Genomic DNA, 55943 nt, shown 5'->3' with positions numbered 1-55943 from the left:
CGCCCCGACCGCATCATCGTCGGCGAGGTCCGTGGCGGCGAGACCCTCGATATGCTCCAGGCGATGTCGACCGGTCACGACGGCTCCCTCGCCACCGTCCACGCCAACAGCGCCGAGGACGCGCTGATGCGCCTGCAGACCCTGGCCTCGATGTCCGAGGTGGAGATCCCGTTCGTGGCGATCAGGGACCAGATCAACAGCGCCGTCGACGTGATCGTCCAGCTCACCCGGCACGCCGACGGATCGCGCAGGATCACCGAGATCGCCGTCCTGGACTCGCACGGCCGGGAGGACTACCGCATCGTCACGGTGTGCCGGTTCGACGCCCGGCCGATGTCCGCCGACGGGCAGGTCCACGGCGCCTTCGAGTACCTTCCGCTGCCGCGACGGGTCGCCGAACGGCTGTATCTGAAGAACGAGCCGATCCCGCCCGCCTACGGCGTGGCCGAATCGGAGGACCAGCTCATGCTCCGCAGGGCCGTGGCATGAGCCCGATGTGCCCCCCGGCCTCCGGGGGCGGCCGGGTTCGAGGCGGGTGTCGTACAGGGCCTCGGTGCCGTACGGGATGTCGTCACGGCCCGGGGTGCCGTGCCGGACTTCGGCGCAGTGCCGGCCCCGAGCGGCTTCGACGTCCCAGGGGGCTCCACCGGGTCCCGGGCCGGTCGGCGCGGTTGCGTCGGGCCGGGCCCAGGGCCTGGGCCGGGGCCGGGTCCCGCGCCGGGGCTCCCGGGCGGGTCCACCCGGGAGCCCCGGCGCGGCTCCGCCGCGTCCCGCAGACCGCGAAACCCGCCCGGCGCGTGCCGCGACGGACTGCCGTCGCGACGACACGCGTACCGTCCACGACCGCTACGGAAGGTTGAGCCCGTGGCCGATCTCACCCTCCTGACCATCGGCGTCACCCTGCTCGCAGGACTGCTCGGCGTCATCGGGGTGCATGCCTACGCCTCGGGCAAGGCCCAGCGGCAGGCGCTTGTCGACCGGATGTCCCAGACCGGGCAGGCCGCCCTCCCCGCGGGCCGGCGACGCCGCTTCCGAGGAGTCGACCGTCGGCTGCGCGGTACCGCCCTCGGCAGACGGATCGAGCGCAAGATAGCCACGACCGGGCTGGACCTCACCCCCGGTGAGTACGTCGTGTACGTGATCGGCGCGCTGCTCGCCGTCTACTTCAGCGTCGGGGCCGTCTTCGCACCGTTCTTCGGCATCCTGGCGGCCGTCATCGGCCTGTGGGGCGGCGACGCCTATCTCGACTGGCAGCGGGCGAAGCGGACCGAGGCGTTCATCAACCAGCTCCCCGAGCTCACCCGCGTCCTGGCCAACGCCACCCAGGCAGGACTCGCCATGCGCACCGCGCTCGCCATGGCCGCCGAGGAACTCGACAACCCGGCCGGAGAGGAACTCATGCGCGTCGCCGACCAGCTCACCCTGGGCCACAGCCTGGACGACGCGCTGGGCGCGCTGGCCGAGCGCCTGCCCTCTCGCGAACTGGTCGTCCTCGTCACGACACTCGTCCTCTCCAATCGGGCGGGCGGCGAGGTCGTCAGCTCGCTGCGCAACCTGACCGAGACACTGGAGGAGCGCAAGGAGACCCGGCGAGAGGTCACGACCCTGCTCTCGCAGGTGAAGGTGACCGCGCTCGCCGTTCCGCTCCTCGGTCTCAGCTTCCTGCTGATGATCAACGCCATGAGCCCGGGTGCCCTGGACACGATGACCGCCTCGGTAGCCGGCCAGTTCGCGGTCGTCGTCGCCTTCGGCATGTACGCCGTCGGCTTCTTCCTCATCCGCCGGATGTCACGGATCCGGGTGTGAGAGAGAACCAGGAGGGCGGCCGCCGAGGCGCACGGGAATCCGGGCACTCGGGACCCGGGGCAGGCGCCGGGATCGGAGAAGCCGGGATGGGAGAAGCCGGGGTCAGAGCGACCGGGATCGGAGAAGCCGGGGTCAGAGCGACGGCGATCAGGGGAACCGCGATCGGAGCGACTCTGACCAGGGGAGACGCGATCGGAGCGACCGGGATCCGAGCGACCGCGATCACGGCAACCGGGATCGCGGGAACCGGGATCAGGTGATCAGGGAAACAGGGGACATCTCATGGGACTTCTACTGGCTGCCGTTCTCGGACTGGCGGTGTACGGGGCCTTCCACGGCATCCGGATGTACCGGGCCGACGCCAAGCTGCCGGGCGACCTCGCGGTGGCACTCGAGGTCGGTGCGACCCGCACCAGCGCGGTCGGCTCCGGTATCGACCGCATCGGCATGCGCTTCGCACCGGCCGTGCTGTCCATGATGGGACCCAAGCGCGTCGACGACCTGCGTCACAGGCTCGACATGGCGGGCAATCCCGGCGGCATGACCGTCGACCGCTACGCCGCCCGCCGCGCCGTCTACGGAATGCTCGGCGTGGTCGCCGCCTTCTCCCTCCTCCTCCGCGGGCAGGCGATCGTCGGACTGCTCGCGCTGGCGTACGGGCTCGCCTGGACCGATGTCCTTCTGCGCATAGCCATCCGCCGCCGCCGCAACGACATCGAACGCACCCTGCCCGACTTCCTCGACGTGCTCGCCGTCGTCGTCTCCGCGGGGCTCAACTTCCGGCAGGCGCTGGAGCGCGTCGCCGAGCGGTACCAGGGCCCCTGGGCCGACGAACTCCGCATCACCCTGCGCCAGATGGACATGGGTGTCAGTCGCCGTGAGGCGTTCGAGCAGCTGCGCAAGCGGAACTCCTCCGAGCAGGTGTCGATGTTCGTGACCGCCCTCCAGCAGGGGGAGGAACTCGGCGCGCCGATCATCGACACGCTCATCCAGATCGCGACGGACATGCGGCGGACGGACGCGCAGAACGCCAGGCGCTCCGCGTCCAAGGCCATTCCCAAGACGACGCTCGTGGTCACGATGGTCATGCTCCCCGCGACCATGATCCTGATCGTGATGAGCTTCTACTACGGCTCCGGGGTCGATTTCGCCGACATCCTGAGCGGGGGCTGACCGGCCCGCCGTTACCGCTCCGGCGCGACCGTACCGGCGACACGACCACGACGGAGCGCGACCGCCCCGGCGGCCTGTTTCGCGCCGGAGCGGGACCGCGCAGAGGGTCGGCACCATGCCGGCGCGAGCGACTGGAACAGGAGGTGACCCACATGGGCCCGAGGCCCCCCGCCCGTGGAAGCGGCGGCAGCGGACCCGGCGACCAGGCCGGTGGCGAGGCCGGTCACACAGCCGGTGGTGGACTCCGCGGCGGCGCGGACGCGGTGATGCCGGGTGCGGACGCGGTGATGCCGGGTGCCGACACGGAGACCGCGGGTGCCGACACGGAGAACCCGGGCGCAGACGAAGGGGATTCCTCGCGGACCGCCGCTGCCGCCGGTCCTGAGCCCGTGCCGCCGCTGCCCATCCAGGTCAACGCCCTCCAGGCGCTCTGCCGGCAGGTCTTCGGCTTCCGGCTGGCCGTGATCGCACTGGCCACGCCGTTCGCGCTGGGCAACACCCGGCCGGGACCGGGCACCTGGCTCGTCGGCTCCGCCGTGATCGTCACCTTCATGGTCTCCTATATCCCGCTGCGGGACTGGGAGCGCTTCGGGCCGTTCCTGCTCCGGCACCCCGCTCTTCTCGCGGCGGACTCGCTCTTCGGCGCGCTGCTCCTGGCCACCGCCTCGCCCGAGTCGATCCTCGCCTATGTCACCCTCTGCACGCCGCTGCTGGCCGGACTGGTCTACGGCTGGCGCGGGGCGGCGGTCTTCGCCGTACTCCAGTCGCTCATCATCGGCGGCGCGTTCGCGGTCAACCCGGACGTGAACGCCGGACTCGGAGACCTGCTGCTGCCCGGGCTGTGTGTGATCGCGGGCGCGGGCGGCAGCACCCTGCGCAACCTCATGCTCGGCTTCGGCGCCGCAGCCCAGGCCCTCACCGAGGCCCGTGCCCGGCTCGCCGTCAACGAGGCAGTGGAGAAGGAACGCGCCCGTCTCGCCCGGGAGATGCACGACTCACTGGCCAAGACGCTGCACGGGCTCGCACTGGCGGCGGAGGGCCTGGCCGGCTCCGCGGACCGGCTGGATCCGCTGGCCGTCACGTACCAGGCGGAGCTCGTCGCCCGATCGGCACGCCGGGCCGCCGCCGAGTCCCGGGAGCTGCTGTCCGATCTCCGCTGCCGGTCCGGCCTCGACGGCGGGGTCGACGGCGGGGTCGACGGCGGGGTCGACGGCGGGGTCGACGTGCTCTCCGAACTTGCCTCACGCACAGCGGACTTCGCGCACCGCCTCGATGTGCGGGCCTGCTTCCACCGACTGGGCCCGAGGCCGGTGCCCACGGTGCCCCAGGCCATCGCGCGCCAACTGCTCACCATCGCGTCCGAGGCCATGGAGAACGCCCACCGCCACGGGCAGCCCACATACCTCGACGTCTCGGCGGGCGTCGTCGGCGACGTGCTCCGCATCAGCGTCTACGACGACGGCAGGGGACTGCCCCTGGGCACCACACTCGACGGCCTCCGCCGAGGTGGTCACTTCGGCCTCGTCGGCATGGTGGAGCGCGCCGCGTCCATCGGGTCCCGCATCCGTGTCGGGCGGGGGTGCCATCCGCGGGGGACGGAGGTACGGCTCGAGCTGCCGCTGACGGCCATCCGCTCGGACCCGCCGAACGCGCCGCCGGGGCGGCCGCGGGCGACCCCGCTCCTCAACGGACCGCGCGGTCCTGGACGGGTACCGTCCGTTCCCTGACCGGATGACGTCCGCAGGTTCCCGCTCCGGACCTCCCGGGCCCGCCGTCACCATCCGAACCCAGCCTGAGTCCAGCGGAGTACCGCTCCGTACCGACCTCTCCGCCACCCGTCTACCCGCCCACCCGCATCCATCCGTGCGCACTGTGCGCACGCGGGCTACGTCCATCAGGATTCACCAGGACCCCTCACGTATCGACTCCGAACCGACCCCGAACCGACCCCGAACCGACTCCGAATCCACTCGGAGAGGAGGCCGCAACCATGCCGGACGGCATCTCCCGAACGACGGGAAGGCAACTCACCGACCACCCCGACGGATCGCGGCGTACGCCCTCGCGTACCGCACCGTTCGCCTCCGGCCCTTCCTCAGGGCCGTCTGCCTTCCCCGCTCCCCGAGAACCGGCGGACGCGACGCCCGATGACCGCCCCGGCCTGCCCGCTCCCGCGGCGTCCGGGAGCACGCTCCGGATCGTCGTCGCCGACGACAACCCGGTGGTACGAGCGGGCCTGGCGGTGCTGCTCCAGGGCCGCCAGGGCATCCATGTCGTCGCTCAGGTAGCCGACGGACGCCAGGCGTACGAGGCGGCCGTCCGCCTCCGGCCGGACGTCGTCCTGCTCGATGTGCGGATGCCCGGGGTCGACGGCATCTCCGCCCTTCCGTATCTGGTGCGTCTCGCGCCGGTGCTGATGACGACGTACAGCCGCGAGAGCGCGGTCGTCCACGAGGCGCTGCGCCGTGGCGCGGGCGGCTATCTGGTCCACGGCGAGTTCACCGTGGACCAACTCGTCGCTGCCGTCCGTGACGTCAGGAAGGGCCGGGCCTCCTTCACCCCCTCGGCCTCCGGTGCCCTGCTCGCGGCGGTGTGCGCCACCACCGGCCCGCCGGGACGGCCGCCGTCACCACTGCCGGACGGTCGGAGTGCGGACGTGGGCGAAGGGCCCGGGCAGCCCCACCCGGAAGCGTCTGCAACCGCACACTGTGGCACCCCCTCGCCCACCGGCGCATCATCAGCAGAACAGCAGAGCGGCTTAGTTGACTGGGGCGCCACGGTCCAGCAGTTCACCCTCGACTCTTCGCTTTCGCAAGCGAATGTGGCACATTCTTCTCCAGGGATGGTCTCCTGGGCGACCGTCCCGGGGGCAGGTCCCGGGGGACTGCCGACGGAGCTGAGCCGGCGGGAGGCGGAAGTGATGGAGCTGATCGCATCGGGTATGACGAATCAGCAGATCGCTGCCACCTGCTTCATCAGCCAGAAGACCGTCAAGAACCACATCAACCGCATCTTCGCCAAGCTCAACGCCGCGAGCCGGGGCGAGGCCATCGCCATCTGGTACCGACTGGCCCGAAGGGAGGGCGGCGAGTCATGACCGACCCGACCGGTAACGCGGGGCCCCTCGACACGCCACCCGTGGAACGGGACCCCGGTTGGGCCCAGGGGCCCATGCCAAGAGGTGTTCTCCGCCCGTACCCTTCGCGTGCCGCCGATGAGGCCGGCCGGGAGGAAGCCGGAGCCACGAGCGGCACCGAGGACCCGTACGAGTCGGTCGGCGAGCGGCCGGCCGGACCAGGAGGGGAACACCATGTCGAACACCACCATCAGGGCCGCGATCAACGCCCGTGTCCATCTGGGCAACTGGGCGAGGACGACAGCCGAGGCGATCCGGCACCGCGGCGACCGAGGCCAGGGGGCCGTGGAGTACGTGGGGGTGATCGTGCTGGTGGCGCTGATCATCGCGGCGCTGGTGGGCTCGGGCGTGGCGGAGACGATCGCAGGCGGGCTCTCGGACACGGTCAACGAGATTCTTGGCGGTTGATACTTCGAGTCTCACGCGAGAAAGGGCAGGTCGCTCCCGCCTATGTCGTGGTGGTAGCGAGCCTGCTCTTTCTCGCGCTCGCGTTCTTCGCGGTCGGCCAGGCCGGCGCCACACGCAACGCCGCACAGACGGGCGCCGACGCAGCCGCGCTCGCGGCAGCCAAGTTGTCCCGCGACCAGTTCGAGCTGGAGCTGCCGGACAATCCCAACCCGCCCTTTCTGACAGCGGTCTTCAATCTGGCGGAGTTCGGGAGCTTCCGAGGCTGTGAGGCGGCCTACCCCATGGCCGAGCGGAACGACACCGTCGTGACACCGGGTGGCTGCAGCGCAGACGACAACGGCGGTTGGGCCTTCACGGTCGAGGTCGAGACAAGAAGACCGGTGGGGGACACCGTCCTGCCGGGCACCGCGACGAAGAAGGCCACGGCCGACGCCACGGCCGCACTCACATCCCGATGCCGCTACACGCCTCTCCCCGAGCCGCTGGGGACGCTGGCGTGCGAGGGGACGGAGCCCTGGCTGGTGGGCGAAGGCCCTCCGCCGGAGGGGCCGGACCTCTTCGACATCCGGCTGGCCGAGAACTGACCGCGAACGAACGCAGAAGGAATGACACGCATGAGTCATCGACACAGAGTGACCACGCGGAAGGCTTTCGCTGCCGCCCTCCTGGCGACAGTGCTGCCCCTCTCGCTCACCGCCTGCGGCGGGGGCGACGGAGTGTCGGCGAAGGGCGAGGACAGCAACTCGGCACCCGCCACCACGGAGAGCGCCAACTCAGAGAACGAAAGCGCCAACACCGTTCCGGACAACAGTAAGACACTGGCCACGATCAATGGTGCCAACGGCTTTCAACTCGTCGTCCATACCGCCGCCCGTGAGGACGGGGGTTTTCTGACCGTTACTGGCTCCATTAGGAACACTAGCGGCAAGCGGGCGGTTGCACCGATCGAGTGGAACGGCCAGGAAAGTCAGGTGCGGCGCACGGGCCGTTCTTTGGGCGGCATCACGCTGGTCGACCGAGTAGGAAAGAAGCGCTACTACGTTCTTCGAGACACAGAGGGCTACCCGTTGACGACCACAGGAATCTTCAATGTTGACGCGGGCGCCACCGTGGATTTCTTCGCTCAGTTCCCGTCACCGCCTGACTCGACAACGAAGGTCGATATTCAAGTTCCGGCAATGCCCACCGCCACGATTGAGATCTCCTGATGCCCGCCCCCAAGCCCCGCACGCGAAGGGGCGCGACCTCGGCCATCGCCGCGGTCGCGCTGGTCGTCAGTATGCAGTTCGCGGCCGCCAGTGGTGCCCGGGCGGACGAGACCCCTTCACCGGGCACGCCTCCGGGTACGGAGTCGACCTCGCCGCCGCCCGAGATCGACGGCGACTCGCCGGGGCTCAAACTCCGCGACGGTGCGACCCTCGCGTCCGCCCGGGTACTCGACATCGTTTCCGTCGTCGAGTCCGAGGGCGGCGAGGAGCGCCGTGAGGAGACCAGCTCCCACCTCAAGTTCGCACTCCAGGCAGAGGTGCTCTTCGGCAAGGACAGCGCCAAGCTCTCCGGTGCCGCCAACGCCCGTATCGCCGATATCGCGGCGGAGATCCGCAACCAGGGTGCCAAGAGGGTCCGTGTCTTCGGCTTCACCGACAACCTGGGTTCGGCCGCGCATGGTGATGTGCTGTCCAAGGAGCGGGCGGACGCCGTGCACAAGGTCCTGTCGCAGCAGCTCGGCGGCTCTGGCATCAGTTACGAGATCCGCGGCTATGGCGAGGACTACCCGATCGCCGACAACGGCACCGAGGACGGCCGTAAGAAGAACCGCCGGGTGGAGGTCTCGTTCCCGCGTGGCGGGGAGAGCGCCTCACAGGGCTGAGCCCATGTCCGGACGCGGGCAGGGCTTTTCGGCCGTGTCCCGAAGTCCGGTGGCGGACGCCCTTCGGCGTCCGCCCCGGTACCCCCCTGCATCGGGCGGACGTGCGCACTTCGGAGACGAAGGCGTGTCAGCCCGCGCGGGCGAGAAGGACCGAGCCCGGCATGCCACGGAACCCGTCGGTTGCCGTCGGCAGCAGGGTTCCACCGAAACCCGGGACCCCCGTTCCCCCGTTCCTTGTTTCCTGTTTCCCGTTTCCGGCAGACGGTCTCTCGGTCTTCCTCGCCCTCCCCCGTGCAACCAGATCCTTTCAGGCCTGCGGTCCTGTTCGCATTGCCGACCACCGGCAATCTCTACGTATCCTTGATGCCTGACGCCGGTCGCCGGCAGGGGGCCACCTCCGTTGCCCCGGCGTCGTGACGTCGTCGGCGTGCCGGGGGAAGGAACGGGGGAGCGAGACGTGACGGTGCTTGATACCGAGTCGTATCTGGAGGGGTACGCCGAGGTGCTGGCCGGTGCCTGTGCCACCAGCCGGAGGCTCACGCGCGACGAACTCGCCTCACTCCGCACCCAGGGGGAGCGCGCCGCGGAGGCGGGTGTCGGACTGCGCACCATGGTTCGGGCACACCTGGCCGCCGCGCGCGCGATACGGCCCGGACTGAAGGCGGCGGCGGCCGACCACCTTCTCGCCGCGACAGAGCAGGCCGTGGACGCCTTCGCCGAGGGCCATGAGCGGGCGCAGCGCCTCGCGGTGCGCCAGGAGGAGGCGGCCCGCCGGGAGTTCGTCGACGATCTGCTGTACGGGCGCAGCGACCTCGGCAGGCTCGCCGAGCGGGCCGTACGCTTCGGGCTGCTGCTCTCCCACGCCCATGCGGTGGCTGTTGCCCGGGGCCCGGAGTCGTATGACGACGGCCATCCTCTCACCCGCCGGCTCGGCGCCGCGCTCGTCGCCCGCTTCGGGGACCGCCACATCCTCCTCACCACCAAGGACGGCCGGCTGATCTGTATCGCGCCGGGTGACCAGTCCGACGTCCTCCGCTACTTCGCCAAGCAGGCGTACGGGGCCACGGACGGCGGCCGAGTGGCTGTGGGGCGCGCCCACCCGGGTGCGGGCGGGGTGGTCCACTCCTATGAGGAGGCGCTGAACGCCCTGGACCTGGCCGATCGGATGGGACTTGACGATCCGGTGCTGCAGGCATCGGACCTGCTGGTGTACCCGGTGCTGACGCGCGACCGGCAGGCCATGGCCGACCTCGTACTCAGCGCCCTCGGCCCGCTCAGGCAGGCCCGCGGGGGAGCCCGGCCGCTGCTGGACACCCTCGAGGCCTATTTCGACACGGGTTGCGTGGCGGCCGAGGCGGCCCGGCGGCTCAACCTCAGCGTGCGGGCCCTGACGTACCGGCTCGACCGGATCCACCGGCTCACCGGCGCCGACCCGGGCGATCCGGTGCACCGATACACCCTTCAGACGGCGGTCATCGGGGCCAGACTGCTCGACTGGCCGCAGCAGGAGATCTGACGGCGGTCAGGTTGGCCGGAGGACGGCCGCTCCCGACCCGCGGCGATAATCGGGCGCATGTCCGACCAGTCCGTATCGGCGCGACGGAGCGACCGCCCCCGCACTGCGCCCCCTCCGTCCGGGATCGCCCGTGCTGCTCCCGCGCTCCTGGGGTACGCGGCGGTCCGGGCGCTGGGAACGGCGATCCTCCTGGCGGCCGCCGCGGTGCAGGGGGAGGACGCCCTGCACCGGCTCAACGGGCGCTGGGACTCCGTCTGGTATGTCCGGATCGCCGAGTACGGCTACGGGTACGAGGTGATGCTGCCCGATGGCAGCGTCCACTCGGATCTGGCCTTCTTCCCTCTGCTGCCCGCGTTGGAGCGGGCGGTCTCCGAGATGCTGCCGGTCGGCGCCGCCACGGCGGGACTGGCGATCGGCTGGCTCGCTGCGCTCGCCGCCGCCTGGGGCATCCACGCCGTCGGTGCCCATGTGGCCGGTCAACGGACGGGGGTGCTGCTCGCCGTGCTGTGGGGTGTCTGCCCGACCGCTTTCGTGCAGTCGATGGCGTACACCGAGACGCTGTTCACCGCGCTGGCCGCCTGGTCGCTGTACGCCGTGCTGAACGACCGCTGGATCGCCGCGGGGACGCTCTGCGCGCTGGCCGGGCTCACCCGGCCCTCGGCTGTCGCGCTCGTCGCCGCCCTCGGTGTGACCGTCCTCGTGCGGCTGCTCCGGAGGGACCTGACGCGGCGGACGGCCGTCGGCGCGGTCGTCGGCGCGGTCGTCGCGCCGCTCGGCTGGCTGGGGTATGCCGCCTTCGTCGCGGTGCGCCGGGGCAGCCCCACGGCGTACTTCGAGGTCCAGGCCGCCTGGGGCAACGAGATCGACGGCGGGGTCGCCCTCGCCCGTTTCGTCGTCGGGCATCTGACGGGGCCCGACCCGCTCGCCGGAGTCGGGCTGATCGCCGCACTCGGGTTGCTGCTCTGGGTGCTGTGGCTCTGCGTGAAGCAGGGCCTGCCGCTGCCGCTGCTGGTGTACACGGCCGGGATCGTCGTCGTTTCGCTGGTCGGGGCCGCGTATTTCGGCTCCCGTCCTCGGCTGATGATGCCCGCGTTCCCGCTGCTGCTGCCCGCTGCCGCCGCCCTCGCGCGGCCCGCCCGCCGGAGCGTCGTCATCGTGGTGACGGTGGTGCTGCTCGCGCTCGCGTCGGGGGTGTACGGGGCGTTCACCCTGCTGGGTACGGGGCCGCCCTGATATACGGGGTGCCGGACGCAGCGGACCACGGCGGACCACGGCGGGGAGGCCATCTCGTGGAGCGCCGTGAAGATGGTCCGCCCCTCAGCCCCTCCGCTGGTCCGTGCCTCCGCTGGTCCGCGCCTCCGCTGGTCCGTGCCTCCGCCCGTGCGGCTGTCCGCCCCACCGGCCGTCCGACGGTCCGGTGCTCCGACGGTCCGGCCGCCTGCTGTTCCCTGCGACTGAGGGTCTGCCGGTCTGCCGGTCTGCCGGTGTGAGGGTCTGCCGGTCTGCCGGTCTGCCGGTGTGAGGGTCTGCCGGTCTGACGGCCCGACCGGTCAGGCTGCCGGGCGCCGCCCCGCCCCGATCGTGAGCCGGATCCCCGGTCGTACGCCCCATCGCGCCATCGCGCCCGCCTCCGCCTCCAGGACATGGCGGCTGCGAGGTCTCGGTATCCCGAGTCGGCCGGGGCGCATCGTGCGGACATCCAGGACGCGCAACTCCTTGTCGAGATAGGCCACGTCGATGGCGAAGCGCATCCGGAAGGTGTGCACGCTCGCGCAGGGTGTCAGCATGAGCGCGCCGTGCAGGCCGTCTCGGCCGAGGAGACCGCGGTAGCGCGCACCATACGACGCGGCGATCAGGAGATCGACCGGATCAGCCCGGCCGGGGACCGTCAGCGTGCCATTGCCGTCCTGCCATGCGCCCATGGGGCAGGACCGTAGCGGGAGTCGGGCCGGGATGGGTCCCGAACTGCCGGGCCGGGCCCAGGGCTGCCGAGAGCGGGCCCGGGGTGCCGAGAGCGGATCCGGACTGCCGGGAGTGGGCCCGTGGGCCCATGACCCTCCGTCTCCCCGACCCTAGGGTCGGACCGTGGAGTACGCGTACGTGACGCTGATCGCCGCCGCCGTGTGGGGGACCGCGGTGGGGGTGCTCGTGCCGCGCCCCGCCTATCGGATGTCCGTCGAGCCGGGGGCGGCGTGGCGGAGCGCGTGTCCTGCCGGGCATCCTCTCACCGGTCCCGCGCGCGGCTGGCTGGGGCCCGCGCGCTGCCCGCGCTGCGTGCCTGCCGTGCCCGCGCGGCCCGCGGTCGCGTCCGCCGGGGCGGCAGGGTCCGACTCGCGGGAAGGGTCCGACTCGCGGGCGAGGGATGGTGCGGCCGGGTCCGCGGTTGCGGACGTGTCGGGTGCTGTGGCGGGGCCGCGCGGTGTGGCGGGGCCGTGCGGTGCGGACGTGCCGGGTGGTCGAGCCGGGGCTGAGGTGCCGGATGGTGCGGCCGGGTCGGCGGTTGCGGACGTGTCGGGTGCTGTGGCGGGGCCGTGCGGTGTGGACCGGCCCGAGGACGCCGATGTCCGCTGTGCCGCCGCCTACCGCTGCTCGTCGCTCGTACCTGCGGCCACCGCGGTCTCCTGTGCGGCACTCGCCGCGGCCGTCGGGCCCAGGCCGGAACTGGCGGTATGGCTGCTGCTCGTGCCCTTCGCCGTCCTGCTCGCCCTGGTCGACCGCAACGTCCACCGGCTTCCGGACCAGCTGACTCTGCCGCTCGCCGCCGCGGCGGCCGTACTGCTGGGCGGCGCGGCAGTGCTCCCCGGCGCCGGCGGGTCATGGACGACGGCGCTGCTCGGCGGGCCCGTGCTGGGTGCCGGGTACCTCGTGCTCTTCCTCGTCAATCCGAACGGCATGGGCTTCGGCGATGTGAAGCTGGCCCTGTCGCTCGGCGTGGCGCTCGGCTGGTACGGCTGGCAGGTCCTCTTCGTGGGGGCCTTCGCGGGGTTCCTGCTCGGCGCGGTGTACGGGCTCGGGCTCGTCCTCCTCCGCGGGGCGGGGCGCCGTACGGCCATCCCGTTCGGGCCGTTCATGGTCTCGGGCGCGCTGCTCGGGCTGCTGCTCGGAGGGCTCACCTCCGGCTGAGCGGTGTGCGGCGAGTGCCTGCCCGCTTACCGGGACCCTTGCAGAAAGCCCCGGCGTTCGCGGGCCCTCAGTGGGCACGGACCGCAGTCGGCGAGGGCGAAGTGGACGCGGACGAGGGAGTGCCGCTGACCCTGCGCTGCGGGGACCGGCTGATGCCGGTCGCGCCCTGGGGGCAGGCGGCCTTCTCGGCGTCCCCGTCCGTGGTGAAGGCGGCCCGGGTCAGGTCCGGAGCCCCCGGGTCGCGCCGTGGTCAGGGGCCAGACTGGGGACCATGAACCCCACACCCGTCAACCTGACCGAGGCACTCGCCTCTTTCGGCGATGTGTACAGCCCCCGCATCGTGGCCCGGATGAACGACTACGACGTACGCGTGGCGCACGTCGCCGGGGACCACGTCTGGCACGTGCACGAGGACACCGACGAGTTCTTCCTGGTCCTCGACGGCCGCTTCGCGATAGCGATGCGTGACGCTGAGGGCGTCGAGAGGACGGTCGAACTCCGCAAGGGCGACACGTTCGTGGTCCCGAGGGGCACCGAGCACAAGCCGTCGTCGCCGGGCGGCTCGATCCTGATGTTCGAGCCGGCCGGCACGAAGTCCACGGGCGACCGCCACGAGGGGGAGATCCCGGCCCATGTGGACAGCACCACAGGTCACGCCCTCTAGCATGCGGGCATATGCGGACATTCTTTGACAATTTCATGGTCTCGCGTGTGCAGTCGAAGCCGGCACCGGCTTCGACTGCACACGCGAGACCGACGGAAGGTCCCTCCGCCGCCCTCCTCCCCTGGGGTTGGGCGGCGGTCCTGTCCCTGCTCTACGCGACCGTCGCCTTACGCCGCCACCAGCTCCTGCGCACCACGGGCTACGACCTCGGCATCTTCGAGCAGGCGGTACGCATTTACGCCCGCCTACGCCCGCCTACGCCCGGCTCCAGGCTCCCGTCGTCCCGTTGCGCGGCGACGGCTTCCATCTGCTCGGCGACCACTTCCATCCGCTGGTCGCCGTCCTCGCCCCGCTCTACGGCCTCTGGCCGTCCCCGCTCTGTCTGCTCGTGGCCCAGTCCGCCCTCCTCGCCGTCGCCGTGGTGCCGCTGGCGCGCTGGGCCGTCCGGGCGCTCGGCCGCCGCGCCGCGCATGTCGTCGCCTTCGGCTACGGCGTGAGCTGGGGCATCGCATCGGCCGCCGCCTTCGACTTCCGCGAGGTGGCCCTGGCCGTGCCGCTGCTGGCCTTCGCCCTTGCGGCGCTCGGCCGGCGGCGCTGGGGGCGGGCCGTCGCCTGGGCCGCCCCCTGCTGCTGGTCAAGGAGGACCTGGGGCTCACCCTGGCCGCCGTGGGTGCCTATGTGGCCTGGCAGGGGCCGCGGAAGCTGGGGCTCGCCACGGCCGCGGCCGGAATCGTCGGCAGCGCCGTCGAGATCACGCTGCTGCTGCCGGCCTTCAACCCCGGCGGCGGGTACGCCCACGGAGGCAACCTCACCGACGGGCGCGGTTCGCTCCTCGCCACGCTGGCCTTCGCACCGCTCGACGCGCTGCGTCCGGACGTCCAGGCCATGACCCTTGTGCTGGTGTTCGTTCGCCCCCAGTGCGCTCCTCGCCCTGCGGTCGCCCCTGTCGCTGGTCGCCGTGCCGACGCTCGCCTGGCGGATGCTGTCGGAGAACGCGTTCCACGGGGGAACCGCCTTCCACTACAGCGCGGTGCTGATGCCCGTCGTCTTCGCCGGTCTGATCGACGCCCTCGGCCGCTACCACCGGGCCGGCGATCCGCTCGCGACCCGGCATGTGCGCGCCTCCCTGGTCACGGTCCTCGCCGTGGCGGTGGTGCTGCTGCCCTCCTTTCCGCTCGCCCAGCTGGCGCAGCGGGCCACCTGGCGCACCACCCCGCACATCGAGGCCGCCCGGGCGCTGCTCCAGCGGATCCCGGACGGGGCGACGGTGGCCGCCTCCAACCGACTCGTGCCCCAGCTCACGTCCCGCTGCCACGTCGTGCTCTTCCCGACCTGGCCGGTCGAGGGGCGTCTGTACGAGTACGGCCGGAAGCGAACGCCCCGGCCCACCGCGGAATGGATCATCCACGACAGCAGGGCCCCGGAGGCGTGGCCGTACCGGACGGGCCACTGGCCCTATCCGCCCGAGCAGCAGGAGGCCGAACTGGAGGCGGCGCAGCGGGTGTACGGGTACGACCGTGTCGCAGCCCTCGACGGCATCACGCTGCTGAGGCGTCCCCGGTGATCCCCGCGCTGCCGCGCTGCCGCGGTGTCCGGTGATCCTTGCGGACGGGACGGGACGGGACGGGACGGGGCGGGACGGGGCGGGACGGGGCGGGGCGGGCCGCCGTCGGGCCCGCCCTCGGCGCGGCGGTGCGTCCGGCCCGCTCAGGGCGGGTCCCGGCAGCGGTCCGACAGGCCCCTTACGGGCGCAAGCGGGCCGCGCCGCCGGATGCGGTCGTCCCGCACGGGCCGCGTCAACCGGATGCACGGTGGGCCGTTACCTCTTAGGGAGTACGGCCCGCATCCCGCGCGGAGGCTCGACCCGGCCCCTGCCCAGGGTCTTTCCCCTTTCCGCAACGCAGTCGTATGACTCCGGAGAGTAGTTGGCGCCTGCCGTGGTGCGCGCTCGCCTGCGCAAAGGGTTATGGTGGAACTCCCCCCCCTCGGGCCGGTCCGTATCCCCCCCACGGACCGGCCCGATTTCTCTTCCCCCGAGCGCCCCCCGGTGCGCCCCCGATTGCTCCCGGGTTCCAGCGAAGTGCACCCAATGCCCCGAGTGGCCCCCGGGTGCCGAATGCCCTGTGCCGTTCCGTGCGGGCCGGTAGAGCCGCGCATAAACCCGCACGAACCCGCACGAACCCGCACGAACCCGTACGACTCCGTATGGCCCGTACGACCCCTTATGGCCCCAGGCGGCCCCGGGTGCTGTTGAAGGGGCCCGGGCAGGGTCAGCCGCGGTCGGCCCAGATGTTCGTCCCCGCGGTGTCCACCGCGAAGACGTCGATCTCCCTCAGTTCCTCCTCGGTGAGCGGCGCCGCGCGCAGTGCGGCCACGTTCTCCTCCAGCTGGCCGGCACTGCTCGCGCCGATCAGGGCCGAGGTCATCCGGTCGTCGCGCAGCACCCAGCTCAGCGCCAGCTGCGCGAGCGTCTGGCCGCGCCGCCGCGCTATCCCGTCCAGGCCCCGCAGCCGGCGCAGCATCTCCTCGGAGAGCAGGTCCGGGTCGAGGGACTTGCCCTGGGTCGCCCGCGAGCCCTCCGGTACGCCGGTGAGGTACTTGCCGGTGAGGAGTCCCTGGGCGAGCGGCGCGAAGGAGATGCAGCCCATGCCGGCCGCCTCCAGGGTGTCGAGGATCCCGTCGTGCTCGATCCAGCGGTTGACCATCGAGTAGGACGGCTGGTGGATGAGTGCCGGGACCCCCATCGCCTGCAGCAGCCGGGCCGCCTCGGCGGTCTGCTCGGAGTTGTACGAGGAGACGCCCGCGTAGAGGGCCTTGCCCTGCCGGACGGCGGACGCCAGTGCGCCCATCGTCTCCTCCAGCGGGGTGTGCGGGTCGAAGCGATGGGAGTAGAAGATGTCGACGTAGTCAAGGCCCATCCGCTTCAGCGAAGCGTCCAGCGAGGACATCAGGTACTTGCGGGAGCCCCACTCGCCGTAGGGCCCGGGGTGCATCAGATAGCCGGCCTTGGTGGAGACGACCAGCTCGTCCCGGTACGGCGCGAAGTCCTGGGCGAAGATCTTGCCGAAGTTCAGCTCGGCCGAGCCGGGGGGCGGCCCGTAGTTGTTCGCCAGGTCGAAATGGGTGACGCCGAGGTCGAAGGCACGGCGCAGGATCGCCCGCTGCGAGGCGAGCGCGCGGTCGTCGCCGAAGTTGTGCCACAGGCCCAAAGAGATCGCGGGCAGCTTGAGCCCGCTGCGGCCGGTCCTGCGGTACTCCATCGAGGTGTACCGGTCCTCGGCTGCACGGTAATAGGGGGAGTCGTTCACGCTTCCCTGCCTATCACGGACTTGTGACAGACCGGGTTGGGTGCGCCCGGCCGCTCCGCAGTAGTGTGACGGGCGTCGGGGGCCAGCCACAGCACGGAGGGGTTAAGGACTGTGAACCTGCGCGACCTGGTGTACGGGCTCTACGCACGCCGGGTGGAGGGCCGCCTCGACCACGCCCAGGTGCCCAAGCACATCGGTGTCATCCTCGACGGCAACCGGCGCTGGGCGAAGGCGTCGGGTGGCACGGCCGCGGAGGGGCACCGGGCGGGGGCGGAGAAGATCTCCGAGCTGCTGGGCTGGTGCGCCGAGACCGATGTCGAGGTGGTCACGCTCTGGATGCTGTCCACGGACAACTTCGACCGTCCGGAGGAGGAGCTGCGCCCGCTTCTCGGCATCATCGAGAACACCGTGCGCAAGCTCGCCTCCGACGGCCGGTGGCGGGTGCACCACGTGGGAACCGCGGACCTGCTTCCCGCCGGGACCCAGTCGGTGCTCAAGGAGGCCCAGCGGTCGACCGCCGGTAACGACGGGATACTGGTGAACGTCGCGGTCGGCTACGGCGGCCGCCAGGAGATCGCGGACGCGGTGCGCTCCCTGCTGAACGAGCATGCCGCGAGGGGGACGACCTTCGAGGAGCTCGCGGAGATCGTCGATACCGACATGATCGCCTCCCACCTCTACACACGTGGGCAGCCCGACCCCGATCTGGTGATCCGTACGAGTGGCGAGCAGCGTCTGTCGGGCTTCATGCTCTGGCAGAGCGCGCACTCCGAGTACTACTTCTGCGAGGTGTTCTGGCCGGCCTTCCGCAAGGTCGACTTCCTCCGCGCCCTCCGCGACTACGCGGCCCGCCACCGCCGCTACGGGGCCTGACGGCAGGCCGCGCCGCTGCGGGCCCTTCGAGCCGGCCCGCGCCGGCGGTGTCCGCGCCGGTGCTGCCCGGGCGGGCGGATGCCCTGAGCACGCGCCCGGAGCCACCCGCGCGGGCCCCGTCGGCGGGGGCCGCCCGAGGCGCCCGAGGCGACGGTGCCCGCCGCCGGGTGCGGAACACCGGGGCGGTGGCCGGCAGGGGGGCCGACGGGGAGGCGGCCGGTGGGATCTTGACGGCCGGTACCCCGTTCGGCGCTGGCGCGGTGGGCCGAACGGGCGGAAGCCCGCCACTCCTGGGGGTGGTCCGGGGCATGGCCACCGCATGTTCGTCGACACATCGTCATATGCCATGGCATGGCTGCGCTTGTTCGAGGGAATATCCCTGACAGGTCGACATCCGGACACCCGCTCCGGATGCCGTTCTACAGCGCGCGGCACCGAGCCGCTCGCCCGGGAGGCCCTTTGCGCCAGGACGACCGTGCGGCCAGCACGGAAGGAACGGGGGGCCGGTGCCCGGCCCGTGCATCGTGGCCGGAGACCGGTCCGGTCCCCTGCCGTCCGGTGGGGAGACCCCCAGCCCGCGACGCCGTCGCACACCCCGATCTCAGCCGAGGGGGTACGTCCTTCCGTGGTGAACAGCACAAAGCGCCGCATGTCCGACAGGCGCACCTATGTCATCGACACCAGCGTCCTGCTGGCCGACCCCAGTGCCGTCTCGCGCTTCGACGAGCACGAGGTCGTGCTCCCGATCGTCGTCGTGACGGAGCTGGAGGCCAAGAGGCACCACCCGGAGCTCGGTTACTTCGCCAGGCAGGCGCTGCGCCTGCTCGACGACTACCGGGTCCGGTACGGCCGCCTGGACGCACCCATCCCGATGGGCGACCTCGGCGGCACGCTGCGCGTCGAGCTCAACCACTCGGACCCCGGGGTGCTCCCCGCCGGCTACCGGCTGGGTGACAACGACTCACGGATCCTCGCGGTGGCACGGAACCTCCAGGCAGAGGGGTACGACGTCACCGTCGTGTCCAAGGACCTGCCGTTGCGCATCAAGGCGTCCTCCGTCGGCCTCCTCGCCGAGGAGTACCGTGCGGAGCTCGCCGCCACGGACTCCGGTTGGACCGGGATGTCCGAACTCGCCCTGTCCGCCCAGCAGGTGGACATCCTCTTCGAGGACGAGCACCTGGACGTCCCCGAGGCCTCCGGCCTGCCCGTCCACACCGGACTCGTCCTCCAGTCGGAGCGGGGCAAGGCCCTCGGCAGGGTCTCGACCGGCGGCGGCGTCCGGCTGGTCCGGGGCGACCGCGAGGCCTTCGGTATCCGCGGCCGCAGTGCCGAGCAGCGCATCGCCCTCGATCTGCTGCTCGACCCGGATGTCGGCATCGTCTCGCTGGGCGGCCGGGCGGGTACCGGCAAGTCCGCGCTCGCGCTCTGTGCCGGTCTGGAGGCCGTGCTGGAGCGCAGGCAGCACCGGAAGGTGATGGTCTTCCGGCCGCTGTACGCGGTCGGCGGTCAGGAGCTGGGCTATCTGCCGGGCACCGAGGCCGAGAAGATGAGCCCCTGGGCGCAGGCGGTCTTCGACACCCTCTCCGCGGTGGCCGGACGCGAGGTCATCGAGGAGGTCCTGGGCCGGGGGATGCTCGAGGTGCTGCCGCTGACCCACATCCGCGGACGCTCGCTGCACGACGCGTTCGTCATCGTCGACGAGGCCCAGTCCCTGGAGCGGAACGTCCTGCTCACCGTGCTGTCCCGCATCGGCCCCAACTCGCGGGTCGTCCTGACCCATGACGTGGCGCAGCGGGACAATCTTCGCGTGGGTCGCTACGACGGGGTCGTCGCCGTCGTGGAGAAGCTGAAGGGGCATCCGCTCTTCGCGCATGTCACGCTCACCCGGTCCGAACGCTCGCAGATCGCCGCGCTGGTGACCGAGATGCTGGAGGACGGGCCGATCTGACGGGACCTGCCCGGCACGGAAAGGGGCGCCGCCCGGCGAGCGAAGGAGCTTAGCCGGGCGGCGCCGTGCTGCGCCGCTCTTTCCACAAATCTCCTGGGGCAAACGGGGTGTGAGCTTTCCCACGCGGCCATGAATTGCCCTGCGGCATCCGCGTCCGGCAGAGTCTGGGTTCCGTCAGGCCCCGCATACGGCACACCCGCACCCTCAGGGGCGCGGCACCACACAACTCCACAGACATCGCCGTATGCCGCCCGAGTACCACGCGGCACTCCCGCAGGGGAGCGCCCACCGGGCCCGTGCCTCCCGTGACCTAGCAACAGGGAGTGCCAGTGCCAGGGGCACGATTGCGCCCGCGAGGTCACCTGTGCGGGCGGTGCTGGAAGGAAACCGTGTGAGCCGGATCTCGGTCCGGGGATTCGCGGTGGCGTCCGCCACCGCGGTCACCACTGTCGGCGCTGTCGTGGGTGTTGCCTCGGGCAACTCCCTTCCCGCGAACGGCGACAACCTGGAGACGACCGCGGCGGACGCGACGCTGCTCGCGGACATCCCCGTCGGTGAGCAGGCCCAGGTTCAGGTCGCGTCCCTGACACAGCAGGCCGACGCGCAGGCGGCTGCCGCCGACACGGCCGCGAGGAAGTCCGCGGAGGAGGCGGCTCGCCTCCAGGCGGCCAAGGACGCCGAGGCGAAGAAGCAGGCCGCCGAGGAGCAGGCCCAGCGCGAGGCCGAGGCCCGGAAGGCCAAGGAGGCCGAGGAAGCCAGGGAGGCCGAGGAGCGCGCCAGCCGCTCCGCCGTCCGCGACGCCGGCAGCTTCTCGGCGCAGTCCTCGTACACCATCTCCGAGGTCCAGGCGATCGCCCGCCAGATGGTCCCCGGCGACCAGTTCCAGTGCTTCAGCAACATCGTGGACCACGAGTCCAGTTGGAACTACCGGGCCCAGAACCCGTCCTCCGGTGCCTACGGCCTCGTCCAGGCGCTCCCCGGCACCAAGATGGCGTCTGCCGGCGCCGACTGGCAGACGAACCCCGCCACCCAGATCAAGTGGGGTCTGAGCTATATGAACGACCGCTACGGCAGCCCCTGCGGCGCCTGGTCGTTCTGGCAGGCCAACCGCTGGTACTGAGGCGTGTCGCGCCAGTAGCTCCGGCCGCCCGAAGGGCGGGCCCTGGGGCGTCCGGTGCCTGCGGGCGCGGGACCGCGGGCCGGCGCGGGCACCCCGAGTGCCCGGAGTGTCCGCGGGTGTCTGGAGGCCCGCGCCGGCCGGACCCCGAACCCCGGATGGCCGTCCCGGCCGACCGACTCCGCTGAGCCCCTCACCGTCCGACGGTGGGGGGCTCGGTCCGTGTACGGTCGGGACGGACCTTGGGGGGAGAGGGAAGCACGAGATGTCGAAGACACCAGCGTGGCTGGGTCGGCTGGGGGCCGGGCTGTCCCGGCTCGGGGAGCGGTTCGAGGAACGGCGGGCCGCCGCCGTGGCCGCGGCGGAGCCCGGCGGTGACCCCGGTGACGGGCGTCCGGATGCGGCGGACCCGTCCGACCGGGTCCCACCGCCGCCGGCCTACGCCCCGGCCGTTCCCGCGCGACCCCATCCGGTCGAGGCCCTCCCCTGGGGGATGAGGGTCGCGGCAGAGGCGGGCTGGCGGCTGCTGGTCCTGGCCGGCACGCTCTGGGTGCTGATGCGCGTCATCAGCTCGGTTCGGCTCGTCGTGCTCGCCTTCGTCGCCGCCCTGCTGGTCACCGCGCTGCTCCAGCCGACCGTGGCCCGTCTGAAGGGGGCCGGGCTGCCGCGTGGGCTCGCCACGGCCGTCACGGCGATCCTGGGCTTCGTCGTCATCGGCCTCGTCGGCTGGTTCGTCGTCTGGCAGGTGACGGAGAACCTCGGCGACCTCGCCGACCGGGTGAAGGACGGTATCGAGGAACTCAAACGCTGGCTGCTCAACAGCCCGTTCCATGTGACCGAGCGCCAGATCAACGACATCGCGAACAATCTCCAGGACACCATCGGCACCAACACGCAGGAGATCACCTCCGCCGGGCTCCAGGGCGTGACCGTGATGGTGGAGATCCTCACCGGAATACTGCTGGCGCTGTTCTCCACCCTCTTCCTGCTCTACGACGGGCGGCGGATCTGGCAGTGGTCCCTGAAGCTGGTGCCCGCCGCCGCCCGCCCCGGTGTCGCCGGCGCCGGGCCGCGGGCCTGGCGGACCCTCACGGCGTATGTGCGGGGCACGGTGGTGGTCGCACTCATCGACGCGATCTTCATCGGTCTCGGCATCTATTTCCTGGACGTGCCGCTCGCCGTGCCGCTCGCCGTCTTCATCTTCCTGTTCTCCTTCATCCCCCTGGTGGGCGCGGTCGTCTCGGGTGCCCTGGCGGTCGTCGTCGCCCTGGTCACCCAGGGGGTGTTCACCGCCTTCATGGTGCTGCTCGTGGTGCTCGCCGTGCAGCAGATCGAAGGGCATGTACTGCAGCCGTTCATCCTCGGCCGCGCGGTCCGGGTCCATCCGCTGGCCGTCGTCCTCGCGGTCGCCACGGGCGGTCTGACGGCGGGGATCGGCGGTGCGGTGGTCGCGGTGCCGCTGGTGGCGGTGACGAACACGGTGGTCACCTACCTCTACGCGTACGGCCAGGGCCAGGTGAGCCGGATCGGCCCCGCTCCGCACGGGGCGACGGTGACGGACCTGGCGCCGACCCCGACTCCGGCCACGCCCCCGACTCCGCCTCTGCCGCCCGCCGCACCGAAGTCCGAACCCCCGCCCCCGGAGGGCGAGGAGCGCACCTGACGCGCCGCACCGCACCGGATGCCGCGCCGACCACGCCGCACCAAAAGCCGCGCCGCGCCGCTTCCCCGCGGGCGAACCCCGCCCGGCGCGGCACGAGGCGCGGGCTGGGCGCCGGACCCCCCGCGGCGGCGGGGAGGTCCCGCCCGGCGGGGGAAGAGCGGCGCCCCGCCCGGCTGCGTGCCGTGCGGGGCGCTCTGTGCGGGGTCCGGCCGAACGGCCGGGACATCGCTACCCGGCGAGCACGGCCTCCGCGTCCAGCGTCGTCCCGACGGCCTGGATCACCGAGGCGATCTTGAAGGCCTCCTGGATGACATCGCGCTCGACGCCGGCCTTGCGAAGCACCTGCTCGTGCGAGTCGAGGCACTGGCCGCAGCCGTTGATCGCGGAGACGGCCAGCGACCACAGCTCGAAGTCGGTCTTCTCGACGCCCGGGTTGCCGATGACGTTCATCCGCAGACCGGCGCGCAGCGTCCCGTACTCGGGGTCCGACAGCAGGTGCCGGGTCCGGTAGAAGACGTTGTTCATCGCCATGACCGCGGCGGCCGACTTGGCGGCGGTGTAGGCATCGGCGGACAGGTTGGCCCTGGCCTCGGGCTCCAGCTCGCGCAGCACGATCGGCGAGCGGGAGGCGATCGCGCAGGCGAGGACGGTGCCCCACAGCTGCTGCTGCGGGAGGTCGCTGTTGCCGATCACCGAACCGAGGTTCAGCTTGAGGTCCTTGGCGTAGTCCGGGAGTGCGGACTTCAGCTCATCGAGGGCCATGCTCACTCACCGGCCAGCAGCTTGCCCGCGTCGAGGGTGTCCTCGCCCTTGGACCAGTTGCAGGGGCAGAGCTCGTCGGTCTGCAGGGCGTCGAGGACCCGCAGGACCTCCTTGGGGTTACGGCCGACGGAGCCGGCGGTCACCATGGTGAACTGGATCTCGTTGTTCGGGTCGACGATGAAGACGGCCCGCTGGGCGAAGCCGTCCTCGCCCTCGATGCCGAGGGCGCGCATCAGCTCGTGCTTGGAGTCGGCCATCATCGGGAAGGGCAGGTCACGCAGGTCGGCGTGGTCCCTGCGCCAGGCGTGGTGAACGAACTCGGAGTCGCCGGAGAAGCCGAGGACCCGGGCGTCGCGGTCGGCGAACTCGTCGTTCAGCCTGCCGAACGCCGCGATCTCGGTGGGGCAGACGAAGGTGAAGTCCTTGGGCCAGAAGAAGACCACTGACCAACCGTTCTTGAAGTCCTCCGAAGAGTACTCCTTGATCTCCAGCTTGTCGTCAGAGGGGCCCTCCACGCCCATGAGCTTCCAAGCGGGGAACTTGTCGCCGACAGTCAGCACTGTGCTTCTCCAGAGTTACGAGGGGCTGGACGTCCCGTAGACTCCCACGCCGGATATCGGAGAGGGAAATCGATCAATCGAACCAAAGCGATCGGCGGGGGCTATCAATCAAACGACCGGCGGTCCCTGAAAACCGCCGGTCGCCGAGGCTGTGTACCTAGTCGGATGTTGCCCGGAGGAGCTCCCGCGGGTGCGCGACCGAACTCGTGCCGGGAATGGGGGCCACATGATCGCCGAGGCCGAGTAGCCGTCGAAGGGCCTTGCGGAGGTCTTCTGCCTGCGTGAGGAGACCAGAACCCAGCGGCGCGTAGGGGACGTACGGGATGCCGCGCACTCGGCAGTGCTCCACGGTGGCGGTGTCGTCGGGCACGGCCGCGCTCAGCTTGTTCTGCACCGCCGCCACCTTGACGACGCTGGACGCGGTGTCGATCTGCTCTGGTGCCACCTTGGACAGCCCGACGTGGGCGATCTTCCCTTCCTGCTGGAGCTCGGCGAGCGTGCCGACCTGCTCCGGTAGTGGGACGGCCGGGTCGACGCGGTGGAGGTAGCACAGGTCGAGGCGGTCCACGCCCAGCCGGCGGAGGCACTGCTCGACTGTGGCGCGCAGGAACTCGGGCCGTCCGAGCGGCTTCCAAACGTTGCGCGCGGGTCTGACCATGCCCACCTTGGTGGCGATCAGTAGTTCTTCTGGGTACGGCCACAGGGCGCGGCGGATGAGGTGTTCGGCGGTGTGGGGGCCGTAGGCGTCGGCAGTGTCGAGGTGGGTGATGCCCTCGTCCACGACGGTATGGAGGAGACGTAGGGCGCGGTCGGTGTCGGGCGGGTCGCCCCAGGTGCCGGGGCCAGTCAGGCGCATGGTGCCGAAACCCAGCCGAGACACGGTCTTTCCGGCGATGGCGAGGGTTCCGGCCGGTCGAGTGCCGCCGGTCACCGGCCTGCCTCCGCCAGGGCTAGGGCAGCCTTTATGGTGGCGGACTGGTCGTCCGGGGTGTTGCCCATCCGTTGGTGCGGGATGCGCAGTTCGGTCAGAAGTCGGTGAAGACGGCGGTCGACGGCGGCCCGGTAGCCAAGGTCACGGTCTCGATGGTCACCGAGGGGAACGGCGGGGTCGAGGACGGTGGCGATGAGGAGCCCGTAGCCGCTGGCGTGGGCGGTGGCGAGAGCGGAGAGCCGCGCCACGGCGGCGGGGTCCGGTTCGCGGCGGGCCCGGTCGACGGCGGCGAGGTAGTAGGCCACCGGGTCGAGGGCGGAGCGGTCCACCGGGACCACGTCAGCGTTCAACGTGGCTTCGGCGGTGGCGGCGGCCGACGCGGCGATGAGCCACTCCGTGCATTCGGGCGTCTGCTGCTGCAACTTGGGGAACCCGCGCTCGGCGACACCGCCCGCCGACGCCTGGGGGCGATCGAGGCCCGTGCGTGCGGCTATCTCGGTGATGCCACCTCCGCTGGCCGGGCACTGGACGCAACGGAGAGCCATGGGCAGGGTCTCACCGACGAGTTGCACGACGAGGTGGCCGGGGAATTCGCCTTCTCTGGGGAGCGGCAGGCCATGTCCAACGCCTCGACCTGCCTCCTTCTCGGGGATGGCGAGCGAGCCGAAGTCGAAGCCAGTCGTGCCCTGGAGCTGGCGGGAAGTCGCCCGGCTGCTCGGCGGTCGCCGCGAGTGGTCGGCGGCGCCTCGGCCGACATGGCTGCCGCACGCTTGCTGCGCGGTGACCTGGATGGCGCGCACGCTGCCCTCGAACCCCTGTGGGAGGTACCGCAGGCCCAGAGGACGACAGGTCTTCTCGTGCGCACGGCCAGGGTGCGCCGCGCCCTGACGATGCAGCGCTACCAGGGAGCGGCACTGGCCAACGAGCTCGGAGAACGGATCGAGGACTTCACCCGTCTGTCCGCTGGCCACCAGCTCGGAACCGGGTCCGGACCCCTGGCAGCGCTGGAAGCCTGACTTCAGTTCAGGCCGTCGGCCCCGGGAGGGAAGCGAGGATCTTGGCCTCCTTCTCGGGGCTGACTCCGTGGTCCGCCCAGCGCGGATGATCCACAGGGCGGCCCGCCGACTGCCACCAGGCCCACGTGTCCGCGATCGTGTCCCGAAGCGGGCGGCAGTGGAGGCCAGATGCCACCGCCCGATCCGAATTGACCAGCCAGACACCCGCATGGGTACGCCAGAGGGGCATCTCGGTCCACTGCTTGACCCCGCACTCCGCCAGCACCTCTGGCTGTGTCCACACAGGGCGTCCCGCCCCACCGGTCACCTCCAGACAGGCCTGAACGAAGTCCGCGAAGGTGATCCCGGTCGGATGCGCGATGTTGAAGGCACCGCCGCCTGTCGATGCCGCTTGATCCACTGCGAAGGCTGCCACGTCACGCACGTCCACTGGCTGGATCAGGCGGTCAGCCGGAGCGGGAACGACGATGGGACCGCCCCGGTGAGCACGAGTGAGCCACCAGGGAAGTCTGCCCACATACTCAGCAGGCCCTAGGATCACCCCCGGCCGCAGAAACACCGCACGATCTCCGAGGGCCTCGACCACGGCCTTCTCCCCGCCGGCCTTCTGGAAGCCATATTTGGTCGGGGAGCCGTCCTGCCCGGTGAACCCGTACGATTCGTCGGCGTCGGCCGGGCATTCCAGAAGCGGTGACTCCTCGGTCAACGCACTGTGTGGCCAGTCTGCGTAGACGGACACGGTGGAGAGGTGCACCCAGCGCGCCGTCTGCGCACTCAGAGCGCTGGCGGAGAGTTGAACGACGCGCGGGGGCAGTTCGGAGCTGGACGTGTCGATCACCGCGTCCCATGGGCCGTGGGCGGCCAGCAGGCGCAGGTCCGCGGGGACGGTCCGGTCACCGTGAACCCTCTCCACCCCCGGCACCGGCTCGCCCGACAACCCCCTTGTGAAGGTCGTCACCCGCCACCCCCGGCGCAGTGACTCGGCGACAACTTCCCTGCCCAGGAACCATGTACCACCCATGACCAAGATGCGCATGGGGGTGATCCTGCCGCCTCACACCGCGTGGGCAAAGGAGCTGCTCCAGCACGGAATGCACTCCGGCTGTGGCTGCTCGATATCCCCTTGAGGATGCAGATCGTCGTACCCATCCACGTAGTCGCGCCCGTTCAGCCAGGACGCGAGCTTGCCGACTCCGCGTTCGAGCCGGTAACGCACTGCCCGGTCGGTCACGGAGTCGCGGGCCGCGATCAGAGCGTCCGGCCAGTCGAGGGCGAATCGAAGGAACAGGGCTCGGCGCTCGCCGAGTTCGAGAGGACAGCCCGCCCAGGCTCGGCGGATGTCGGCGAGGTGTGCGAACAGTGTGTCCGCGGCCCGCTTGTCGACGCTTCCCTTGGGCATGTCCGCGTCCGGGGCGGCCGGGTTCCGCAAGCCGTACGCGGCCTCTGGGGACCACACGGCCGGAAGGAGGTGCTCGACAATTCGGCGATCGTACGCACTCACAGGAGTCCCCTCGCCGCCCCGTTCAGGGCGACCTCGTAGGACAGGTGCCGTGACTGGTGGCGGAGGTCCGTGAGCCACGCGTTCCGGATCTGCTGACACAGCCAGCGGTGCAGGAGGCCGGGACCGGCCGCGAGCATCTCGCGCGCTTCGCCGGCCTTCTCGGCGACGATGAGGGCCGCTTCCTGCCGGGCGTCGTCCCGCTCCAGGGCGAGCCCGTACTCCGTGCCGAACTTGCGGGCCACCACGTGGATCACGCGCTGAACCTGCGGGTCGTCGAGGAGAGCCCAGTCGTGGGAGCCGCTCACCGGACCACTTCCTTCACGGGGGTGTGGCCGTCCTTCGTCACGGCGACGACCAGGCCCGGCGCTCCGGTCGTGCCCTTCGCGTGCCGCCACCACGTCGATTCGCTCTCCATGGCTGGGGGCTGGATGAACGTGCGCGGTCCGTCCGTGTCCACGAACTCGTGGTGGAGGTGACCGGCAAGGAGAGGGTCGGCCTGGTGCATCGCGGACGCCTTGTTGAAGGCTTGCCCCTTCCACCAGTCGAAGTGCCGGCCGGGCCTCCACTGGTGCCCGTGGGCGTGAGCCGCGGTCGTGCCCGAGCAGTCGACAACCACGGTCAGTTCGTCGGTGTCCGGCACGTAGAACTCGATGTGGCCGAAACGCTCGGCATCGAGCGCCAGAGCGTCGCGTACGGAGATCAGGGACTCGGTGTCGTGGGAGTCGTCGTAGCGCGTCACCCCTTGGCCTGCGATCCTGACCGCCCTCGCCGTGGTTGCCGGGCACGGCGGCCATCGACACTCGGGAGGCGAGCGGCGCCATCGTCAGGGCACCGTGCAACATGACGCGCCGGGTAAGGCGGATCTGCTCCGTGAGCGTCAGCGAGGTCCGCCAGGTGTTCGAGCCGTTCTGCGACACGAAGCCCTCGACGTGATCGCCGAGCCACCCCATGTGGACGTGCCCGATGTCGAAGCGCTGCCGGTATATGTCCAGGAGCTCGGCCGCACGGTCGATGCACTCGATCGTGCGCTTCAGGGTGCCCGCCGGGCCGTCGCCGTCCGCCTTGCCGAACTGAACCGCCCCGACCCGGAGTGAGGATGAAACGGGGCAGGCCCTATATCACGGTGCTGGGCCCGGCGTGACACTTCGCCGCGCTTGGCGATCATGAACGGCAGTTTCTCGGGACGCATGATCGCGATCCACGGATAGCTAGCTTGCCGTGCATGAATCTTGCTGTGTAAGGTACTGCCCATGGAGGAGACGTCGGTTCCACGTGCCCAGTGGCTTCGCGGTGTGCTGGACATGTGCCTGTTGGCCCTGATGGCGCAGGCCCCGGTTTATGGATACGAGATGACCGTCCGGCTCGGTGAGGCAGGTCTGGACGTCGCCGACGGGTCGATCTATCCGGCACTGGCGCGGTTGCGCAAACGCGGCCTGGTCGAGGTGGAGCGTCGCGCGGGGGACAGCGGTCCCGCGCGGACCTACTACAGGCCGAGCGAAGCCGGTTCGCAGCTGCTTCGATCCTGGAGTCATGACTGGAGCGGTTTCACCGCGAGTGTCGGCTCCATAGTCACGCCCGTCACACACAAGGAATCAGAACATTGAGTGCTCAAGTCATCCAGGACATCACCTCCCAGGCCCGGAAGACCTGGCGTCGGCTCGGGGTCGACGAACGGACAGCCTCGGAGATGGCCGAGGAACTGACTGCCGATCTGACCGCTGCAGCGCTCGACGGCCAAGATGTCAGGTCGTATATCGCGGGTGATGTGGAAGTACTGGCCGCCTCCTGGGCCGTCGAACGGGGGCTGGTGGCCTCGCGCCGGCGTCTGAAGGAAACGGCACTCGCCGCGGCCACCGGAGCTGTCTTGCCGGCCCTGGCCGCCATGGCCTTCTGGTGGGTGGGCTGGTCCCGGATACTCGACTGCGGTTTCGAATCTGTGGCGACCAGGTCTGACGGGAGCCTGCAGCAGGCGCAACAAGTCTGCTCCAATGCCGGGGTTCCCCTGATGTGGGCGGGATGGGGTGTGTGCCTCTTCGCCGCCTTCTTCACGATTCGACTCAGCGTGGCCAGGGCGCTGCGACGCCATCTCGACCCGGCGCGAGAAGCAACGGTACGGAGCCTCACCAGGTCTCTGCCCGCGATCCTGGCGACGGCGGCCTCGCTCGGCTGGGCGGTCGGCGTCCCCTGGGTGGCGTACCTGGATGCCCACGACTACGGGTTCGGGTACTACAAGCTCATGTACCTCCTCCCCGTGGTGCCGATCGTGATGGTGGGCGCCGTGGTCTCCGGCGCCTGCTGGACACGACACCGGACCTGCCGACCCGTCAAGGCGACGAGCTGACAGGGCCTTCGATCCGGCGCTCTGCCTGTGAGCCCACGCTCGGCCAGGCCAGGCCAGGCCGGACCGCGGGACGAGGACAGGACCTCCTGTGGTGATGGGGCTGTCTGAATCTCCCCACCCTGGCGGGCGAATCCGGACCTCGTTGACCACGGCGACCGTCTGGGGAGCAAAGAGCACACCTGGCCTGCGTTCCGCGTATTGAGGCGGGACTGTTGAGTTGCCCGGTTCGTTGATGGGGTGTGGCTGAGGCCGGGGATCCCCGGCGGGTGGCGCCGGCGGGGTGGGAAGTGGTGCGGTTGCGGGTTGTGGCCGTGTTGGAGTCGGGGCAGGTGAAGGGTTACCGGCAGGCGGCTGCGGTGTTGCAGGTCGCGGAACGGTCCGTGGGCACCTGGTGGCGGGCCTACGTCCACGCCCGCCATGTCCGCTACACCATCGGGTAGGCGACTGAATAGTTCCGCCTCACTGGCTGCGTCGAGGTGGCCGACAACGACCCGGAGCGGGTCATGGTTCGAGACAGTTCGAGACACGAAGCGCCGCGGCGGTGGAACCTTGGCGCTCCCGCCGTCGTCCTGGGCATCGTTCGTGAAGTTCGCGGCAGGGGGCAGGCTGCCGGGGTGAGAGCGGCGAGGAGAGGGCCTGCGGTTCTCGTAGGCGCTCGTCCCCTTCGTGTACGGGTTCGACCACATCGGCGACGAGCGCCTTCCGCACCGCACGATGCCTGAGCAGAAGTGAACGGCCGTGGTGTCGTGCTTCCCGCTCTTGAGGCGCTCAGGGGGCCTCCGGGGGGTGGGACCCCACCCTGGCGCAGAGTGCATTGATCGCGGAAATGGCTAGACTGACCCGCTGTGATCGGAGGTGGTTATCAGTGAGGGCGGTGAATCCGGTGAAACGGGGCAAACAGCCCAGTCTGGCTCAACTTCGCGCCTTCGCCGCCGTCGCCGAGCATCTGCACTTCCGGGATGCGGCCGCCGCGATCGGGATGAGCCAGCCCGCCCTGTCCGGAGCCGTGTCGGCGCTGGAGGAGGCGCTGGGCGTCCAGCTGCTGGAGCGTACGACGCGGAAGGTCCTGCTGTCGCCTGCCGGCGAGCGGCTCGCGACCCGCGCCAAGGCGGTCCTCGACGCCGTCGGTGCACTGCTGGAGGAGGCCGAGGCGGTGCGCGCGCCCTTCACCGGCGTACTGCGGCTCGGGGTGATACCGACCGTCGCCCCCTATCTGCTGCCGAGCGTGCTGAGGCTGGTCCACGAGCGCTACCCGGAACTGGACCTCCAGGTCCACGAGGAGCAGACGTCGTCGCTGCTGGAGGGGCTTGCGGCGGGCCGGCTCGACCTGCTGCTCCTCGCCGTACCGCTCGGGGTGCCCGGGGTGGACGAACTGCCGCTCTTCGACGAGGACTTCGTGCTGGTCACGTACGGCGGCCACTGGCTCGGCGGCCGCGAGGGCATTCCGCGCGACGCGCTCAGGGAGCTTCCGCTGCTGCTGCTCGACGAGGGGCACTGCCTGCGCGACCAGGCCCTCGACATCTGCCGGGAGGCGGGCCGCACGGACGGGGCGCCGGTCACCACTACCGCCGCCGGACTGTCCACCCTGGTCCAGCTGGTGGCGGGCGGACTGGGGGTCACCCTCCTGCCGCACACCGCCGTCCAGGTCGAGGCCGGCCGTAATCCGGCCCTGGCCACCGGCTACTTCGCGGACCCGGCCCCATCGCGCCGGGTCGCCCTGGCGATGCGCTCGGGGGCCGCCCGCCAGGGGGAGTTCGAGCAGTTCGCGGGCGCGCTCCGGGAGGTACTCCAGGACCTTCCGGTGCGCGTGCTCCACGACGGCGGACGCTCCGCGGCGGGACCCCTTCGGGGGGAACCGGGCCTACCGGCGGTGGTACCGGTCGTACCGGTCGTACCGGCGGTGAAACCGGGCGGCGTCCCGGCGGCCGAACCGGGGTCGCCGGCCGGGGCGGCGGTGGAGTGAGGGCCGTCGCCGGAGCGCGACGCCGTCACCCGCCGGTCCTGTGCTGACCTGCTGACCCCCGGCGGTACCGCCCGCTCGGCGGGCGTGGGCCTTCCGGTGGCGCCGCCCCCTCGGCAGCGCCGACGCCCCGGGTTCCGGCCCGCACCGCCCGGCCGCGCCGCCCCGCGTTCCCGTCGGACCGGCCGGCCGGACCTTCCGCCGCTCGGATCTTCCGCCGCTCGGCGTCCGGCCGGTCTGCCCGGGGAGGTCTCCCGGGGAGGCGTCCGGCTACTCCCCGGACGGATCCTCCGATGCCGGCGGCCGCCCCCGGCGGGGGATCGGTCTGACGCCGCCGGGGAGCCGGTTCGCGTCCGACAGGGCCCGGCGCAGCAGGAACTCGATCTGGGCGTTGGCGCTGCGCAGCTCGTCCGAGGCCCAGCGCGCCAGCGCGTCGTAGACCGCCGGGTCGAGCCGCAGCAGCACCTGCTTCCGTTCGGAGGGAGTCACTGGTAGAGCGTGCCCGTGTTCAGGACGGGCTGCGCCGCGCGGTCCCCGCAGAGCACCACCATCAGGTTCGAGACCATCGCCGCCTTGCGTTCGTCGTCCAGTTCCACCAGGCCGTCCTCGGTGATCCGCGCCAGCGCGGCCTCCACCATGCCGACCGCGCCGTCCACGATCTGCCGGCGGGCCGCGACGACGGCCCCGGCCTGCTGCCGCTGGAGCATCGCCGAGGCGATCTCCGGAGCGTACGCGAGGTGCGTGAAGCGCGACTCGACGATGTGGACGCCTGCGGCCTCCACCCGGGCGCGCAGTTCCAGGGCCAGCTTCTCGGTGATCTCCTCGGCGTTGCCGCGCAGCGACAGCCCGTCCTCGTCATGGGCGTCGTACGGGTACTCGATCGCGATGTGCCGCACCGCCGCCTCGGTCTGGGTGGAGACGAACTCCCTGAAGTCGTCCACCTCGAACATCGCCTGCGCGGTGTCCTCGACCCTCCACACGACCACCGCCGCGAGTTCGATCGGGTTGCCGTAGGCGTCGTTGACCTTGAGCACCGCGGTCTCGTGGTTGCGGATCCGGGTCGAGATCTTCGCCCGGGTGGTCAGCGGGTTGACCCAGCGCAGCCCGTCCGTGCGGACCGTGCCCCGGTAGCGGCCGAAGAGCTGCACCACCCGGGCCTCGCCCGGGGCGATCATGTTGAGCCCGCTCATCGCGAGTGCGGACGCGACCACCACCAGTGCCCCGCACAGGAACAGCAGGGCCTTCGCGGCCGTCGCCGCCACCGAGGCGCCCGTCGTCATCAGCAGCACACCGGCCGCGAGTCCGGCCAGGCCGAGCAGCAGTGCCAGGCCGCCGCCGATGCTGTACGCGGCGAACTCCCCGACTCGGGGCCGGGGCATCTCGGGCGCTTCGCGGTGGTGTGGGAGAGATGTGCTGGTAGCAGGCATGTGCGCCCCCGTCCCCGGGGCCGAGAGCACGGCCCCGCTTGCTAGCAATGTGCTAACACATTAATTCACCTCGCAACCCTGCGCACCCCTCGTGAGTCGGTTCCTTTGAGGCGGGTGCTGATTCTCACGTCCGGAAAAGACCGGATCGATAGCCCTTTGTCTGTACGACCGGTGTTAGTTTTCAGAGCTGATCTGGCGACGACCGCCGGCGTACTGCACGACGGCGGCCGGTGGTCGGCGACCGGAGACGAGCGCGGAGACGAGCGCGGAACAGAGAGCGGAGCAACGGAGCGATGGGCCGAGCGGAAGCGCGGAGGGCCCGGCAGCGCGACACGCGCCGGGTGGGCAAGGGCGGGGGCATACGGCGCTTCCTCACCTGGAGAAGGCTGCTGGGTGCCTTCTTCACGGTCTGCCTGCTGGGCATGGGCGCGCTGTTCATCGTCTATCTGCTGGTGCCGGTCCCCACGGCCAACGCGCAGGCCGAGAAGGAGAGCAACGTCTACAAGTACGCCGACGGCTCCCTCCTCGCCCGCACCGGAACGGTCAACCGCGAGATCGTCGGCCTGGACAAGATCCCGGACGATGTCGAGAAGGCCTTCGTCGCCGCCGAGAACAAGAGCTTCTACCGGGACTCCGGCATCGACCTGATGGGCACCGCCCGCGGTGTGTTCAACACCCTGACCGGCGGAGGCAAGCAGGGCGGCTCGACGATCACCCAGCAGTACGTCAAGAACTACTACCTCAACCAGGACCAAACGGTCACCCGCAAGCTCAAGGAGCTGGTGATCTCGCTGAAGGTGGACCAGCAGAAGGGCAAGGAGGAGATCCTCGCCGGCTATCTGAACACCAGCTACTACGGGCGCGGCGCCTACGGCATCCAGGCCGCGGCCCAGGCGTACTACCGCAAGGACGCGAGCGAGCTCACCGTCTCCGAGGGCGCCTACCTCGCCGCCCTGCTCCAGGCCCCCAGCCAGTACGACTGGGCGGTCGCCTCGCCGACCGGCAAGAAGCTGGTGAGCGAGCGCTGGAACTACGTCCTGAACAACATGGTCGAGCAGAAGTGGCTGGACGCGTCCACCCGTTCGGGCCTGGAGTTCCCCGTGCCGGAGGAGCCCAAGGCCGCCCCGGGCATGGAGGGGCAGACCGGCTACCTGGTCAAGGCGGCCAACGCCGAACTCGCCGGACGCGGCGTCAGCGAGGACCAGATCGAGGCCGGCGGCTGGACCATCACGCTCAGCATCGAGAAGAAGCGGCAGGACGCCCTCGTCGAGGCCGTCGACGAGCAGCTGGAGCAGAAGCTCGACCGCGACGCCGACGAGCGCGACGCGACCGTCCAGGCCGGCGCGACCTCCGTCGACCCGGAGAGCGGCAAGGTCGTCGCCCTGTACGGCGGGATCGGTGCGACCGAGCACTGGATCTCCAACGCCACCCGCCGGGACTACCAGCCCGCCTCCACCTTCAAGCCCATCGTGCTCGCCACCGCCCTGGAGGCCGGGGCGCAGACCCAGGACGGCCGGCCGATCGGACTGGAGACGATCTACGACGGCACCAGCAAACGCCCGGTGGAGGGCAGCGACACGCCGTTCGCGCCGGAGAACGAGGACGACCGCAGCTATGGGCCCGTCACCGTCCAGAAGGCCACCGACAGCTCCATCAACTCGGTGTACGCCCAGATGATCGTGGACGTCGGTCCCGGCAAGGTGAAGGAGACCGCGCTCGGCCTCGGCATGCGGGACGGGGACGGCTGGCCGGAGCGGCCCGCGATGTCGCTGGGCACGATGGGCGCCTCGACCTGGGACATGGCCGCGGTCTACGCCACCCTCGACAACCACGGCGAGAGGGTCACGCCGTCGATCGTGGAGGACGCCACGCACCGGACCCGCGAGGTGGGGCCCGCGACCGAGGGCGGCGGCCGCGTCATCAGCCGGGAGGCGGCCGACACCGTGACCCAGGCCATGACCGGCGTGGTGCGCGACGGCTCCGGCCGCAACGCCCAGGGCGACTACCAGGCGGCCGGCAAGACCGGTACCTCGGAGAACAACCGCTCGGCCTGGTTCGTGGGCTACACGCCCGAACTCGTCACCGCCGTCGGCCTGTTCGGTGAGAACCCCGAGGGCGGACAGGTCACGCTGACCGACACCGTCAACGAGGGCCGGGCCAACGGCGGTGGCGTACCGGCCCTGATCTGGCAGCACTACACCACGGGCGCCCTCGGCGGCGGCTCGGACCGGCGGTTCGACCTGGAACTGCGGCAACCGGTGCCGGAGGCGCCCCCGGCGAGCCCGAGCACGGCGCCGTCCGAGAGCGAGGAGTCCGAGGAGCCCTCCGAAGAACCGTCGGAGTCGGAGGAGCCGGACGACACCCCGAGCGAGGCGCCCGAGCCGTCGCCGTCGGACGACGGGCCCACCCTGCCGGATGACACGGCCGGCACCACGGAGGGCACCGACAGCGGTACCACCGAGGGCGGCGGGGCCGACTCGGGCACCACGGAGGGCGGCGAGAGCGACGGCGGTGCCACCGACGGAGGCACCGCGGAGGGCACGACCGACGGGGCGACGGGCGGCATACCGCCCTGGTCGAGGAGCGGCTGACGCGCGACGGCCCCGGGCGGCCGGGCCATGCACCTCGGTGCACGGCCCTGGCCGCCCGGCCGTGGTCCTCGCGGCGGGGAGGGCGGGGCCGTCGACCGCGCGCGGCCGGTCCCCGGGCCCGGACGTGCGGGCGGCCCGAGTCCCGGCCCGAGAGTCCCGGCCTGAGAGTCCCGGCCCGGGTCCCGGCCCGAGTCCCCGGTCAGCCTCCGTTGACCTCCTGGGAGATCCGGTCGCCGATCTCCTTGTCGACGTTGCGCCAGTACTGCACGGCGCGGTCCAGCACCGGCCGGGAGACGCCCTGCTTCAGATGGCCGCTGACGTTCGACACCAGCCGCGAACGGGCGGCGTCGTCGAGGACGTGGCGGACCATCGTGCCCGCCTGCCCCCAGTCGTCGTCCTCACGGTGCAGCCGGTACGCCTCGCGTACCATCTCGCCGGCCGTCGCCCACCCCGCGGGGTCGCCGAAGCGGCCGAAGTCGGCGTCCGGACCGCCGTAGGAGTTGGGGGCGTACGGCCGCGCCGGGTACGACGGCGCGTACCGCATCGGGCCGTCCTTGGCGTACGAGTTCACCGGCGCGTGCGGCCGGTTCGGCGGCAGCTGGGCGTAGTTGGGGCCGATCCGGTACCGGTGGGTGTCCGGGTACGAGAACAGCCGGCCGAGCAGCATCTTGTCCGGTGAGGGACCGATGCCCGGAACCATGTTCGACGGCTCGAAGGCGGCCTGCTCGATGTGGACGAAGTAGTCCTCCGGATTCCGGTTCAGCGTCATCCGGCCGACGTCGATCAGCGGGTAGTCCCCGTGCGGCCACACCTTCGTCAGGTCGAAGGGGTTGAAGCGGTAGTCCGCTGCGTCCTCGAACGGCATGATCTGGACCTTCAGGGACCACGAGGGCGCGTCCCCGGCCTCGATCGACTCGTACAGGTCGCGCCGGTGCCGGTCGGCGTCGGAACCGGCGAGGCCGTCGGCCTCCTCCTGGGTGAGGAAGTCGATGCCCTGATCGGTCTTGAAGTGGTACTTCACCCAGAACCGCTCGCCGGCGCCGTTGATCCACATATAGGTGTGGGAGCCGTAGCCGTTCATGTGCCGGTAGGTCTTCGGGATACCCCGGTCGCCCATCAGCCAGGTGACCTGGTGCGCCGACTCGGGGGAGAGGGTCCAGAAGTCCCACTGCATGTCGTTGTCGCGCAGCCCGGTGACCGGATGGCGCTTCTGCGACCTGATGAAGTCCTGGAACTTGATCGTGTCGCGTACGAAGAAGACCGGCGTGTTGTTGCCGACCAGGTCGTAGTTGCCGTGCTCGGTATAGAACTTCAGGGCGAATCCGCGGGGGTCGCGCCAGGTGTCCGGGGAGCCCTGCTCACCGGCGACCGTCGAGAAGCGGGCCAGCATCTCGGTGCGCCGGCCCGGCTGGAACAGGTCCGCCTTGGTGAACTGGCTCACGTCTTCGGTGACTTCGAAGAAGCCGTACGCGCCGGAGCCCTTGGCGTGCACCACCCGTTCCGGCACGCGCTCCCGGTTGAACTGGGCCATCTTCTCGATCAGATAGTGGTCCTGGAGAAGGATCGGGCCGTCCGGCCCCACGGTCAGCGAGTGCTCGTCGCTCTCCACGGGGATGCCGTGGCTGCTGGTCGTGTACGGCGCTTTGGGGGGTGACTCGGTCACGAGCGTCCTCCCGTTCATCGAGGGAATGTGGTCGCATCGGCCGTGTGCCCCAGTCAACTCCTCGCATGCGAAGACGGCAACTTTGGACTCGATCCGGCTTTCGCCCCGGTCGGGATGGCTGGCGGCCCCGGACCGGCCTTCAGGCGGCCGGGCCTCCGGACGGCCGGGCCTTCAGGCGGCCGGGCCTTCAGACGGCCGGGCCTTCAGACGGCCGGGCCTCCGGACGGCCCCCGGAGGGCCGCGCCACCGGTCGTCTGCCGGGCGGCCGGGCCGCCGGGCGGCTCTCAGATGACCAGCTCGAACCAGACGACCTTGCCGGTGGACAGCCGGGTCGCCCCCCACCGTCTGGCCAGCCGGTTCACCAGGAACAGCCCGCGGCCGCCCTCGTCCGTGTCCCTGGCCCGCCGCTGGCGCGGCAGCTGCGGCGAGTCGTCGCCGACCTCGCAGCGCAGCATGTCGGTGCGCAGCAGCCGCAGCGTCACCGGTCGCTCGGCGTACCGCACCGCATTGGTCACCACCTCGCTGACCAGCAGCTCCACCGAGTCGGACAGCTCCTCCATGCCCCAGCGCGCCAGTGCCCTGCGGGCCAGCCGGCGGGCCCGACCCGGGGCGGAGTCCTCCGGCTCCAGGAACCAGTAGGCGACGTCACTCGGTGCGATCCCGTCGAAACGGGCCGCGAGCAGGGCGATGTCGTCGTCCCGGTCACCCGGGCCCAGCATGTCCAGCACGTCGTCGCAGAGCGCCTCCAGCGGCGGCGAGTGGTCGGAGCCGGTGAGCTGCGCCGTCGCGGCCAGCCGCTCCCTCAGCTGCTCGATGCCGGTCCACACGTCCCGCAGCCGCGACTCCACCAGCCCGTCGGTGTAGAGGAGCAGGGTGGCCCCGGCGGGCGCGTCCAGCTCCACGGCCTCGAAGTCCACCCCGCCCACGCCGATGGGAGCGCCCGGCGGCACCCGCAGGACCTCCGCCCGACCGCCGAGGTGCAGCAGCACCGGTGGCGGATGGCCGGCGTTGGCGATGGTGATGCGGTGCGCGACCGGGTCGTAGACCGCGTACAGGCAGGTCGCCATGCGGTCGGTGCCGAGCCGCTGGGCCTGTTCGTCGAGATGGTGCAGCACCTCCTGCGGCGGCAGGTCGAGACCGGCCAGGGTCTGGGCCGTCGTCCGCAGCTGGCCCATGATCGCGGCCGATGTCATGGAGTGGCCCATGACGTCGCCGACGACCAGCGCGACCCGGCTGCCGGGCAGCGGGATGGCGTCGTACCAGTCGCCGCCGACCCGCGCGGTCTCCGCGGCCGGGAGATAGCGGGAGGCCAGCCGTACACCGGTCGGCTGCGGCAGCCCCTCGGGCAGCATCGTGCGCTGCAGCTCGTCCGCGATGTAGGCCTCGCGGCCGTACAGGACCGCCTTGTCGATGCCCAGCGCGGTGTGCGTCGCCAGCTGGGCGGCCACCAGCAGGTCGTCCGGCTCGAAGGCGGGCCGGTCGGGACGGCGCAGGAAGATCGCGGCGCCGGTGACCCGGCGACGGCCCCGCAGCGGTGCCAGGACCGACCGGTGCCCCGCGGGCAGGGTCCTGCCGTCGCCCAGCAGCTCGGGCAGCGCCGCACGGGCGGCGGCCGAGTCGCCGAAGACGGGACGCACGCCGCGCAGGACCTCGGCCAGCGCGCCGCCCGCGATCACCTCGCACAGCTCGGCGGCCGGCGCGACCTCGGCCGGCGCGCCGAGCACCGGCACCGGGAAACCGCCCAGCAGGGCGCTCTCGGTGTCCTCGTCCGCTAAACGGAGCCGGTCGGTCCGCCGCAGTCGCAGCACGAACGGCTCGACGGGCCGCTCGTCGCCCACCGGCAGCGGGTCCCGCAGATACACGAGGATGGCGTCGGAGAACGTGGGGACGGTGGCCCGGCACAGCCCGAGCACGATCTCGTCCAGGTCTATTCCGCGGGCGATCCTCCGGGTGGCCGCACCGACGAACCGCAGCCGGTCGCCGTCGCGGCGGGCCGGCCCCGCTGCGTCCCCCGGCGGGGACGGGGGTGCGGGCGGCTGCGGCGGGACCGCGGCGGCCGCTGCCGGCCGGGAGGCATGGGCGGCGGCCTCCTGCCGCGGCCGGGTGCGCTCCTGCGACCGGGCGGCGACAGGCTGCCGGCCTTCGTGGGAGGTGGGATGCTCCGTCACGCCTGGGATTCCGTCCGTCCGGGCCGGTGGTACGAGGCTGGGAACCGTCCTGCCGAGCCCGCCGGGCACGGCACGACCGCGGCGCCCCGGTTCCCGGGTGCCGCCTGGTGCCTCCGGGGGCGTTGACGATCGTGGCTGCGCCGCGGTTCCCCGGGCCGCCGGGCGAACGAGCCCGCGGCCCGGGACGGCAACGCCCCCGGAAGGTCGATATACCCCATACCCAATCCGGGCGAGGCATCGACAGATCGGGGGATGTCCGGGCGCACATTCGGCACGGTTCGGTCCCCCTTGTGATGACTTACGGTCAGTTTCTGTGCTGCGCTCAGTCTCTGATGCGACGTGGTCTTGCGGAGGACGATCCTACGTTTGAACCCCGGGGGCGCATCAAGGGTCTCACGCCGCCGTCATGCGGACGTGGCCGCCGGGGTTCGATTCCAGTCGCCCGGCAGCTCCGTGACCCGCCGGCGGGGGTCGGGCCGCCAGTCCTCCCAGCCGTCGGAGTACGGCGCACCCCAGCCCCCGATCGGCGCGACCGCGTCCGGACCCGCCGCACGCACCCGCCGCGCCCGGTCCTCGGCGATCAGCCCGGCCGACCGGGCCCGGTCGAACCCGTCCTCGCCCCCTCGCGACGGGGCGCAGGCCGTCTGACGTGCCACCAGGGCATGGGGCGGGACGGGCTCCGTCAGCGCGCGGGGCGGAGCGGCTCCGGCGGCACGCTCCGGTGCGCGTCTGGCGGGCCTCGACACTGCGGCGCCGCGTGCGACGAGAGGGTGTCGCCTCCGGCGGTGCCGCGGTCGGCCTCAGGGGCGTGTCATCCGCAGGACGTCCAGCGCCTCGTCCAGCTGCTCGACCGTCAGCGCCCCGCGTTCCACGTAGCCGCCCTCCAGCACCACCTCGCGGATCGTCTTCCGCTCCGCCAGGGACCTCTTGACGACCCTTGCGGCCTCCTCGTACCCGATGTACCTGTTGAGCGGGGTGACGACGGAAGGCGACGACTCGGCGTACTCACGGGCCCGTTCCTCGTCGGCGGTGATTCCGTCCACCGTGCGGTCGGCGAGCAGCCGGGCCGCGTTCGCGAGAAGGCGCACCGACTCCAGCAGGTTCTTGGCCATCACCGGGAGCATCACGTTCAGCTCGAAGTTCCCCGCGGCGCCCGCCACCGCGACCGTCGTGTCATTGCCCATGACCTGCGCGGCCACCATGAGGACGGCTTCGGGGACGACCGGGTTGACCTTGCCCGGCATGATCGACGAACCGGGCTGGAGGTCGGGCAGCCGGATCTCGGCGAGGCCGGTGCGCGGACCGCTCGCCATCCAGCGCAGATCGTTCGAGATCTTGGTGAGCGAGACGGCGACCGTCCGCAGCTGGCCGCTGGCCTCCACGAGTCCGTCCCTGGCACCCTGCGCCTCGAAGTGGTCGCGCGCCTCGGTCAGCGGCAGCCCGGTCGCGCGCGCCACCTCGGCGATGACCGCCGCCGGGAACCCGGGCGGCGTGTTGACGCCGGTTCCCACCGCCGTACCGCCGAGCGGGAGTTCGGCGAGCCGCGGCAGCGAGGCGTCGAGGCGTTCCATCCCGTACCGGATCTGCGCCGCGTAGCCGCCGAACTCCTGGCCGAGAGTGACCGGTGTCGCGTCCATCAGATGGGTGCGGCCGGCCTTCACCACACCGGCGAACTCCGCGGCCTTGCGCTCCAGCGCCTGCGCCAGGTGCTCCAGCGCGGGGACCAGGTCCCGCGTCACGGCGGCCGTCGCGGCGATGTGGATCGACGAGGGGAAGACGTCGTTGGACGACTGCGAGGCGTTGACGTGGTCGTTGGGGTGGACTTCGCGGCCGAGGCGCTCGCCGGCGAGGGTGGCCAGCACCTCGTTCATGTTCATGTTGGACGACGTCCCCGAGCCGGTCTGGAAGACGTCGACGGGGAAGTGCTCGTCCCAGAGGCCCTCGGCGACCTCGGCGGCCGCCTCCTGGATGGCCCCCGCGACGTCATGGTCGAGGACGCCGAGCTCCGCGTTGACCTTGGCGGCGCTCTGCTTGATCCGGGCCAGTGCCTCCACATGGGCGCGTTCCAGCCGCAGCCCGGAGAGGGGGAAGTTCTCCACCGCCCGCTGGGTCTGGGCACGCCACTTCGCGTGCTCCGGCACGCGGACCGCTCCCATGGAGTCGTGTTCGATCCGGTGGCGGCCTGCGTTCTCGCTCGTGTCGGACATCGTCGAACCTCCTGGTCAGGGTCAGCATGCCAGTGGTGGCGGCTATTCCCAGATGCGCGCCCCGGCCGTGCCGGACGGTCCGCACAGCCCGGACGGCCCAGGGGGCCCGGACGGCCGTGCGCCGCACACGAGCTGCCGCTCCGGCCGCTCGGGCGAGCGTCGCCGGCGGCGGCCCGGTGAGCGGGCGGCGGCATGGTGGGCGGCGGCGCGCGGTGCCGACGCGACCCGGTGCCGTCGGCACACGGGGGCGGAAGCCGGTGGACCACCGGGCGCGGGCGGTCCGGATGCGGGGCCGGTCCCCGGGCCGTCCGGGTCCGGGTGGTCGGGGCGCGGGCGGCCGCTCTCCTCCGGGCCCGGCGGGCGGCTGGCCGTCCCCGAGCTCCTCGGGTCCCGGCAGCGGGGTCTCTCGGGGACAGCGGGCCGTGCAGGGCCGGCGCAGGGCCCGGAGGAGTCCACGGCCGGGAGGAGTCCCCGGCCGGGGAGAGCGCCCGGCCGGGGAGAGCGCCGGGTTCCTGGCTCAGGACCGACCGGGGCCGCGGACCGGGATGGAGGTGAAGGTCGGCGCGGGCGCGGGGTCCTGGAAGAAGTCGCTGCCCTTGTCGTCGACGACGATGAACGCCGGGAAGTCCTCGACCTCGATCTTCCAGACGGCCTCCATGCCGAGTTCCTCGTACTCGACGACCTCCACCTTCTTGATGCAGTCCTGGGCGAGGCGCGCCGCGGGGCCGCCGATCGAGCCGAGGTAGAAGCCGCCGTGCTCCTTGCAGGCGTCCGTGACCTGCCGGCTGCGGTTGCCCTTGGCCAGCATGACCTTGGAACCACCCGCTGCCTGGAACTGCTCGACGTAGGAGTCCATCCGCCCGGCCGTCGTCGGGCCGAAGGACCCGGACGCGTAGCCCTCCGGGGTCTTCGCGGGGCCTGCGTAGTAGACCGGGTGGTCCCTGAGGTACTGCGGCATCTCCTCGCCTGCGTCCAGTCGCTCCTTGATCTTGGCGTGCGCGATGTCGCGGGCCACGACGAGCGGGCCGGTGAGCGAGAGCCGCGTCTTGACCGGGTACTTGGTCAGCTCGGCCAGGATCTCGTCCATCGGCCGGTTGAGGTCGATCCTGACCACGTCGCCGCTCTCGTCGAGCTGCTCGTCGGTGGTCTCCGGCAGGAAGCGCGCCGGGTCCGTCTCCAGCTGCTCCAGGAATACGCCCTCGGCGGTGATCTTCGCGACCGCCTGGCGGTCGGCGGAGCAGGACACGGCGATCGCCACGGGGCAGGACGCGCCGTGCCTCGGGAGGCGCACCACCCGCACGTCGTGGCAGAAGTACTTGCCGCCGAACTGCGCGCCGATGCCGATCCGCTGCGTCAGCTCGAAGACCTTCTGCTCCAGCTCCCTGTCCCGGAAGCCGTGCCCGAGGCCCGAGCCCTCTTCCGGCAGTTCGTCCAGGTAGTGCGCGGAGGCGTACTTCGCGGTCTTCAGCGCGTACTCGGCCGATGTCCCGCCGACGACGACGGCCAGGTGGTACGGCGGGCACGCGGCCGTGCCCAGGGAGCGGATCTTCTCCTCCAGGAACCTCATCATGGAGGCCTCGTTCAGGACCGCCTTGGTCTCCTGGTAGAGGAAGGACTTGTTGGCTGAGCCGCCGCCCTTGGCCATGAAGAGGAACTTGTACGCGCCGCCGTCCGTCGCGTACAGCTCGATCTGGGCGGGCAGGTTCGTGCCGGTGTTCCTCTCCTCCCACATGGTGAGCGGGGCCATCTGGGAGTAGCGCAGGTTGAGCCTGGTGTACGCGTCGAAGACGCCGCGGCTCAGCGCCTCCTCGTCGCCGCCCTCGGTGAGGACGTTCTGCCCGCGCTTGCCCATGACGATCGCCGTACCGGTGTCCTGGCACATGGGGAGCACGCCCGCCGCCGCGATGTTCGCGTTCTTGAGCAGGTCAAGCGCGACGAACTTGTCGTTCGCCGACGCCTCGGGGTCGTCGATGATCGTGCGCAGCTGGGCGAGGTGCGTCGGGCGGAGGTAGTGCTGGATGTCGTGAACGGCCTCCTCCGCGAGACGGCGCAGCGCCTCGGGCTCGACCTTGAGGAAGGTGCGCCCGTCGGCCTCGAAGGTGGCGACGCCCTCGGTGGTGACCAGGCGGTAGGACGTGGTGTCCTCTCCCAGGGGGAGCAGACCGGTGTAGGCGAACGCAGGGGAGGTCGGGCGGGAATCGGCAGTGCGGGTGGGGCGGGGGACAGGGGGCATTGCGGCCATTCCTCACTCGGCAGACGGCGGCTGGCATCCTTGGGCAGCGCGCCCACAAGCGTAAGACGCCCGCTGCCGTCCGGGCTTGTGAGGTAAGGCTCAGTCGGAGCCCGGAGCCCGGAGCCCGGAGCCCGGAGCCCGGAGCCCGGAGCCCGGAGCCCGGAGCCCGGAGCCCGGAGCCCGGAGCCCCTCCCCGGACTCAGGTCCCCAAGGGTGGCCGTATGTCTCCGTTTCGGGAGTGCCTTTTGGTCTTGCGATCACGCGCGCCGAAGGCGGCGGACCCCACCCTGTTGCCGCTCGGGCCGAGCTGCTCTCGCAACACGCCCTAGTCGCGATCTATCGCGTATCGCTAGGGTGTGGGTGTGGACCTCGACAAGCACGACTCAGCGGACCCCGGGCGCCGACAGGCCCAGAACCCCATCGCGCCTGCCGCGCCCTCCGGGCCTGCCGCGCCCTCCGCACCGCAGGCTCCTGCCCCGCCCGCCGCGCCTGCCGCACCCCCCGCACCCCCCGCGCCCGCGGACCCCGCCAGGGCCGTCCGCGCTTCCGACGCCGACCGCGACAGGACGGCGGACATCCTCCGGGAGGCTCTCGCCGAGGGGCGGCTCGATGCCGAGGAGCACGCCGAGCGCATCGACGCGGTCTACCGTGCCAAGACCGTGGGTGAACTGGAGCCGATCGTCCATGACCTGCCCGCGGGCCCCTCGCCCCGCCGGGACCCGGCCCCGTATGCCTATGGCCCCGAGGCCGCCGAAGGCCCGGCCGAGAACCTCGTGGCCGTCTTCTCCAGCTCCATCCGCAAGGGGCGTTGGCGCGTCGGTGCCCGGACCCAGGCGTTCTCGCTCTTCGGGAACATCGAGATCGACCTGACCGAGGCCATGTTCGGCCAGCGGCTCAGCGTCATCAACGCCACCTCGATCTTCGGCAATGTGGAGGTCCGCGTCCCCGAGAACATCTCGCTGCGCGGCAGCGGCACGGGGGTCTTCGGCAACTTCGAGGTCGTCACGCTGGAGGCCGCCGACCCGGAGGCCCCGGTCGTGGTCGTCAACGGGTATTCCGTTTTCGGCAATGTGGAGGCGAAGCCGAAGCGCGGGAAGCTCATCGCGGACCTCCACGACCGGCTGCGCAAGCGTCTGGGGCCCTGACACCGGGGGCGGTTGGGGTGGCCCGCGGTTCCGGTGCGCTGAACGCGATGCCACTCAGTGCATAGGCGCGCGTACAGCGGGTAGGCCTTGCTGCATCGTCTCTCGCTCGCGAAGCCGTCGTCAGGAGTAGACCGTGCTGCAACTGCCGCATCAGCCCCTGCAGGTAGCCGTTCCTCCCCAGCGTTCAGCCGCTCGGGAAGACCAGGACGCGCCCTGGCACACGGAGGCGGTGTGCCGCCGGGACGAAGCCGGACTGTTCTTCGCGCCCTCCAAGGAACCGACGGCGGCGCGGCTCTCGCGCGAGGACGCGGCCAAGCGGGTCTGCGCCCGCTGCCCCGTCATGGTCGAGTGCCGCGAGCACGCGCTGCTCCAGCCCGAGCCCTACGGCGTGTGGGGCGGGCTCACCGCGGCCGAGCGCCGCGTGGTGCTGGCCCGTCGCCGCCGGCGCGAGACGGAGATCAAAAAGGCGCCCTCGGCGGCCTGACGGAGACCGCGGCATCCCGGCACACGGACGGGGGCGCCCCACCGCACATGGGGCGCCCCCGTCCGTGTGTGCCCGGATGCCGGTGACCGGGCACCCCGGTGCCGCGGTCGCGGCCCGCGCCCTACTTGGCGCGGTCGAAGTCGATGGCGCTGTAGGCGCGCAGCTTCGACAGGCGATGGGTCGAGTCGATCTGACGGATCGTGCCCGACTTGGAACGCATGACGAGTGACTGGGTGGTCGCGGTCGCGGAGCGGTAGCGCACCCCGCGCAGCAGTTCGCCGTCCGTGATGCCGGTGGCGACGAAGAACACGTTGTCGCCGCTGACCAGGTCGTCCATGAGGAGGACGCGGTCCAGGTCGTGTCCGGCGTCGACGGCGCGCTGCCGCTCCTCCTCGTCCTTCGGCCACAGCTTGCCCTGGATGGTGCCGCCGAGGCACTTGATCGCGCACGCGGCGATGATGCCCTCGGGTGTGCCGCCGATGCCCATCAGCAGGTCGACGCCGGTGCCCTCGCGTACCGCCATGATCGCGCCCGCGACGTCGCCGTCGGAGATGAACCTGATGCGCGCGCCCGTCTCGCGGATCTCCTTGACGATGCCTTCGTGGCGGGGGCGGTCCAGGACGACCACGGTGACGTCCTCGGGGGAGGAGTTCTTCGCCTTGGCGACCCGGCGGATGTTCACCGAGACCGGGGCGTTGATGTCGACGAAGTCGGCGGCCTCGGGGCCGGTGACCAGCTTGTCCATGTAGAACACCGCGGACGGGTCGAACATGGTGCCCCGGTCGGCCGCCGCGAGTACCGCGATCGCGTTGGGCATGCCCTTGGCGGTGAGTGTGGTGCCGTCGATCGGGTCCACGGCGATGTCGCACTCCGCGCCGGTCCCGTCGCCGATCCGCTCCCCGTTGAACAGCATCGGGGCCTCGTCCTTCTCGCCCTCGCCGATGACGACGACACCGTTCATCGACACGGTGCTCACGAGGGTGCGCATGGCCTTGACGGCCGCGCCGTCGGCGCCGTTCTTCTCACCGCGGCCGACCCAGCGTCCGGCGGCCATGGCGGCGGCCTCGGTGACGCGTACGAGCTCCAGGGCGAGGTTGCGGTCCGGGGCCTCGGGCGAGACCTCGAGCGGGGACGGAAGATGATGATCGGTCATCGGAGCGCACCTTTCTGTACGACGACGGCCGGGATGAAGAGGGTGCTGCGACTCTATCGGTACGTCGACAAAATGAGCAGAGGGGCCCACGTCTGAGCGAACGGCCTTGATGCGACGATAGTGCGGTGGCAGGCAAGCGTGGCAACCAGACAGTGCGCGGAATGATCCAGTCGATGGCGGTCATCTGCGCTTTCGCAGGAGTCATCTACCTCTTCATCCCGCACGACGACTCCCTGGACCCGATCCGGCCCGTCGACTACCGGGTGGAACTGGTGACGGCCCGCCGGGCGGCGCCCTACCCGGTGGCGGCCCCGGCGGGGCTGTCCGCCGACTGGAAGCCGACCTCGGTGACCTTCCGGCGCGAGGACGGCTACGCCTGGCACCTCGGCTTCCTGGACCCGGACGGGCAGTACGCGGCGGTCGAGCAGTCCACGCAGGCGCCCGGGACGTACGTCCCCAAGGTCACTCAGCAGGCGGCCCCGACCGACGCCACCCAGCCGGTCGGCGCAGAGACGTGGCAGCGCTGGGAGGGTGAGAAGTACGACGCTCTGGTCCGCACCGGCCAGGGCTCGACGACAGTGGTGACGGGGACGGCCTCGTACGAGCGGCTCGCGCAGCTGGCCGCGGCGCTGGAGTCGGAGTCCGGCACCACGCCGTCGCCGGTTCCGTCCGCCTCCTGACCCGGCCCTCGGGCCGGGAGGCCACGCCTCGGCGCGGTCGTGACGGCAAGGGGGATTTGAGCGGCGCCGTCTCCCGGCGGTGGGCATCTCAGCGGCCCGGCCCCGGCCCCGGGTCCGGGTCCGCTCGTCCGGCGTCGGGCGCGGCCGCGGCGTGGGTGCCGTGTCCGTCGTCCGGCCTCGGCGTGCCGGCGCGGCCCGCCCCGGCCTCACTCGCCCGGCGGTCCGGCGGCCGATGGGGGGGCGCCCCTGCGGACTGCCGGCTCAGACCTCGTCCCTGCCGATGTCCGTACGCGCACCACCGTCGCCGTCGTCCGCGGCAGGCCCGGCCGCGGACGACGCCTCCCGGGCCCCGGGCTTGTCCCGCTCCGCCAGAGCGGCGTCGAGCCGGGCGCGGGCGCCGTCGAGCCAGCGGCGGCACACCCTGGCCAGCTCCTCGCCGCGCTCCCACAGCGCCAGGGACTCCTCCAGCGTCGTGCCGCCCGCCTCCAGCCGGCGCACAACATCGATCAGCTCGTCCCTCGCCTGCTCGTAGCCGAGTGTGTCCTCGTCGGTCCTGGCCGTCATGTCTCCACCCTAGTTCGCCACCCGGCAAGCACTGCCCTGTCGACGGTTCGCGACCCGGCAAGCACTGCCGCGTCGATCCGGCCCGGCAGGCACCCTCGCCGGACCGGCCGGAAAGCCCGTGCCGCTCGGTCACCCGACACCCGGATCCGACACCCGGACCCGGAACTCGCCCTCCGAGACCCGCGCCCTCAGCTCCTCGTCCGCCGATACCGCACCGGCCGCCCGCACCACCGTGCCGTCCTCGCGCTGCAGCACGGCGTATCCCCGCTGCAGCGTCGCCGCAGGCGACAGCGCGACGACACGAGCGCGGGTGTGGGACAGCTCGGAGTCCGCGCGGTCCAGCAGATGCCCCAGCACCCGGCGGCCCCTGTCGGCCAGGGCGTCCGTCTCCTGATCGCGCTCCTCCACCATCCGGTGCGGACGCTCCATGACACGGCGGTGCAGGCAGTGCTGCAGCCCCCGCTCCTCGCGCTCCAGCAGGCCGCGGACCGTCCACAGCGCGCGGTCCCGCAGCGTCCGCACCCGGTCCAGCTCCTCGCCGACGTCGGGCACGACCTTCTTCGCGGCGTCCGTAGGCGTCGAGGCCCGCAGATCGGCCACCAGATCGAGCAGCGGGGAGTCGGGTTCGTGCCCGATCGCGGACACCAGGGGAGTGCGGCAGTCGGCGACCGCGCGTACCAGTTGCTCGTCCGAGAAGGGCAGCAGGTCCTCCACGCTGCCGCCGCCGCGCGCCACGACGATCACGTCCACGCCCGTGTGCTCGTCCAGCTCCTTCACCGCCTGGATCACCTGCGGTACCGCACGCACGCCCTGGACGGCGACATTGCGCACCTCGAAGCGGACGGCCGGCCACCGTCTCCGCGCGTTCTCCAGTACGTCGCGCTCGGCAGCGGACGCCCGGCCGCATACCAGGCCGACGAGTTGCGGCAGAAACGGCAGGGGCTTCTTGCGGTCCGGTGCGAACAGGCCCTCGGCGCCGAGCGACCGCTTCAGGCGCTCCAGCCGTGCCAGCAGCTCGCCGATGCCGACGGGTCGTATCTCGGCGGCCCGGAGGGAGAGCTGGCCGCGCGGGGCGTACCACTCGGGCTTGGCGTGGACGACCACACGCGCGCCCTCGGCCACGGCATCCGCGACGGTGTCGAACACCTGCCGGTAGCAGGTGACGCTCACCGAGATGTCGTATGCGGGGTCGCGCAGGGTCAGGAAGACCAGCCCGGCGCCGGGGCGGCGGGACAGCTGGGTGATCTGCCCCTCGACCCAGACCGCGCCCAGCCGGTCGATCCACCCTCCGATGAGCCGTGACACCTCGCCCACGGGCAGGGGGGCTTCGGCTGACGTAGTGAGACCCATGTCCGCGAGCGTAACGGCCGCCTCTGACACGACCGGTCCGGCGCGGCACCGAACCTGCCCCGTGCTGCGCCGCGTCAGACTGTGATGCCGGGCTGCGCCGGGCTGCGCCGCGTCAGGCCGTGATGCCGGGCTGCGCCGGGCCTACCCTGAGGTGCTGCCCCTTTCCGCCTCCCCTCAGCCGGCGGGCTTCCCTGAGCGGTGCGGCCCCTCCCCTGCACCTCCCGCCTCCCCTGCGCCGCCTGCCGCGGCCCAGGCTCCGCTGCGGGCGGCGGTCCGCACCGGGCCCCGGGATTCCGGGCAGGTCGCGCCCCGCGGGCCCGTACGAGGCTCAGCCCTGTGGGCGATCGTTCGCCCGTACCGAGCGCCCTTACGATGGGGGACATGACTGCTACGAACGCCCGCCGCGTCCTCCTCGCCGCACCCCGTGGCTACTGCGCGGGCGTGGACCGTGCCGTGATCGCCGTGGAGAAGGCCCTCGAGCAGTACGGCGCGCCGATCTACGTCCGCCACGAGATCGTCCACAACAAGTACGTGGTGCAGACCCTCGAGAAGAAGGGCGCGATCTTCGTGGGGACGACGGCCGAGGTCCCCGAGGGGTCCATCGTGATGTTCTCGGCCCACGGCGTGGCACCGGTCGTCCACGAGGAGGCCGCCGAGCGGAAGCTGGCCACCATCGACGCGACCTGCCCCCTGGTGACGAAGGTCCACAAGGAGGCCGTGCGGTACGCGAAGGACGACTTCGACATCCTCCTCATCGGGCACGAGGGCCATGAGGAGGTCATCGGCACCACCGGCGAGGCGCCGGAGCACATCACCCTGGTCGACGGCCCCGAGGACGTGGACCGGGTCGAGGTCCGCGACCCGTCCAAGGTCGTCTGGCTGTCGCAGACCACGCTCTCCGTTGACGAGACGATGGAGACCGTCGACCGGCTGAAGACCAAGTTCCCGCTGCTGGTCTCCCCGCCGAGCGACGACATCTGCTATGCGACGCAGAACCGCCAGATCGCGGTGAAGCAGATGGGCGCGGAGGCGGACCTGGTCATCGTCGTCGGCTCGCAGAACTCCTCCAACTCCAAGCGCCTCGTCGAGGTCGCCCTGGGAGCGGGAGCCCGCGACGCCCACCTTGTGGACTACGCGGACGAGATCGACGAGGCCTGGCTGGCAGGCGTCTCCACCGTGGGCGTCACGTCCGGCGCGTCGGTGCCGGAGGTGCTGGTCGAAGGGGTCCTGGAGTGGCTGTCGCAGCGCGGGTTCGAGGATGTCGAGATCGTCAAGTCGGCCGAGGAGTCGATCACGTTCTCGCTGCCCAAGGAACTCCGCCGCGACCTGCGGGCCGAGGCGTCGTCGCTCGTCGAGGACTGAGCCGCCCGCCCGGGCCGGGGTGCGCCACGGGCCGGACGGCGGTCGAGCGGCCGGAGCGCCGCCCGCGATCAGGGACACGGGCACCGGGGCGGCAACCGGGGGTAGGCGGCGCGGCGAAGGACCCGCCGCCGGGGAGTGACGGTCCGCCCTTCCTCGTAACGTTGTGTCCATGAACGTCTTCGGAGTGGACATCGGCGGATCGGGGATCAAGGGCGCCCCCGTGGACCTCGACCGCGGCGAGCTCGTCGAACCCCGTCACAAGGTACTCACCCCGCATCCGGCCGCGCCCGAGCCCGTGGCCGACGGCGTCGCGGAGGTGGTGCGGCACTTCGGCTGGTCGGGCCCCGTCGGGGTCACCTTCCCCGGAGTGGTCACCGGCTCGGTCATCCGTACGGCCGCCAACGTCGACAAGAGCTGGATCGACGTCGACGCCGCCGAACTGCTGCACAGGCGGCTCGGTGCGCCGGCCACCGTGCTGAACGACGCCGACGCCGCGGGAGTGGCCGAGATGGCCTTCGGGGCCGGGAGGGGCCGCAAGGGCACGGTGATGCTGCTGACCCTGGGCACGGGCATCGGCAGTGCGCTCTTCATGGACGGCAGGCTGGTGCCGAACACGGAGCTCGGTCATCTGGAGCTGCACGGCCACGAGGCCGAGAAGCGGGCGTCGACCAAGGTCAAGGAGGACGAGGGGCTGAGCTGGGAGCACTGGGCCCGCCGGGTCCAGAAGTACCTGGCGCACCTGGAGATGCTGTTCTCGCCGGAGTTGTTCATCCTCGGCGGTGGGGTCAGCCGCAAGGCGGACAGGTTCATTCCGCTGCTCCACCACATCCGGGCGGAGGTCGTCCCGGCCCAGTTGCGGAACAACGCGGGAATCGTCGGAGCGGCCATGACGGCGGCGGCCGGGCACGGCTGAGCCACCGCGCCGGGCCCGCGGGCCCGGCGGGACGGCGCCGCACGGCTGACGGGCGGTCTCCCGTCAGGCGCGGCGCGGCGGCGCCCCGGATTCCCGACGGGCACGGCGCCGGGCCGTCATCAGCCGGATCTTCCGCACCGTCGCGATCAGCCCCGCGACGAGCGTGCCCCCGTAGAGCCAGCCCGCCTGCACGGCCAGCGCGGTGACGACGGCCATGACCTCGACACCGATGCCCCCGGATCCGCCGGTCCCCGCCGAACCGCCCGTGATCGGGACCAGGCCCACGGTGAACGCGATCGGCACGCTGATCGGTGCGGTGACCAGGTCGGCGCCGCGCACCCAGAACCCGGTCAGCGCGCTGACCGGCAGGAACAGCACCCCGTAGACGAGGGCGGAGCCGTCGAACAGCAGCTGGTCGAGTGAGCCGATCACCAGCATCAGGGTGCAGGCGAACAGTCCGGCGCCCAGCCCTGTCAGCCGCGGGTTGGGCAGTCTGCGCACGATGGCCACCAGCGGAGGGACCTGGCGCGCGGGCCGCTTCCCGGTTCGGTGAGGGGCGTCGGTCTGCCCGGGTCCACCGGGCCCGGCCGCGACCCGGTGGACCGAGGTGCCCTCGATGAGAGTGCCCTTGGAGAGGGGGGCCTGCTGCGAGAGAGGGGCCTGCGGCCGCGGCTGCCTCGAGGGGGTACCAGTCCTTTGCTGCTCCACGTGACCAACGTAGGTCGCGATGTGCGATCGGCACGTCACAGGACACGCACTTTGGGGGAGCTTGGTCAGGAGTTCGAGGCGTCGCACGCGTGACGTACTCCGCCGGCGCGCCCGTAAACTGGGGGATCGGCCCACGCCCCCCGGGGCCCGGCCACCAGCCAGTCCGCACTCCAGGAAGTCGCCAACGTGTCGCTCACGATCGGAATCGTCGGTCTGCCCAATGTCGGCAAGTCGACCCTGTTCAACGCCCTGACCAAGAACGACGTGCTGGCGGCCAACTACCCGTTCGCCACCATCGAGCCCAACGTGGGTGTCGTCGGCGTCCCCGACGACCGGCTCGGCAGGCTGGCCGAGATCTTCGGCTCCCAGCGGATCCTGCCCGCGACGGTGGACTTCGTCGACATCGCCGGCATCGTCCGCGGCGCCAGCGAGGGCGAGGGCCTGGGTAACAAGTTCCTGGCGAACATCCGCGAGTCAGACGCGATCTGCCAGGTCATCCGGGCCTTCCAGGACGAGAACGTCGTCCACGTCGACGGCAGGGTCTCCCCCGGGGACGACATCGAGACGATCAACACCGAGCTGATCCTGGCCGACCTCCAGACCATCGAGAAGGTCCTGCCACGGCTCCAGAAGGAGTCCCGGATCAAGAAGGACGTGGCTCCGAAGGCCGCGGCGGTCGAAGCGGCCAGGGACATCCTCGAGAAGGGCGACACCCTCTTCTCGCAGGGCATCGTCCAGGGCTCGGAGAACGCCGAGCTGCTGCACGACCTGCATCTGCTGACCACCAAGCCGTTCCTCTACGTCTTCAACGTCGACGAGGACGAGCTGACCGACGACGCCTTCAAGGACGAGCAGCGCGCGCTGGTCGCCCCGGCCGAGGCGATCTTCCTCAACGCCAAGCTGGAGGCGGACCTCGCCGAACTCGACGCGGAGGACGCCCTGGAACTCCTCCAGTCCGTCGGCGCGGAGGAGCCCGGCCTGGCGACCCTCGCCCGCGTCGGCTTCGACACCCTCGGCCTGCAGACCTACCTCACGGCGGGCCCCAAGGAGTCGCGCGCCTGGACCATCAGGAAGGGTGCGACGGCCCCCGAGGCGGCCGGGGTGATCCACACCGACTTCCAGAAGGGCTTCATCAAGGCCGAGGTGATCTCCTTCGCCGACCTCGTCGACACCGGCTCGGTCGCCGAGGCCCGCGCCAAGGGCAAGGCGCGCATGGAAGGCAAGGACTACGTGATGCAGGACGGGGACGTGGTGGAGTTCCGGCACGGAGGAACGTCTGGGAGTGGCAAGAAGTAGCTGCCGAACCGGCGCCGCAGGCCGGCACCACGATTCATGGTTCGCGAATCAGAAAACAGCTGTCAACCACCCGGTTGATTGCGTGCACGTGGGGAGCGCTCGGATCACATCCACCGGTGGAGTCCGCCCCAACCCGGGCGGATCGCTCAGGGAGTGAGGTCGAGCACCCGGACGTCGGCCCCGTCCCAGGCCTTGGGCTGGACGGTGGCGACGCGTGCCCCATCCAGGCGCTCGGGGCCGGGCATGGCCACATGGTGGGTGTGGCACCAGCCCAGAGACCGCCCGTGGCCCGAGGCGGCCAGGACTCCGGCGAGATCGAGCGGATGAAGAACCACCTGGTCGAGCATGCCGAGGTGGCTGGCGAGTCCGGTGCGTATCCGGTCCGCTTCAGCGAGTGCGGCCAGCGCGACGTGGACGCGCCAGGCCCCGGTCCCAGCGGCCTGGTACAGAAGGCGGGAGGCCAGGACGTTGCCTGAGCCCAGAGCGAGCAGCGCGCTGTCGTCGAGGACTACGTCGACGGGGGCGACAGGGTTCACGCGGCGCTGCCGAGCCGACGCATGAGCTCATCGTCCGCTGTGCGATCCTGCTCGGGGTCCGGGGCGTAGCCGGAGAGCGCGTGCAGGACTTCGAGGGTCTTCGCGACCTGCTCGTCCCGCTCGCTCTGTGTGAGGGTGTGGGTGGCGAATTCGCCGACGAGCCCCGCGATCGTGGTGTTCTTCTCGGCGGCCAGGATCGCCAGCCGGTCCCGGATGCTGCTCTCGACCTTGATCGTTGTGTGTGCCACGCCTGACAGAATACATCGGGTATACCCGCCTGGGGGGCGATGTGGCGCCGCTGCTTGCGCCTCCTCGGTCAGGGGGCCGAGGGGTGCGCTGTGTGCTTCGTCGAGCAGGCGCTTCAGAAGGGGTTGAGCTCGGGCGAGCCCGGCCCCTTCTGTGTTCCCGTGCGGACTTGGTGCTGACTTCTAGCTGTCCCGTGCCGGGGTGAGCTTGTCGAGATCCAGGCTGATCTCGAAAGGCACAGGGCGCTTCAGGGTGCCCCGGAAGATGCCGGCAGGCGCGTAGACGCCGGTCGGTCCGTCGAGTTCGTAGACGTGGACGACGGGGAGGCCGCCCTCGTCCTCGATGCACCAGTAGTGCGGGATGCCGGCCTCTGCGTACTTGCGAAGCTTCACCGTGCGGTCCCGGTGGGCGGACTCGGGGGACACGACCTCGATGACAAGTCGTACCTCGTCCGGTGTGAACCAGGTGCGATCGCCGTCGTAGTCGGCCGTCGTCACCAGCAGATCCGGCTCGGGTCGGTTGCGCTGGTCGAGCTTTATGGTCATCGCACCGCCGACCCTGACATCGGCGGGCGTTTGCTCCATGAGGGCGACGGTGAGCATCGTGACGAGGTGGCCGTGCCACCACCGCTGGGGCGACATCACGAAGACGAGGGCTCCGTCGATCAGCTCGGTGTGGCGGGGCGCCTCGGAGAGGCGGTCCAGGTCCTCCGCGAACCAGCCTTCCGCGCGCGGCGGGCGCATCCGGTCGGGCAGTGCGGTCATGGCATCACCGCAGCGATTCGGGAAGGTCAGGGCCATGAGATCACCGGGACGGAGCACCCTCCCATTCGTCCTTGTCCGCATTCCCTGTCCGTGAATCCCCCGTGCGGGTTCGGTGCTGACGTGGATCACGCAGCAGCACGTCTCCGCAGGCGAGAGCGGTGTGGTGGACGTTCCGCTGCAACGTGTGACGGGCTGACGCCGTGATCGGCCGAGATGCTGCCGCAGGCGGGCTTCTGGGAGGAGCCCGCACGGGCGGCTGCGGAGCCGGGGCTCGAACGGAGCCGGGAGTGGTGCCGGTGCGGCTCTTGCCTCTGACCCCGGCGCGGTGGAGGCACCTTGCCCCGGGCGACCGGATCACGCTCCACGACACCGCGGTGGCCGGCTGAACGGCGACGATCATGGAGGTGGCGGCGCCGTCGGAAGTTTCCCCGTGCTCTCGGATATTTGGTTTTGCCGCGAGGGCGTGTTGATGCCGCTGTCTGGTCTCGGTCGGGGTGAGGTAGCCGAAGGTGTTGTGTTTGCGCAGGCGGCGGCGGTTGTGGAAGGTCTCGATGAAGGTGAGGACCTCGGCGCGGGCGGCGGCCCGGTCGGGCCAGCTCCGGGTGCCGATCTCCTCCTTGAGCAGGGCCCAGAAGCTCTCCGCGGCGGCGTTGGCGTGATCCGTCGACTGCTCAGGTTCCGGACTCTGGAGATGCAGGCGGGGTGCGGGTGACGCACCCGTTCCACCCGCTGTTTGGACGGGAGTTGGAGTTCATCGAGCGCCGTCAGTGCTGGCGG

Annotated in this window: 58 protein-coding genes (1 of these 58 running past the window's edge); 34 read left to right on the top strand and 24 right to left on the bottom strand. The window is 71.3% G+C overall.

Annotation, left to right across the window (positions count from 1 at the left end):
* The 11 genes from SCWH03_RS10035 to SCWH03_RS09985 form a co-directional block, all read left to right on the top strand.
* Nucleotides 1–489 carry the 3' end of a TadA family conjugal transfer-associated ATPase gene (locus SCWH03_RS10035; protein ID WP_173263836.1) on the top strand. 852 nt of this gene lie to the left of the window's left edge, so 489 of the gene's 1341 nt are visible here — the last part of the coding sequence; its start codon lies off the left edge, out of view; its stop codon occupies nt 487–489.
* Between the two features lie 375 nt (nt 490–864).
* Nucleotides 865–1806: a type II secretion system F family protein gene (locus tag SCWH03_RS10030; RefSeq protein WP_173263835.1), complete on the top strand. Its 942-nt coding sequence runs from the start codon at nt 865–867 to the stop codon at nt 1804–1806.
* Between the two features lie 282 nt (nt 1807–2088).
* Entirely contained in the window at nt 2089–2979 is an 891-nt protein-coding gene (locus SCWH03_RS10025; protein ID WP_173263834.1) for a DUF5936 domain-containing protein, read from the top strand.
* A 287-nt stretch (nt 2980–3266) separates the two neighbouring features.
* Nucleotides 3267–4706, top strand: coding sequence for a sensor histidine kinase (locus tag SCWH03_RS10020; RefSeq protein ID WP_173264155.1), 1440 nt, complete (start codon nt 3267–3269; stop codon nt 4704–4706).
* Nucleotides 4707–4969: 263 nt separating this feature from the next.
* A complete protein-coding gene (locus SCWH03_RS10015; protein ID WP_173263833.1) occupies nt 4970–6076 on the top strand; it encodes a response regulator transcription factor in 1107 nt (368 codons plus the stop codon).
* A 213-nt stretch (nt 6077–6289) separates the two neighbouring features.
* Nucleotides 6290–6523: a hypothetical protein gene (locus SCWH03_RS10010; protein WP_173263832.1), complete on the top strand. Its 234-nt coding sequence runs from the start codon at nt 6290–6292 to the stop codon at nt 6521–6523.
* Nucleotides 6520–7107, top strand: a complete 588-nt coding sequence (locus SCWH03_RS10005) for a pilus assembly protein TadG-related protein (protein WP_254076665.1) — start codon at nt 6520–6522, stop codon at nt 7105–7107. The genes SCWH03_RS10010 and SCWH03_RS10005 overlap by 4 nt, the downstream gene beginning before the upstream one ends.
* Nucleotides 7108–7155: 48 nt before the next feature.
* Nucleotides 7156–7731 carry a hypothetical protein gene (locus SCWH03_RS10000; RefSeq protein ID WP_254076664.1) on the top strand — a complete coding sequence of 192 codons (576 nt, stop codon included), beginning with the start codon at nt 7156–7158 and terminating at the stop codon, nt 7729–7731.
* Nucleotides 7731–8393 (top strand): OmpA family protein, encoded by a 663-nt coding sequence (locus SCWH03_RS09995; RefSeq protein ID WP_173263830.1) that lies wholly within the window; start codon nt 7731–7733, stop codon nt 8391–8393. The genes SCWH03_RS10000 and SCWH03_RS09995 overlap by 1 nt, the downstream gene beginning before the upstream one ends.
* Nucleotides 8394–8850: 457 nt before the next feature.
* Nucleotides 8851–9909 (top strand): PucR family transcriptional regulator, encoded by a 1059-nt coding sequence (locus SCWH03_RS09990; RefSeq protein WP_173263829.1) that lies wholly within the window; start codon nt 8851–8853, stop codon nt 9907–9909.
* A gap of 57 nt (nt 9910–9966) precedes the next feature.
* Complete coding sequence (locus SCWH03_RS09985; protein WP_173263828.1) at nt 9967–11142, top strand: mannosyltransferase family protein; 1176 nt, start codon at nt 9967–9969, stop codon at nt 11140–11142.
* Between the two features lie 317 nt (nt 11143–11459).
* On the opposite strand, the gene SCWH03_RS09980 is transcribed toward SCWH03_RS09985, so the two are convergent.
* The gene (locus SCWH03_RS09980) at nt 11460–11831 is read right to left on the bottom strand and encodes a DUF192 domain-containing protein (RefSeq protein WP_173263827.1); all 372 of its coding nucleotides are present in this window, start codon (nt 11829–11831) and stop codon (nt 11460–11462) included.
* A gap of 247 nt (nt 11832–12078) precedes the next feature.
* On the opposite strand from SCWH03_RS09980, the gene SCWH03_RS09975 reads away from it, so the two are divergent.
* The 4 genes from SCWH03_RS09975 to SCWH03_RS28910 all read left to right on the top strand — a co-directional run bounded on the left by SCWH03_RS09975 (nt 12079) and on the right by SCWH03_RS28910 (nt 15260).
* On the top strand, nt 12079–13032 hold the full coding sequence (locus tag SCWH03_RS09975) for a prepilin peptidase (RefSeq protein WP_443098659.1): 954 nt from the start codon (nt 12079–12081) through the stop codon (nt 13030–13032).
* A 271-nt stretch (nt 13033–13303) separates the two neighbouring features.
* Nucleotides 13304–13696 carry a cupin domain-containing protein gene (locus SCWH03_RS09970; protein WP_173263826.1) on the top strand — a complete coding sequence of 131 codons (393 nt, stop codon included), beginning with the start codon at nt 13304–13306 and terminating at the stop codon, nt 13694–13696.
* 286 nt (nt 13697–13982) lie between these two features.
* Nucleotides 13983–14585, top strand: coding sequence for a DUF2079 domain-containing protein (locus tag SCWH03_RS28915; protein WP_254076662.1), 603 nt, complete (start codon nt 13983–13985; stop codon nt 14583–14585).
* Between the two features lie 3 nt (nt 14586–14588).
* Nucleotides 14589–15260, top strand: coding sequence for a DUF2079 domain-containing protein (locus SCWH03_RS28910; RefSeq protein WP_254076661.1), 672 nt, complete (start codon nt 14589–14591; stop codon nt 15258–15260).
* Between the two features lie 706 nt (nt 15261–15966).
* Here the strand turns inward: SCWH03_RS28910 and mgrA are convergent.
* Nucleotides 15967–17004, bottom strand: a complete 1038-nt coding sequence (mgrA, locus tag SCWH03_RS09960; protein ID WP_173263825.1) for an L-glyceraldehyde 3-phosphate reductase — start codon at nt 17002–17004, stop codon at nt 15967–15969.
* A gap of 111 nt (nt 17005–17115) precedes the next feature.
* On the opposite strand from mgrA, the gene SCWH03_RS09955 reads away from it, so the two are divergent.
* From SCWH03_RS09955 to SCWH03_RS09940, 4 genes are all read left to right on the top strand, one after another.
* A complete protein-coding gene (locus SCWH03_RS09955; protein WP_173263824.1) occupies nt 17116–17877 on the top strand; it encodes an isoprenyl transferase in 762 nt (253 codons plus the stop codon).
* Nucleotides 17878–18502: 625 nt separating this feature from the next.
* A complete protein-coding gene (gene phoH2, locus SCWH03_RS09950) occupies nt 18503–19825 on the top strand; it encodes an RNA 5'-3' helicase PhoH2 (RefSeq protein WP_173263823.1) in 1323 nt (440 codons plus the stop codon).
* A gap of 391 nt (nt 19826–20216) precedes the next feature.
* The gene (locus SCWH03_RS09945; RefSeq protein WP_173263822.1) at nt 20217–20945 is read left to right on the top strand and encodes an aggregation-promoting factor C-terminal-like domain-containing protein; all 729 of its coding nucleotides are present in this window, start codon (nt 20217–20219) and stop codon (nt 20943–20945) included.
* A gap of 262 nt (nt 20946–21207) precedes the next feature.
* Complete coding sequence (locus SCWH03_RS09940) at nt 21208–22605, top strand: AI-2E family transporter (RefSeq protein ID WP_173263821.1); 1398 nt, start codon at nt 21208–21210, stop codon at nt 22603–22605.
* Between the two features lie 228 nt (nt 22606–22833).
* On the opposite strand, the gene SCWH03_RS09935 is transcribed toward SCWH03_RS09940, so the two are convergent.
* The 4 genes from SCWH03_RS09935 to SCWH03_RS09920 form a co-directional block, all read right to left on the bottom strand.
* Nucleotides 22834–23367 carry an alkyl hydroperoxide reductase gene (locus SCWH03_RS09935; RefSeq protein ID WP_173263820.1) on the bottom strand — a complete coding sequence of 178 codons (534 nt, stop codon included), beginning with the start codon at nt 23365–23367 and terminating at the stop codon, nt 22834–22836.
* A gap of 2 nt (nt 23368–23369) precedes the next feature.
* Nucleotides 23370–23927 carry a peroxiredoxin gene (locus SCWH03_RS09930; RefSeq protein ID WP_173263819.1) on the bottom strand — a complete coding sequence of 186 codons (558 nt, stop codon included), beginning with the start codon at nt 23925–23927 and terminating at the stop codon, nt 23370–23372.
* Nucleotides 23928–24084: 157 nt separating this feature from the next.
* Nucleotides 24085–24807: an aldo/keto reductase gene (locus tag SCWH03_RS09925; RefSeq protein WP_272491050.1), complete on the bottom strand. Its 723-nt coding sequence runs from the start codon at nt 24805–24807 to the stop codon at nt 24085–24087.
* A 47-nt stretch (nt 24808–24854) separates the two neighbouring features.
* Nucleotides 24855–25403: an AAA family ATPase gene (locus tag SCWH03_RS09920; RefSeq protein ID WP_173263817.1), complete on the bottom strand. Its 549-nt coding sequence runs from the start codon at nt 25401–25403 to the stop codon at nt 24855–24857.
* A 210-nt stretch (nt 25404–25613) separates the two neighbouring features.
* On the opposite strand from SCWH03_RS09920, the gene SCWH03_RS09915 reads away from it, so the two are divergent.
* Nucleotides 25614–25874, top strand: a complete 261-nt coding sequence (locus tag SCWH03_RS09915; RefSeq protein WP_173263816.1) for a hypothetical protein — start codon at nt 25614–25616, stop codon at nt 25872–25874.
* Nucleotides 25875–25881: 7 nt separating this feature from the next.
* Here the strand turns inward: SCWH03_RS09915 and SCWH03_RS09910 are convergent, their stop codons facing one another.
* The 4 genes from SCWH03_RS09910 to SCWH03_RS28905 all read right to left on the bottom strand — a co-directional run bounded on the left by SCWH03_RS09910 (nt 25882) and on the right by SCWH03_RS28905 (nt 28114).
* Nucleotides 25882–26910: an NAD-dependent epimerase/dehydratase family protein gene (locus tag SCWH03_RS09910; RefSeq protein WP_173263815.1), complete on the bottom strand. Its 1029-nt coding sequence runs from the start codon at nt 26908–26910 to the stop codon at nt 25882–25884.
* An 18-nt stretch (nt 26911–26928) separates the two neighbouring features.
* Nucleotides 26929–27273, bottom strand: a complete 345-nt coding sequence (locus SCWH03_RS09905; RefSeq protein WP_216854736.1) for a hypothetical protein — start codon at nt 27271–27273, stop codon at nt 26929–26931.
* 98 nt (nt 27274–27371) lie between these two features.
* Nucleotides 27372–27680: a hypothetical protein gene (locus SCWH03_RS09900; RefSeq protein ID WP_173263814.1), complete on the bottom strand. Its 309-nt coding sequence runs from the start codon at nt 27678–27680 to the stop codon at nt 27372–27374.
* A complete protein-coding gene (locus SCWH03_RS28905) occupies nt 27677–28114 on the bottom strand; it encodes a hypothetical protein (RefSeq protein WP_254076659.1) in 438 nt (145 codons plus the stop codon). Before SCWH03_RS28905 ends, SCWH03_RS09900 begins: the two co-directional genes overlap by 4 nt.
* 190 nt (nt 28115–28304) lie before the next feature.
* Here SCWH03_RS28905 and SCWH03_RS28900 point away from each other — a divergent pair, with 190 nt between their 5' ends.
* The 6 genes from SCWH03_RS28900 to SCWH03_RS09875 all read left to right on the top strand — a co-directional run bounded on the left by SCWH03_RS28900 (nt 28305) and on the right by SCWH03_RS09875 (nt 31679).
* Nucleotides 28305–28469, top strand: coding sequence for a hypothetical protein (locus SCWH03_RS28900; protein ID WP_254076658.1), 165 nt, complete (start codon nt 28305–28307; stop codon nt 28467–28469).
* Nucleotides 28470–28625: 156 nt separating this feature from the next.
* Nucleotides 28626–28979 (top strand): PadR family transcriptional regulator, encoded by a 354-nt coding sequence (locus SCWH03_RS09890; protein WP_173263813.1) that lies wholly within the window; start codon nt 28626–28628, stop codon nt 28977–28979.
* Nucleotides 28976–29716, top strand: coding sequence for a hypothetical protein (locus tag SCWH03_RS09885; RefSeq protein ID WP_173263812.1), 741 nt, complete (start codon nt 28976–28978; stop codon nt 29714–29716). Before SCWH03_RS09890 ends, SCWH03_RS09885 begins: the two co-directional genes overlap by 4 nt.
* A 305-nt stretch (nt 29717–30021) precedes the next feature.
* Nucleotides 30022–30156, top strand: a complete 135-nt coding sequence (locus SCWH03_RS29595; protein WP_272491049.1) for a hypothetical protein — start codon at nt 30022–30024, stop codon at nt 30154–30156.
* Nucleotides 30134–30334, top strand: a complete 201-nt coding sequence (locus SCWH03_RS29845; RefSeq protein ID WP_173263811.1) for a DUF397 domain-containing protein — start codon at nt 30134–30136, stop codon at nt 30332–30334. Before SCWH03_RS29595 ends, SCWH03_RS29845 begins: the two co-directional genes overlap by 23 nt.
* Before the next feature lie 208 nt (nt 30335–30542).
* Complete coding sequence (locus SCWH03_RS09875) at nt 30543–31679, top strand: LysR substrate-binding domain-containing protein (protein ID WP_371872642.1); 1137 nt, start codon at nt 30543–30545, stop codon at nt 31677–31679.
* Nucleotides 31680–31946: 267 nt separating this feature from the next.
* On the opposite strand, the gene SCWH03_RS09870 is transcribed toward SCWH03_RS09875, so the two are convergent.
* Both SCWH03_RS09870 and SCWH03_RS09865 read right to left on the bottom strand, forming a co-directional pair.
* A complete protein-coding gene (locus tag SCWH03_RS09870; protein WP_371872656.1) occupies nt 31947–32216 on the bottom strand; it encodes a type II toxin-antitoxin system antitoxin in 270 nt (89 codons plus the stop codon).
* Nucleotides 32162–33055: an SPFH domain-containing protein gene (locus SCWH03_RS09865; RefSeq protein WP_254076656.1), complete on the bottom strand. Its 894-nt coding sequence runs from the start codon at nt 33053–33055 to the stop codon at nt 32162–32164. Before SCWH03_RS09865 ends, SCWH03_RS09870 begins: the two co-directional genes overlap by 55 nt.
* Nucleotides 33056–33396: 341 nt before the next feature.
* On the opposite strand from SCWH03_RS09865, the gene SCWH03_RS09860 reads away from it, so the two are divergent.
* Complete coding sequence (locus SCWH03_RS09860) at nt 33397–35694, top strand: transglycosylase domain-containing protein (RefSeq protein WP_173263808.1); 2298 nt, start codon at nt 33397–33399, stop codon at nt 35692–35694.
* A gap of 199 nt (nt 35695–35893) precedes the next feature.
* Here the strand turns inward: SCWH03_RS09860 and SCWH03_RS09855 are convergent, their stop codons facing one another.
* The 5 genes from SCWH03_RS09855 to SCWH03_RS09835 all read right to left on the bottom strand — a co-directional run bounded on the left by SCWH03_RS09855 (nt 35894) and on the right by SCWH03_RS09835 (nt 43965).
* The gene (locus SCWH03_RS09855) at nt 35894–37375 is read right to left on the bottom strand and encodes a catalase (protein ID WP_254076655.1); all 1482 of its coding nucleotides are present in this window, start codon (nt 37373–37375) and stop codon (nt 35894–35896) included.
* Between the two features lie 266 nt (nt 37376–37641).
* The gene (locus SCWH03_RS09850; protein ID WP_173263807.1) at nt 37642–39525 is read right to left on the bottom strand and encodes an ATP-binding SpoIIE family protein phosphatase; all 1884 of its coding nucleotides are present in this window, start codon (nt 39523–39525) and stop codon (nt 37642–37644) included.
* A gap of 404 nt (nt 39526–39929) precedes the next feature.
* On the bottom strand, nt 39930–40181 hold the full coding sequence (locus SCWH03_RS09845) for a hypothetical protein (RefSeq protein WP_371872641.1): 252 nt from the start codon (nt 40179–40181) through the stop codon (nt 39930–39932).
* A 144-nt stretch (nt 40182–40325) separates the two neighbouring features.
* Complete coding sequence (locus tag SCWH03_RS09840; protein ID WP_173263806.1) at nt 40326–41732, bottom strand: class II fumarate hydratase; 1407 nt, start codon at nt 41730–41732, stop codon at nt 40326–40328.
* A 517-nt stretch (nt 41733–42249) separates the two neighbouring features.
* On the bottom strand, nt 42250–43965 hold the full coding sequence (locus tag SCWH03_RS09835; RefSeq protein ID WP_254076654.1) for a fumarate hydratase: 1716 nt from the start codon (nt 43963–43965) through the stop codon (nt 42250–42252).
* Nucleotides 43966–44327: 362 nt separating this feature from the next.
* On the opposite strand from SCWH03_RS09835, the gene SCWH03_RS09830 reads away from it, so the two are divergent.
* Nucleotides 44328–45110 (top strand): DUF1707 SHOCT-like domain-containing protein, encoded by a 783-nt coding sequence (locus SCWH03_RS09830; RefSeq protein ID WP_371872640.1) that lies wholly within the window; start codon nt 44328–44330, stop codon nt 45108–45110.
* A 133-nt stretch (nt 45111–45243) separates the two neighbouring features.
* Nucleotides 45244–45594 (top strand): WhiB family transcriptional regulator, encoded by a 351-nt coding sequence (locus tag SCWH03_RS09825; RefSeq protein WP_173263805.1) that lies wholly within the window; start codon nt 45244–45246, stop codon nt 45592–45594.
* Nucleotides 45595–45715: 121 nt separating this feature from the next.
* Here SCWH03_RS09825 and glpX read toward each other — a convergent pair whose 3' ends face one another.
* Complete coding sequence (glpX, locus tag SCWH03_RS09820) at nt 45716–46747, bottom strand: class II fructose-bisphosphatase (RefSeq protein WP_173263804.1); 1032 nt, start codon at nt 46745–46747, stop codon at nt 45716–45718.
* 125 nt (nt 46748–46872) lie between these two features.
* On the opposite strand from glpX, the gene SCWH03_RS09815 reads away from it, so the two are divergent.
* Nucleotides 46873–47427, top strand: coding sequence for a DUF4245 domain-containing protein (locus tag SCWH03_RS09815; protein WP_173263803.1), 555 nt, complete (start codon nt 46873–46875; stop codon nt 47425–47427).
* 261 nt (nt 47428–47688) lie between these two features.
* Here SCWH03_RS09815 and SCWH03_RS09810 read toward each other — a convergent pair whose 3' ends face one another.
* Both SCWH03_RS09810 and xseA read right to left on the bottom strand, forming a co-directional pair.
* Nucleotides 47689–47991, bottom strand: a complete 303-nt coding sequence (locus tag SCWH03_RS09810; protein ID WP_173263802.1) for an exodeoxyribonuclease VII small subunit — start codon at nt 47989–47991, stop codon at nt 47689–47691.
* A 129-nt stretch (nt 47992–48120) separates the two neighbouring features.
* Entirely contained in the window at nt 48121–49341 is a 1221-nt protein-coding gene (gene xseA, locus SCWH03_RS09805) for an exodeoxyribonuclease VII large subunit (RefSeq protein WP_173263801.1), read from the bottom strand.
* Nucleotides 49342–49722: 381 nt separating this feature from the next.
* On the opposite strand from xseA, the gene SCWH03_RS09800 reads away from it, so the two are divergent.
* A complete protein-coding gene (locus SCWH03_RS09800) occupies nt 49723–50703 on the top strand; it encodes a 4-hydroxy-3-methylbut-2-enyl diphosphate reductase (protein ID WP_173263800.1) in 981 nt (326 codons plus the stop codon).
* Between the two features lie 169 nt (nt 50704–50872).
* On the top strand, nt 50873–51616 hold the full coding sequence (gene ppgK, locus SCWH03_RS09795) for a polyphosphate--glucose phosphotransferase (RefSeq protein WP_173263799.1): 744 nt from the start codon (nt 50873–50875) through the stop codon (nt 51614–51616).
* A 63-nt stretch (nt 51617–51679) separates the two neighbouring features.
* Here the strand turns inward: ppgK and SCWH03_RS09790 are convergent, their stop codons facing one another.
* Entirely contained in the window at nt 51680–52324 is a 645-nt protein-coding gene (locus SCWH03_RS09790) for a DUF6542 domain-containing protein (protein WP_254076653.1), read from the bottom strand.
* A 186-nt stretch (nt 52325–52510) separates the two neighbouring features.
* On the opposite strand from SCWH03_RS09790, the gene ychF reads away from it, so the two are divergent.
* Nucleotides 52511–53620, top strand: coding sequence for a redox-regulated ATPase YchF (gene ychF, locus SCWH03_RS09785; RefSeq protein ID WP_173263798.1), 1110 nt, complete (start codon nt 52511–52513; stop codon nt 53618–53620).
* Nucleotides 53621–53766: 146 nt separating this feature from the next.
* On the opposite strand, the gene SCWH03_RS09780 is transcribed toward ychF, so the two are convergent.
* The 3 genes from SCWH03_RS09780 to SCWH03_RS09770 all read right to left on the bottom strand — a co-directional run bounded on the left by SCWH03_RS09780 (nt 53767) and on the right by SCWH03_RS09770 (nt 55166).
* Nucleotides 53767–54156 carry a PIN domain-containing protein gene (locus tag SCWH03_RS09780; RefSeq protein WP_173263797.1) on the bottom strand — a complete coding sequence of 130 codons (390 nt, stop codon included), beginning with the start codon at nt 54154–54156 and terminating at the stop codon, nt 53767–53769.
* Nucleotides 54153–54404: a hypothetical protein gene (locus SCWH03_RS09775; protein ID WP_173263796.1), complete on the bottom strand. Its 252-nt coding sequence runs from the start codon at nt 54402–54404 to the stop codon at nt 54153–54155. Before SCWH03_RS09775 ends, SCWH03_RS09780 begins: the two co-directional genes overlap by 4 nt.
* Nucleotides 54405–54584: 180 nt before the next feature.
* Complete coding sequence (locus SCWH03_RS09770; protein ID WP_173263795.1) at nt 54585–55166, bottom strand: Uma2 family endonuclease; 582 nt, start codon at nt 55164–55166, stop codon at nt 54585–54587.
* A 702-nt stretch (nt 55167–55868) separates the two neighbouring features.
* Between SCWH03_RS09770 and SCWH03_RS29840 the strand changes: the two genes are divergently transcribed.
* The coding region (locus SCWH03_RS29840) for a DUF5372 family protein (protein WP_216854740.1) at nt 55869–55943 on the top strand (75 nt) is incomplete at its 3' end.

The sequence above is a fragment of the Streptomyces pacificus genome, from assembly GCF_011766325.1.
GTDB classification, from domain to species: Bacteria; Actinomycetota; Actinomycetes; order Streptomycetales; family Streptomycetaceae; genus Streptomyces; species Streptomyces pacificus.
The sequence above is the reverse complement of the archived record's forward strand: the minus strand, read 5'-3'. Positions and strand labels throughout refer to the sequence as shown.

Bases quoted from the DNA above. Each gene is read 5' to 3' on its own strand.
- SCWH03_RS10025 (WP_173263834.1), top strand. From the start codon at position 2,089: ATGGGACTTCTACTGGCTGCCGTTCTCGGACTGGCGGTGTACGGGGCC.
- SCWH03_RS10020 (WP_173264155.1), top strand. From the start codon at position 3,267: ATGCCGGGTGCCGACACGGAGACCGCGGGTGCCGACACGGAGAACCCG.
- SCWH03_RS10015 (WP_173263833.1), top strand. From the start codon at position 4,970: ATGCCGGACGGCATCTCCCGAACGACGGGAAGGCAACTCACCGACCAC.
- SCWH03_RS10010 (WP_173263832.1), top strand. From the start codon at position 6,290: ATGTCGAACACCACCATCAGGGCCGCGATCAACGCCCGTGTCCATCTG.
- SCWH03_RS09995 (WP_173263830.1), top strand. From the start codon at position 7,731: ATGCCCGCCCCCAAGCCCCGCACGCGAAGGGGCGCGACCTCGGCCATC.
- SCWH03_RS09985 (WP_173263828.1), top strand. From the start codon at position 9,967: ATGTCCGACCAGTCCGTATCGGCGCGACGGAGCGACCGCCCCCGCACT.
- SCWH03_RS09980 (WP_173263827.1), bottom strand. From the start codon at position 11,831: ATGGGCGCATGGCAGGACGGCAATGGCACGCTGACGGTCCCCGGCCGG.
- SCWH03_RS09975 (WP_443098659.1), top strand. From the start codon at position 12,079: ATGTCCGTCGAGCCGGGGGCGGCGTGGCGGAGCGCGTGTCCTGCCGGG.
- SCWH03_RS09970 (WP_173263826.1), top strand. From the start codon at position 13,304: ATGAACCCCACACCCGTCAACCTGACCGAGGCACTCGCCTCTTTCGGC.
- SCWH03_RS09940 (WP_173263821.1), top strand. From the start codon at position 21,208: ATGTCGAAGACACCAGCGTGGCTGGGTCGGCTGGGGGCCGGGCTGTCC.
- SCWH03_RS09935 (WP_173263820.1), bottom strand. From the start codon at position 23,367: ATGGCCCTCGATGAGCTGAAGTCCGCACTCCCGGACTACGCCAAGGAC.
- SCWH03_RS09920 (WP_173263817.1), bottom strand. From the start codon at position 25,403: ATGGCTCTCCGTTGCGTCCAGTGCCCGGCCAGCGGAGGTGGCATCACC.
- SCWH03_RS09915 (WP_173263816.1), top strand. From the start codon at position 25,614: ATGGCTGCCGCACGCTTGCTGCGCGGTGACCTGGATGGCGCGCACGCT.
- SCWH03_RS09910 (WP_173263815.1), bottom strand. From the start codon at position 26,910: ATGCGCATCTTGGTCATGGGTGGTACATGGTTCCTGGGCAGGGAAGTT.
- SCWH03_RS09905 (WP_216854736.1), bottom strand. From the start codon at position 27,273: ATGCCCAAGGGAAGCGTCGACAAGCGGGCCGCGGACACACTGTTCGCA.
- SCWH03_RS09890 (WP_173263813.1), top strand. From the start codon at position 28,626: ATGGAGGAGACGTCGGTTCCACGTGCCCAGTGGCTTCGCGGTGTGCTG.
- SCWH03_RS29845 (WP_173263811.1), top strand. From the start codon at position 30,134: ATGTCCGCTACACCATCGGGTAGGCGACTGAATAGTTCCGCCTCACTG.
- SCWH03_RS09875 (WP_371872642.1), top strand. From the start codon at position 30,543: ATGGCTAGACTGACCCGCTGTGATCGGAGGTGGTTATCAGTGAGGGCG.
- SCWH03_RS09865 (WP_254076656.1), bottom strand. From the start codon at position 33,055: ATGCCCCGGCCCCGAGTCGGGGAGTTCGCCGCGTACAGCATCGGCGGC.
- SCWH03_RS09860 (WP_173263808.1), top strand. From the start codon at position 33,397: ATGGGCCGAGCGGAAGCGCGGAGGGCCCGGCAGCGCGACACGCGCCGG.
- SCWH03_RS09855 (WP_254076655.1), bottom strand. From the start codon at position 37,375: ATGAACGGGAGGACGCTCGTGACCGAGTCACCCCCCAAAGCGCCGTAC.
- SCWH03_RS09840 (WP_173263806.1), bottom strand. From the start codon at position 41,732: ATGTCCGACACGAGCGAGAACGCAGGCCGCCACCGGATCGAACACGAC.
- SCWH03_RS09835 (WP_254076654.1), bottom strand. From the start codon at position 43,965: ATGCCCCCTGTCCCCCGCCCCACCCGCACTGCCGATTCCCGCCCGACC.
- glpX (WP_173263804.1), bottom strand. From the start codon at position 46,747: ATGACCGATCATCATCTTCCGTCCCCGCTCGAGGTCTCGCCCGAGGCC.
- SCWH03_RS09810 (WP_173263802.1), bottom strand. From the start codon at position 47,991: ATGACGGCCAGGACCGACGAGGACACACTCGGCTACGAGCAGGCGAGG.
- xseA (WP_173263801.1), bottom strand. From the start codon at position 49,341: ATGGGTCTCACTACGTCAGCCGAAGCCCCCCTGCCCGTGGGCGAGGTG.
- SCWH03_RS09800 (WP_173263800.1), top strand. From the start codon at position 49,723: ATGACTGCTACGAACGCCCGCCGCGTCCTCCTCGCCGCACCCCGTGGC.
- ppgK (WP_173263799.1), top strand. From the start codon at position 50,873: ATGAACGTCTTCGGAGTGGACATCGGCGGATCGGGGATCAAGGGCGCC.
- SCWH03_RS09770 (WP_173263795.1), bottom strand. From the start codon at position 55,166: ATGACCGCACTGCCCGACCGGATGCGCCCGCCGCGCGCGGAAGGCTGG.